General features: G+C 67.9%; 40 protein-coding genes and 2 pseudogenes. 26 read left to right on the top strand and 16 right to left on the bottom strand.

Annotation, left to right across the window (positions count from 1 at the left end):
* Positions 1-322 precede the first annotated feature (322 nt).
* From cofE to glpX, 5 genes are all read right to left on the bottom strand, one after another.
* Positions 323-1,333 carry a coenzyme F420-0:L-glutamate ligase gene (gene cofE / locus ACFPGP_RS05975; RefSeq protein WP_378588229.1) on the bottom strand — a complete coding sequence of 337 codons (1,011 nt, stop codon included), beginning with the start codon at positions 1,331-1,333 and terminating at the stop codon, positions 323-325.
* Positions 1,330-2,334, bottom strand: coding sequence for a 2-phospho-L-lactate transferase (cofD, locus tag ACFPGP_RS05970; protein ID WP_378588226.1), 1,005 nt, complete (start codon positions 2,332-2,334; stop codon positions 1,330-1,332). The genes cofE and cofD overlap by 4 nt, the downstream gene beginning before the upstream one ends.
* A gap of 58 nt (positions 2,335-2,392) precedes the next feature.
* A complete protein-coding gene (locus ACFPGP_RS05965) occupies positions 2,393-3,382 on the bottom strand; it encodes a helix-turn-helix domain-containing protein (RefSeq protein WP_378588234.1) in 990 nt (329 codons plus the stop codon).
* Between the two features lie 102 nt (positions 3,383-3,484).
* Entirely contained in the window at positions 3,485-6,049 is a 2,565-nt protein-coding gene (locus tag ACFPGP_RS05960; RefSeq protein ID WP_378588224.1) for a bifunctional FO biosynthesis protein CofGH, read from the bottom strand.
* A 310-nt stretch (positions 6,050-6,359) separates the two neighbouring features.
* Positions 6,360-7,418, bottom strand: coding sequence for a class II fructose-bisphosphatase (gene glpX, locus ACFPGP_RS05955; RefSeq protein WP_465263250.1), 1,059 nt, complete (start codon positions 7,416-7,418; stop codon positions 6,360-6,362).
* Positions 7,419-7,583: 165 nt separating this feature from the next.
* On the opposite strand from glpX, the gene ACFPGP_RS05950 reads away from it, so the two are divergent.
* From ACFPGP_RS05950 to ACFPGP_RS05940, 3 genes are all read left to right on the top strand, one after another.
* A complete protein-coding gene (locus tag ACFPGP_RS05950; protein WP_378588222.1) occupies positions 7,584-8,387 on the top strand; it encodes a DeoR/GlpR family DNA-binding transcription regulator in 804 nt (267 codons plus the stop codon).
* A 226-nt stretch (positions 8,388-8,613) separates the two neighbouring features.
* A complete protein-coding gene (gnd, locus tag ACFPGP_RS05945; RefSeq protein ID WP_378588220.1) occupies positions 8,614-9,597 on the top strand; it encodes a phosphogluconate dehydrogenase (NAD(+)-dependent, decarboxylating) in 984 nt (327 codons plus the stop codon).
* Positions 9,598-9,640: 43 nt separating this feature from the next.
* Positions 9,641-10,690, top strand: coding sequence for an IS630 family transposase (locus tag ACFPGP_RS05940; protein ID WP_378588219.1), 1,050 nt, complete (start codon positions 9,641-9,643; stop codon positions 10,688-10,690).
* A gap of 148 nt (positions 10,691-10,838) precedes the next feature.
* On the opposite strand, the gene ACFPGP_RS05935 is transcribed toward ACFPGP_RS05940, so the two are convergent.
* Complete coding sequence (locus tag ACFPGP_RS05935) at positions 10,839-12,380, bottom strand: helix-turn-helix domain-containing protein (protein ID WP_378588217.1); 1,542 nt, start codon at positions 12,378-12,380, stop codon at positions 10,839-10,841.
* 82 nt (positions 12,381-12,462) lie between these two features.
* Here ACFPGP_RS05935 and ACFPGP_RS05930 point away from each other — a divergent pair, with 82 nt between their 5' ends.
* Together ACFPGP_RS05930 and ppdK are read left to right on the top strand one after the other, a co-directional pair.
* The gene (locus ACFPGP_RS05930; protein ID WP_378588215.1) at positions 12,463-13,713 is read left to right on the top strand and encodes an NAD(P)/FAD-dependent oxidoreductase; all 1,251 of its coding nucleotides are present in this window, start codon (positions 12,463-12,465) and stop codon (positions 13,711-13,713) included.
* 158 nt (positions 13,714-13,871) lie between these two features.
* Positions 13,872-16,586 (top strand): pyruvate, phosphate dikinase, encoded by a 2,715-nt coding sequence (ppdK, locus tag ACFPGP_RS05925; RefSeq protein ID WP_378588213.1) that lies wholly within the window; start codon positions 13,872-13,874, stop codon positions 16,584-16,586.
* An 826-nt stretch (positions 16,587-17,412) separates the two neighbouring features.
* Here the strand turns inward: ppdK and ACFPGP_RS05920 are convergent.
* The gene (locus ACFPGP_RS05920) at positions 17,413-17,709 is read right to left on the bottom strand and encodes a MoaD/ThiS family protein (RefSeq protein ID WP_378588210.1); all 297 of its coding nucleotides are present in this window, start codon (positions 17,707-17,709) and stop codon (positions 17,413-17,415) included.
* 431 nt (positions 17,710-18,140) lie between these two features.
* On the opposite strand from ACFPGP_RS05920, the gene ACFPGP_RS05915 reads away from it, so the two are divergent.
* Genes ACFPGP_RS05915 through ACFPGP_RS05875 form a run of 9 tightly spaced genes read left to right on the top strand, consistent with a single transcriptional unit; the run spans position 18,141 to position 27,110 of the window.
* The gene (locus ACFPGP_RS05915) at positions 18,141-19,148 is read left to right on the top strand and encodes an LLM class flavin-dependent oxidoreductase (protein WP_378588208.1); all 1,008 of its coding nucleotides are present in this window, start codon (positions 18,141-18,143) and stop codon (positions 19,146-19,148) included.
* Positions 19,149-19,179: 31 nt separating this feature from the next.
* The gene (locus tag ACFPGP_RS05910) at positions 19,180-21,729 is read left to right on the top strand and encodes a xanthine dehydrogenase family protein molybdopterin-binding subunit (RefSeq protein WP_378588206.1); all 2,550 of its coding nucleotides are present in this window, start codon (positions 19,180-19,182) and stop codon (positions 21,727-21,729) included.
* Entirely contained in the window at positions 21,726-22,604 is an 879-nt protein-coding gene (locus tag ACFPGP_RS05905) for an FAD binding domain-containing protein (RefSeq protein ID WP_378588205.1), read from the top strand. The genes ACFPGP_RS05910 and ACFPGP_RS05905 overlap by 4 nt, the downstream gene beginning before the upstream one ends.
* The gene (locus ACFPGP_RS05900) at positions 22,601-23,098 is read left to right on the top strand and encodes a (2Fe-2S)-binding protein (protein ID WP_378588203.1); all 498 of its coding nucleotides are present in this window, start codon (positions 22,601-22,603) and stop codon (positions 23,096-23,098) included. Before ACFPGP_RS05905 ends, ACFPGP_RS05900 begins: the two co-directional genes overlap by 4 nt.
* Positions 23,095-23,685: an SRPBCC family protein gene (locus ACFPGP_RS05895; RefSeq protein ID WP_378588201.1), complete on the top strand. Its 591-nt coding sequence runs from the start codon at positions 23,095-23,097 to the stop codon at positions 23,683-23,685. The genes ACFPGP_RS05900 and ACFPGP_RS05895 overlap by 4 nt, the downstream gene beginning before the upstream one ends.
* Positions 23,686-23,715: 30 nt before the next feature.
* Positions 23,716-24,744 (top strand): glucose-6-phosphate dehydrogenase (coenzyme-F420), encoded by a 1,029-nt coding sequence (gene fgd, locus ACFPGP_RS05890; protein WP_378588198.1) that lies wholly within the window; start codon positions 23,716-23,718, stop codon positions 24,742-24,744.
* 11 nt (positions 24,745-24,755) lie between these two features.
* Complete coding sequence (locus ACFPGP_RS05885) at positions 24,756-25,586, top strand: alpha/beta fold hydrolase (RefSeq protein WP_378588196.1); 831 nt, start codon at positions 24,756-24,758, stop codon at positions 25,584-25,586.
* Positions 25,583-26,512 carry a DUF1028 domain-containing protein gene (locus ACFPGP_RS05880; protein ID WP_378588194.1) on the top strand — a complete coding sequence of 310 codons (930 nt, stop codon included), beginning with the start codon at positions 25,583-25,585 and terminating at the stop codon, positions 26,510-26,512. The genes ACFPGP_RS05885 and ACFPGP_RS05880 overlap by 4 nt, the downstream gene beginning before the upstream one ends.
* A gap of 43 nt (positions 26,513-26,555) precedes the next feature.
* Positions 26,556-27,110 carry a YybH family protein gene (locus ACFPGP_RS05875; protein ID WP_378588191.1) on the top strand — a complete coding sequence of 185 codons (555 nt, stop codon included), beginning with the start codon at positions 26,556-26,558 and terminating at the stop codon, positions 27,108-27,110.
* A 77-nt stretch (positions 27,111-27,187) separates the two neighbouring features.
* On the opposite strand, the gene ACFPGP_RS05870 is transcribed toward ACFPGP_RS05875, so the two are convergent.
* Positions 27,188-28,720, bottom strand: coding sequence for a PucR family transcriptional regulator (locus ACFPGP_RS05870; protein WP_378588188.1), 1,533 nt, complete (start codon positions 28,718-28,720; stop codon positions 27,188-27,190).
* A gap of 187 nt (positions 28,721-28,907) precedes the next feature.
* On the opposite strand from ACFPGP_RS05870, the gene ACFPGP_RS05865 reads away from it, so the two are divergent.
* From ACFPGP_RS05865 to ACFPGP_RS05845, 5 genes are read left to right on the top strand one after another with little or no spacing between them, the layout of a single operon-like run.
* Positions 28,908-29,792, top strand: coding sequence for an FAD binding domain-containing protein (locus tag ACFPGP_RS05865; protein ID WP_378588186.1), 885 nt, complete (start codon positions 28,908-28,910; stop codon positions 29,790-29,792).
* Entirely contained in the window at positions 29,789-30,289 is a 501-nt protein-coding gene (locus tag ACFPGP_RS05860; protein ID WP_378588183.1) for a (2Fe-2S)-binding protein, read from the top strand. Before ACFPGP_RS05865 ends, ACFPGP_RS05860 begins: the two co-directional genes overlap by 4 nt.
* Positions 30,286-32,583: a xanthine dehydrogenase family protein molybdopterin-binding subunit gene (locus ACFPGP_RS05855; protein ID WP_378588180.1), complete on the top strand. Its 2,298-nt coding sequence runs from the start codon at positions 30,286-30,288 to the stop codon at positions 32,581-32,583. Before ACFPGP_RS05860 ends, ACFPGP_RS05855 begins: the two co-directional genes overlap by 4 nt.
* A complete protein-coding gene (locus tag ACFPGP_RS05850) occupies positions 32,580-33,683 on the top strand; it encodes a DUF917 domain-containing protein (RefSeq protein WP_378588177.1) in 1,104 nt (367 codons plus the stop codon). Before ACFPGP_RS05855 ends, ACFPGP_RS05850 begins: the two co-directional genes overlap by 4 nt.
* Entirely contained in the window at positions 33,667-35,232 is a 1,566-nt protein-coding gene (locus ACFPGP_RS05845; RefSeq protein WP_378588175.1) for a hydantoinase/oxoprolinase N-terminal domain-containing protein, read from the top strand. The genes ACFPGP_RS05850 and ACFPGP_RS05845 overlap by 17 nt, the downstream gene beginning before the upstream one ends.
* Positions 35,233-35,425: 193 nt before the next feature.
* Here the strand turns inward: ACFPGP_RS05845 and ACFPGP_RS05840 are convergent, their stop codons facing one another.
* Positions 35,426-35,962, bottom strand: a complete 537-nt coding sequence (locus ACFPGP_RS05840; protein ID WP_378588172.1) for a transposase — start codon at positions 35,960-35,962, stop codon at positions 35,426-35,428.
* Positions 35,886-36,109, bottom strand: a pseudogene (locus tag ACFPGP_RS05835) (transposase); the annotation flags it as partial. The pseudogene ACFPGP_RS05835 and the gene ACFPGP_RS05840, both read right to left, overlap by 77 nt.
* 385 nt (positions 36,110-36,494) lie before the next feature.
* Here ACFPGP_RS05835 and ACFPGP_RS05830 point away from each other — a divergent pair.
* From ACFPGP_RS05830 to istB, 4 genes and pseudogenes are all read left to right on the top strand, one after another.
* The gene (locus tag ACFPGP_RS05830; protein ID WP_378588169.1) at positions 36,495-37,046 is read left to right on the top strand and encodes an IS110 family transposase; all 552 of its coding nucleotides are present in this window, start codon (positions 36,495-36,497) and stop codon (positions 37,044-37,046) included.
* A gap of 44 nt (positions 37,047-37,090) precedes the next feature.
* Positions 37,091-37,354, top strand: a pseudogene (locus ACFPGP_RS05825) (transposase); the annotation flags it as partial.
* A 379-nt stretch (positions 37,355-37,733) separates the two neighbouring features.
* The gene (istA, locus tag ACFPGP_RS05820) at positions 37,734-39,248 is read left to right on the top strand and encodes an IS21 family transposase (protein WP_378588166.1); all 1,515 of its coding nucleotides are present in this window, start codon (positions 37,734-37,736) and stop codon (positions 39,246-39,248) included.
* The gene (gene istB / locus ACFPGP_RS05815; protein ID WP_378588164.1) at positions 39,245-40,027 is read left to right on the top strand and encodes an IS21-like element helper ATPase IstB; all 783 of its coding nucleotides are present in this window, start codon (positions 39,245-39,247) and stop codon (positions 40,025-40,027) included. The genes istA and istB overlap by 4 nt, the downstream gene beginning before the upstream one ends.
* Before the next feature lie 375 nt (positions 40,028-40,402).
* On the opposite strand, the gene ACFPGP_RS05810 is transcribed toward istB, so the two are convergent.
* The 6 genes from ACFPGP_RS05810 to ACFPGP_RS05785 form a co-directional block, all read right to left on the bottom strand.
* Positions 40,403-40,672 (bottom strand): helix-turn-helix domain-containing protein, encoded by a 270-nt coding sequence (locus ACFPGP_RS05810; RefSeq protein WP_378588161.1) that lies wholly within the window; start codon positions 40,670-40,672, stop codon positions 40,403-40,405.
* 136 nt (positions 40,673-40,808) lie between these two features.
* The gene (locus ACFPGP_RS05805; RefSeq protein WP_378588159.1) at positions 40,809-41,906 is read right to left on the bottom strand and encodes a branched-chain amino acid ABC transporter permease; all 1,098 of its coding nucleotides are present in this window, start codon (positions 41,904-41,906) and stop codon (positions 40,809-40,811) included.
* On the bottom strand, positions 41,903-42,784 hold the full coding sequence (locus tag ACFPGP_RS05800) for a branched-chain amino acid ABC transporter permease (protein ID WP_378588156.1): 882 nt from the start codon (positions 42,782-42,784) through the stop codon (positions 41,903-41,905). The genes ACFPGP_RS05805 and ACFPGP_RS05800 overlap by 4 nt, the downstream gene beginning before the upstream one ends.
* Complete coding sequence (locus tag ACFPGP_RS05795) at positions 42,781-43,503, bottom strand: ABC transporter ATP-binding protein (protein ID WP_378588154.1); 723 nt, start codon at positions 43,501-43,503, stop codon at positions 42,781-42,783. Before ACFPGP_RS05795 ends, ACFPGP_RS05800 begins: the two co-directional genes overlap by 4 nt.
* Complete coding sequence (locus tag ACFPGP_RS05790) at positions 43,496-44,269, bottom strand: ABC transporter ATP-binding protein (RefSeq protein ID WP_378588152.1); 774 nt, start codon at positions 44,267-44,269, stop codon at positions 43,496-43,498. The genes ACFPGP_RS05795 and ACFPGP_RS05790 overlap by 8 nt, the downstream gene beginning before the upstream one ends.
* A 10-nt stretch (positions 44,270-44,279) precedes the next feature.
* On the bottom strand, positions 44,280-45,458 hold the full coding sequence (locus tag ACFPGP_RS05785; RefSeq protein ID WP_378588150.1) for an ABC transporter substrate-binding protein: 1,179 nt from the start codon (positions 45,456-45,458) through the stop codon (positions 44,280-44,282).
* Positions 45,459-45,849: 391 nt separating this feature from the next.
* On the opposite strand from ACFPGP_RS05785, the gene ACFPGP_RS05780 reads away from it, so the two are divergent.
* The 3 genes from ACFPGP_RS05780 to ACFPGP_RS05770 all read left to right on the top strand — a co-directional run.
* Complete coding sequence (locus ACFPGP_RS05780) at positions 45,850-46,740, top strand: AAA family ATPase (protein ID WP_378588148.1); 891 nt, start codon at positions 45,850-45,852, stop codon at positions 46,738-46,740.
* Positions 46,737-47,843: a vWA domain-containing protein gene (locus tag ACFPGP_RS05775; protein ID WP_378588146.1), complete on the top strand. Its 1,107-nt coding sequence runs from the start codon at positions 46,737-46,739 to the stop codon at positions 47,841-47,843. Before ACFPGP_RS05780 ends, ACFPGP_RS05775 begins: the two co-directional genes overlap by 4 nt.
* The coding region (locus ACFPGP_RS05770) for an XdhC family protein (RefSeq protein WP_378588143.1) at positions 47,836-48,193 on the top strand (358 nt) is incomplete at its 3' end. The genes ACFPGP_RS05775 and ACFPGP_RS05770, both read left to right, overlap by 8 nt.

The following is a 48,193-nucleotide window of genomic DNA, read 5'->3' as shown; positions in this document are numbered from 1 at the left end:
CAGGGGAGGTGTCGTCCTACGCGCCATCACCATCTGGCTTCGCGAATAGGGAGACGCGCCCTAGGTGCAGGGTCGTCGCTATGAGAGTCGCAGGACCCGGCGTCGGCTGGTGATAACGCGGCCCGACCGCCAGGAGTCATAGGCGGCGACGTTCGGGTTCCCAGACGCGGCGGGTTGGTCGTGCGAGGTCAAGGGTCGCGGTCCAGGTCAGCCGCCCGTAGGCCAGTGGCGAGTTGGACCCCGAGCTGGTTCTTGTCGAAGGCCTACAGCGGCATGTTGGTCGCGGCGGTATCCCTCAGGCGGATGAGGGGTAGATGCGACTCTAGGCCAGCTCACTGCGCAGCGGGTGTCGCTGATGTTCGGACGCGGATGAGCGGATCGGTCGAAGCCGCACGTCCGATGACCGGCAGGCCGGATCGGGGAGAAATGCTTGCCACCCATGCGCGAACGCGAGTGCCGAGATCGCACGGCCGTCGGTGATGTCACCAATGGCAACCGTGACTTCGTCGTCGGTTCCCTCGAAGGAACTGTTGGTCTCCGCGACGAGCAGCGCGATCAACTCTCCCGCGGAAACCGGTTCGCCGAAGGGGGCATGGTCTTCCGGGTCGCCTCGAAGTGCTCTGATCACGGCCTCCCGGGCGCCGTAGCCGAACATGTCGGCGCCCTCAGCGCGGACGAGCGCCCGGGCGCCGGGTCCGTCGTCGTAGAGCGGCAGGACGAGGTCGGCGCGTCCGCGCACGACCGCGAAGGGCCGTCCGCCGAGCTTGCCCTGGGCCAGCTCCGCCATGCCGGCGATCTCGTCAGCGACGGCGGGCGCGGTGACGGCGAGCTCGTTGCCGTGTCCGTCGACGCGGCCTGCGAAGTCCTCGGCGACGATGAGGCCGGCGGCGCCGACTGCGATGTCGGTCTGTCCCTCGCGCCACGCCCGTCCGGCGGTGTCGGTGACGACGACACCGACGTTGCGCCCGGTGCGTTGGAGGATCCGCGCCCGGATACGTCGGGCCGACGCATCCGGATCCTCGGGAAGGAGCACGACGGTGCCGGCCTCGATGTTCGAGGCGTCGATGCCGGCAGCAGCCATGGTCAGGCCGTGGTGTGTTCGGGCGATCGTGGTCGACCCGCGTCGAGCGACGACCCGCGCGGTTTCGCCCGGGAGCGCCTCTTCGCGGGTGCCGAGCCTAACCCTGCCCTCGGCCTTGCTCACCACCTTGCTGGTCACCACAACCACGTCGCCTTCGGCGACCTCCGTCAATGTCAGGAGGAGATCCGCCACGTCGTCGCCACGACGTACCTCGGGGGCGCCGTCGGGGGCCTGTACGGAGACGGTGCTCATGCGACGATCGACATGGCCGCGGCCGCCATCGCAGCGGTGGCCGCGTGGTCGGTCATCATCAGGGGTACGGCGCGGCAGGTGATACCGGCGTCGATGAGCCGGGGCACCTGGTCGGCGTCGGCCAGGTCGACCAGCCAGCCGTCGAGGACACCACCTTGTGCACGTGAGCCGAAGTGGAGCCCCACTCCCGCGGCGCTGACCTCCACGCCGATGGAGGTGAGCATCTGTTCGGCCATGCCTCGCACGTGGGTGCCCCCTACGATGGGGGAGAGCCCGACGACGGACGCATTCGTCCCTACGATCGCCTCGCGGACGCCGGGGACGCCGACGATGGTGCCGACGGAGACCACCGGATTGGACGGGGGGAGTATCACGAGGTCGGCGTTCATGATGGCGTCGACGACCCCGGGGGCCGGGGCTGAATCCTCAATGCCCTCGAAAACGAGCCTTTCCGCGGGCACGGAGGCGCCCAGCTTGATCCAGTACTCCTGGAAGTGCACGACCCGGTGGCCGTTGAGTGATTCGGGGTCGGCGATCTCGACATGGGTTTCCACGCGGTCGTCGGTCATCGGGAGCAGACGGACCCCTGGCTGCCAGCGCCGACACAGCGCTTGGGTGACCTGGGAAAGGGTGTGCCCGGCTTGGAGCATCTGGAGACGGACCAGATGGGTGGCGACGTCGCGGTCACCGAGGCCGAACCAGGTCGGCTCCACGCCGTACTCGGCAAGCTCTGCCTTGACACTCCAGGTCTCCTCGCGGCGGCCCCATCCGCGATCGTTGTCGATGCCGCCGCCGAGCGTGTACATGACGGTGTCGAGGTCGGGGCAGACCTTGAGGCCGTGCACCCAGATGTCGTCGGCAGTGTTGGCAATGACGGTGACCGACGCGTCGCGAGAGACCCCCGGGAGGGTGCCGGACGTGATCCCGTGGAGCAGCCCCTGGAGGAACTTCGCGCCGCCGGTTCCCCCCGACAACACAGTGATGCGAGCGGTCGGGTTCATCAATGCCTCTCGGGGGGTTGGACGGAAGCGTTAAGGCATTCCTCCGGCTCGACAGTAGTCATGAGGAGAGTCTGACAGCCGGAAGGGTTGCCTGGCCCTGCCCATCGAACTCCGAGAACCGATGGCGTTGGGGGAGCGCCTGGCTGCCCGGCCCTGGCTCCGGAGCGTAGAGCCTCACCAAGGAGCCGGGAGTCAAGCGGAAGAAGGTCTCCAGCCTCGCTCGGAACTTGGGCTGGGGTTGGCTTCGGGCCGCCTCCCAGCTGCGAACTGTGACCTGTTTGCAGCCGCAGGCACGGGCAATGTCCTGCTGCGTCAGGCCGCTCCACTGGCGGAGCACGCGTAGCACCCGGGCCAGGTCGCCCGGCTTCCATGTCTGCGGATCGAGTTCGGGCGGCGGGACAACTCCGGCGGCGGCTGCGACGGTCGAGACCGGCACCCCATAGATCCGTCCCAGCTTGCGCACGGCGTGCAGGGGCGGGCGCCCTCCTGCCTCCCACACGCCCACACTGTGCCGCGAGACTCCCAGCTTCTCGGCGACGTTCCTCTGGGACAGACCCGTTCTGCGGCGTAGCCGCCGCAGTCCGGTGACCGTCGACGGGTCGTTCCGGGTGGACAGCGGTGCCATCGGTGCGCGGACCAGGACATCGACCAACTGGTCGGCATCTAGATTCAGCACCTCTGCGAGCCCCGGGACGTGGCGCAACGGGATGCGTGCCCGACCGTGCTCCCAGTTGTAGACCGTGTGTGCCGGCACTCCGACCGCTTGAGCGACCTGCGGTGCGGTCATGTCAGCAGCCTTGCGCAAGCGCCGGAGCCCGTGACCACGGAGGCTCTCGCGAGGCTCCGTCCCACATGTCCGCGCCTCATCGAAGAAGTCCACGACCTCGGCCGGGCTGAGGTCGAGCACTCGTGCCAAACCACGGATGTGGACCGGTCCGGGCAGTCGCTCGCGTCGCTCCCATCGCCAGACCGTTTGCGGGTGTACGTCCAGCCGTGCAGCAACATCGGCGACACTGAGCGCAAGGACCGTGCGCTGTTCTCGCAACATCATGTCCAGTTCGTCTGCCTCATCAGTGATGGATGGGGGTGGTCATTGAGGGTCGGCGCACCGGAGCCTCGCCAGCCGTTCGGCGGGGTGGGTCCGCGCCGGCTACCCAGCGTCGGGCAGGGCGGCGGCGAAGACGGTGCCGGCGCGCGCCGGGACGCCGTACGTCGTGGTCCGCTCGCGCAGCGGGCGGCCGATGCCGTCGCCGATCTCGCGGAGCTCCTCGACCGTCTTCGCGGAGCCGTGCTCGGAGCCGGCCATCCGGGAGATCGTCTCCTCCATGAGCGTGCCGCCGAGGTCGTTCGCTCCCGCCCGCAGCATCGCCCGGGTGCCCTCGACGCCGAGCTTGACCCACGACGTCTGGATGTTCGGGATCCGGCCGTGCAGCAGGATCCGGGCGACCGCGTGGACGGCGAGGTTGTCGCGGTGGGTGGGGCCGGGGCGGGCGACGCCGGCGAGGTAGATCGGTGAGCTGGTGTGCACGAACGGCAGCGGCACGAACTCGGTGAACCCCCCGGTCTCGTCCTGGATCCGGGCGAGGACGCGGAGGTGGGCGACCCAGTGCCGCGGATTGTCGACGTGGCCGTACATCATCGTCGAGCTCGACCGCAGGCCCACGCGGTGCGCGGTCGTGACCACCTCGACCCAGGTCCGCGTCGGCAGCTTGCCCTTGGTGAGGACCCAGCGGACCTCGTCGTCGAGGATCTCCGCGGCGGTGCCGGGAATCGTGTCGAGACCGGACTCCCGGGCCCGGACCAGGAAGTCCTCGATCGAGAGGCCGGTGCGCGAGGCGCCGTTGACGATCTCCATCGGGCTGAACGCGTGCACGTGCATGCCCGGCACCCGCTTCTTCACCGCGGCGGCGAGGTCGAAGTACGCCGTCCCGGGCAGCTCGGGATCGATCCCGCCCTGCATGCACACCTCGGTGGCACCCAGCCGCCAGGCCTCCTCGGCGCGGTCCGCGACCTGCTCGAGGGAGAGGCTGAACGCGTCGGCGTCTGTGCGGCGCTGCGCGAACGCGCAGAAGCGGCAGCCGACGTAGCAGACGTTGGTGAAGTTGATGTTGCGGTTGACGACGTAGGTCACCTCTTCGCCCACGGTGTCACGGCGCAGGCCGTCGGCCAGCCGGCAGACCGCGTCGAGGTCGGCGCCCTCGGCCGTGATGAGCGCGTGCGCCTGCTCGTCGCTGATCCCGGCCGGGTCCCGCTCGGCCGCCCGCAGGGCCGCCGCGAACGCCCCTCCGCGGGCGTTCGCGGAGGTGGTGCCGGCGGTGTGGCCGGCGGCCTCGGCGACGTCGCCCCAGTCGCCGTACACGTCGTCGAAGTCCGAGCGCCGGTCCGCGCTGCGCCCGATCGTGTCGACCTCGGTGTGCAGGTTGGTACGTCCGGTGCCGGCGTGGGCGAAGCCGCCGTCGGGCTCCTGCCAGGGCAGCCCGGTGGGACGTACGCCGGGCAGCGCGAGGCCGTCGTCGCCCGCGAGGGCGGCGACGTGGGCGGAGACCCGCGGGTCGAGCCACGGCTCGCCCTGGCGGACGTACTCGGGGTGGACGGTGAGCCGCGGGCGCAGCTCGAACCCGCAGTCGGCGCTCAGGGCGCGCAACCGCTCGAGGCTGGGCCAGGGCCGCTCGGGGTTGACATGGTCGGGGGTCAGCGGCGAGACGCCGCCCCAGTCGTCGACGCCGGCCTCGAGCAGCGCCCGACACTCGCCAGAGTCGAACGCAGTGTCGACCAGGTTCGGCGGGGCCTGCACCCGCGCCCTGGGCCCGAGGACCAGGCGGGTGACGGCGATGGCGGCGCGGTACTCGTCGAGGCCCAGGTCGTCGGTGTGGCGCATCGCGGTGTCGGGCTTGGCCCGGAAGTTCTGGACGATGACCTCCTGCACGGCGCCGTACCGCCGCAGGGTCGCGCGGAGGGCGAAGATCGTCTCGGCGCGCTCGGTCAAGGTCTCGCCGATCCCGACCAGCAGCCCAGTGGTGAACGGGATCGAGAGCCGGCCGGCGTCCTCCAGCACCCGCAGCCGCAGCTCGGGGTCCTTGTCGGGTGAGCCGAAGTGGGCCTCGCCCTTCACCTCGAACAGCCGGCGCGAGGTCGTCTCGAGCATCATCCCCATCGACGGGGCGACCGGCTTGAGCCGGGTCATCTCCTCCCACGACATCACGCCGGGGTTGAGGTGGGGCAGGAGCCCCGTCTCCTCGAGGACCCGGATCGCCATCGCGCGGACGTAGGCCAGCGTGGAGTCGTAGCCCTGCTCGTCCAGCCAGGCGCGGGCCTCCGGCCAGCGGTCCTCGGGCCGGTCGCCGAGGGTGAACAGCGCCTCGAGGCAGCCCATCCGCGCGCCGTCGCGGGCGATGTCGAGGATCTCGTCGGGGGAGAGGAACATGCCGTGCCCGGCCCGCCTGAGCTGGCCCGGCGACTCCACGAACGTGCAGTAGTGGCAGCGGTCCCGGCACAGCTTCGTGACCGGGATGAACACCTTCGGGGAGTACGTCACCACCCCCGGCCGACCGGCCGCGACCAGTCCGGCATCGCGGACCCGGGCCGCCGCGGCACACAACCGGTCCAGATCGTCCCCGCGGGCACCCAGCAGGACGGTCGCCTCCCCGACATCGAGCGCGGCCCCCCGCTCCGCGCGCGCGAGGGAGCGTCGTACCTGCTGGGGGGTCGGCAACATAATACGGTGCTCCTTCTGCTCGGGTAGTCACATTCGATGGTTGGAGACGCGTGACGGTACACGCGCTGTGGCGACAGGTTCTCAGCCGCGCCTAGCTACTCAACGTGCCGCCGATGCGTGGCGGGACAAACTTCCGGAAACGCTCAACACGGAAATAGATTGCGACGCTGCACGAGTTCAGATGCGTCAGGCCATCGCCTCGCGTAGAGGAAGCGTCGGGAGGTGCAGCGCGTCTGTCCCCGCTCCGCGCCGCCCACTGTGCTCCACCTTCTCCTCGTCGGATGCCGTGTAACTGATGAGGTCAGTCGACTCATGTTCCGCGCGCGATGTCGGGGACGGACGAGGTCCATGATTCGAGGAAGTGAACGCTGCGGTCTCGAGCGTCGGTGATCAATGAGTGCGTCACCCACTGATCCTTGTGTCGTGAGGCGCCGCGAAGGAGGTCTCCTCTCGTAATTCCGGTGGCCAAGAACAGGACGTTGTCCCCGGAAATCAGATCATCGGTGAGCAGGACGCCTTCCAGGTCATGCCCTGCATCCAGGGCGCGCTGTCGCTCATCGTCGTCGCGGGCAGTCAACTTCGCCTGAATGACGCCTCCCATGCTCTTGATCGCGCAGGCCGCGAGAACTCCCTCGGGCGTTCCGCCGATGCCCAGTAGCAGATCCACGCCGCTACCCTCGCGGGCAGCCGCAATCGCTCCCAGCACATCGCCATCGGCGATGAGCTTGATTCGGGCGCCAGCGTCGCGCACCTCTTCGATGAGGGCGGCGTGCCGGGCCCGGTCCAGGATTGCCACCGTGACGTCGCCAGGTGCGATGTGAAGGGCTTGGGCTACCCGGCGGACGTTCTCACGTGGCGGCGCTGTGATGTCGACGACGTCTGCTGCCCCGGCTCCAACGACGAGCTTATCCATATAGAACACCGCGGACGGGTCGAACATGCTCCCCCCCTCAGCAACGGCGAGCACAGAAACGGCGTTCTCCACGCCGTGCGCGGTCAGGCGGGTCCCGTCAATGGGGTCCACGGCAATGTCGCAAGCTGGCCCGTCCCCGTTTCCCACCGCCTCCCCGTTGAACAACATTGGCGCGTCGTCCTTCTCGCCCTCACCGATGACGACGCGGCCCGACATCGGCATAGTGCGGATCGCCTGCCGCATGGCCCTCACGGCGGCGCCGTCGGCGTGGTTCTTGTCGCCGCGTCCCACCCACTCGTTTGCCGCGATCGCGGCCGCCTGGGTTACGCGGGCCAGTTCCAGCTGAAGACCTGGGGCGAGCCATGGGTCCTCGGGGTGATAGGCCAGGGGATGAGTCTCGAAGGGGACGTGGTCGGTCGCGAGGGATGACCCGGGGGATGAGGACGAGTCGCTCACTGCTGCCTCCTACTGAAGTTCCGGGCCGCTCCGGCGGCCGGTCGAGTGGGGTGCGGAGTTTGCCTGTTTTCGCGCATGTCCCACTAGCGATGCGCGAAAGTCTGCAGCTAGGGTCTGGTCGCGTCAATGCTCGTTCGCCCAATGATTCAAGGAGAATGCGTAACGATGCGCGAAAAGGCGCATCCGCATTTTGGGGGTCGTCAGATGGATGTCAGTGAACGGCGGCGCGGCATCGTCGAGCTTGCCGTGCGCGAGGGATACGTAGAGGCCAATCGCTTGGCTCACGAACTGGGGGTCAACATCTCGACCGTGCGTCGAGATCTGGACGTGCTCGCGAGCGACGGATTGTTGCGCCGGACCCACGGCGGAGCGAGACCTACCGCCGGCCTTGCAGTTGATGTCCCGTACGCGCAGAAGGTGCGGGAACGGTCGACTGAGAAGGCTGCGATCGGGCTCCGTGCCGCTGAGGACGTCCGGGACGGCGATACGGTCATGCTCGACAGTGGCTCGACCACGTACCAGGTGGCGGTTGCGCTGCGCCAAAAGTGTCTGACCGTCATCACCAACGACTTGCGCATCGCCAAGTTCGTTTCTACGGATCCCGCCGCCCGGCTCCTGGTGACGGGGGGCGAGCTGTTGGGCTCGGTGTTCACTTTGGTCGGGCACCACACCACATCTTTCTTGGAGTCGTACGCAGCGGACTGGGCATTTCTGGGAGCCGACGCGGTAGACGTGCGCGCCGGGATCACCAACACCAACACCTTCGAGGTTCCCATCAAGCGCGCCATGTTGGCCGCAGCGCACAAGACTGTGGTGGTCACAGACAGTACGAAATTTGGACTGACCGCCTTAGCCAGGGTGGCCACCCTCGGTGAGGTGGACGAAATCGTCACCGATGGGGGACTTGATGCTGAAGTAGCCGAGACGTTCGGCAGCCAGATCGTGTATGCAAGGGTCGGTGAAGCGTGACGGCTCTGCACGTCATGAGCCGGGGAACGCGCTCAGATGAAGCTCAGCCCTCCGCGGGTGACGTGGTCGAGACGAAACCCGACAGGTCGTCCCCGCTCAAGCCCCACCGTTAGCACGATCGCCGCGAGCCCTTCGACGCCCGCCGCGGCCGGAAAGGCCTCTCAGCCCCGGCTGGCCCGCGTCGTCGCGATCTCGCCTCACGAACAACTGTCCGCTCTTCATTGCAATGCCGTTCGCTCCGTATCGACGGAGATCGTTGTCTGGAAAGGAACCTTCTGTGATGCATCTTGGACTCGTCGGCCTCGGGAAGATGGGCGGGAACATGCGCACCCGCCTGCGGAACGGCGGCCACACGGTGGTGGGCTACGACCGGAACCCGGAGGTGTCCGATGTGGCGAGCCTCGAGGAGCTGGTCGAGAAGCTGCCGTCCCCCAAGGTCGTGTGGGTGATGGTCCCGCACGGCGACCCGACCCGCGAGACCGTCCGCGCGCTGGGTGGGCTGCTCGGCGAGGGTGACCTCGTCGTCGACGGCGGCAACTCCCGGTGGACCGACGACCGGGTCAACGCCGACCTGCTCGCCGAGCGGGGCGTCGGCTTCGTCGACTGTGGGGTCTCCGGTGGGGTGTGGGGGCTGGAGAACGGCTACGCGCTGATGTGCGGGGGCTCCGACGAGGACGTCGCCAAGGTCCAGCCGGCCTTCGACACGCTCAAGCCCGAGGGCGACTCCGGGTTCGTGCACGCCGGCCGGGCTCCGGGCGCGGGCCACTTCGCCAAGATGGTCCACAACGGCATCGAGTACGCGATCATGCAGGCCTACGCCGAGGGCTTCGAGCTGCTCGAGAAGGTCGACCTGGTCGAGAACGTCACCGAGATCTTCGACTCCTGGCGCGAGGGCACCGTCATCCGCTCCTGGCTGCTCGACCTGCTCGTCGCGGCGCTCCAGGACGACAGCCACCTCGACAAGATCGCCGGCTACGCCGAGGACTCCGGCGAGGGGCGCTGGACCATCGAGGCCGCGATCGACAACGCGGTGCCGCTGCCCGCTATCACCGCCTCGCTGTTCGCGCGCTTCCTGTCGCGCCAGGACGAGAGCCCCGCGATGAAGGCGGTCGCCGCCATGCGCAACCAGTTCGGCGGTCACGCCGTACGCACCGGGCCGCCGCCCGGCGACGCGGACGCGGCCGACGGCCCCGCCGCCGCGAAGGGCTAGTGTCGTGCGTCATTAGTTCGTTGACAGTGTGGGATGATGGCGTATGCCATCACCTGCACTGGAACTGAGCGAGGAAGACCGCGCGACGCTCGCGTCGTGGACCAGGTCGCGCACGCTTGCGGCCGGTCGTGCCGAGCGGGCCCGAATCGTGTTGGCCGTGGCCGATGGCGCCGGCACCACGGCGGTGGCCCGGCAGGTCGGGGTCTCGCGTCCCACGGTGATCAAGTGGCGCGACCGGTTCGCCGCCCACGGCCTGCCCGGCCTGGAGGACGAGGAACGCTCGGGGCGACCGAAGAGCGTCGATGATGCCGCGATCATCGCGACCACACTGGAGCCGCCGCCGGCCAAGCTCGGCGTCACCTCGCGGCTGCTGGGCAGGCAGCTGGGGATCGGCGATGCCACCGTGGCCCGGGCCTGGCGCAAGTACGGCGTCAAACCCTGGCGGCGCGAGACGTTCAAGTTCTCCACCGACCCCGAGCTGGAGGCCAAGGTCCGCGACGTCGCCGGGCTCTATCTCAATCCACCGGAGAAGGCGGTGGTCCTGTGCGTGGATGAGAAGTCCCAGATCCAAGCCTTGAATCGCACCGCCCCGATCCTGCCGCTGCGCCCCGGACTGCCGGAGAAGGCGACCCACGACTACAAGCGCAACGGCACCACCACGCTGTTCGCGGCCCTGGAGGTCGCCACCGGCAGAGTGGTCGACCAGTGCTACGACCGGCACGGCAAGGCCGAGTTCCTCGACTTCCTCAATAAGGTCGCCAAGGCCTACCCCCGCCGGGAACTGCACGTGGTGCTGGACAACTACCACACCCACAAACACGACGACATCAACCAGTGGCTCGCCAAGCACCCGCGGATCACGCTGCACTTCACCCCGACCAGCGGCTCCTGGCTGAACCTGGTGGAGGTCTTCTTCGGGATCATCACCCGCCAAGCCATCCGGCGCGGATCCTTCGACAGCGTCAAACAACTCGTCGGCGCGATCCGCACCTTCATCGACGGCTGGAACGAACGCTGCCACCCCTTCATCTGGACCAAGACCGCCGACGAGATCCTGCCCCACGCCACCCGTAAACCAACTTCAGACGCGTGACACTAGCCGCCGCTTGTACGTCTCGCACCTGGTCCTGCACGACTTCCGCTCGTACGCCGCCGCCGACGTCCCGCTCGAGGCGGGCGTGACGGCCTTGGCCTCGAACCGCAAGGCGGGAACCTGCCGCAGGGCGCGGCGCGGCCGCAATTCACAACTCCGCCCGCAGGGCTGCTTCCAGCTGCAGCTGCAGGGCAAGTCGGTGGCCCGGCTCATCGAGCGGTACGTCCACCAGCTCGGTGAGCCGACGCATTCGGTGGCGCAAGGTGTTTGGATGCACGTGCAGGTCCATCGCGGCCCGACGCGGGTCACCCGGCCGAGCCAAGAAGGCGCGCAGCGTGCTCACGTAGCGGGTCCCGTGTGCTCGGTCGTGCTGGTGGAGCAGGGCAACCGGCCCTTCTAGCCCCCCGCCGTGCAGCTCACCCTCGACCGCGGACACCGCCCGGTGCAGGGTGAGTACCGGCCAGGCGTCCTCGTACGCGGTGGCGGCACCGAGCCGGGTCTGCACGGCCAGCAGCTCAAACGCATCGGCGCGAGAAGAGGCCAACGCCGCGACTGTGCTCGCCGGTCGGCCGGCGAGTGCACGTATACCCGGATCGTCGCGGTGGGTCTCCTCAACGATTCTGCGCAACGACGGCCAGCTCTCCCTAACACCCTTCTCCGCGACCAGCGCCACCACGACACCATCGAGGTCTACGGCATGCGGCCGGACCCACCCGTGGCGTCGGAAGGTCGCCAGCCACAGCTCCACGTCATGCTCGACGTCGCGGCCCGACGGCTGCCCGGTGAGCAGAGCAACCCGCCAAGGTGGCTCGCCGAGCGCCAGGGCCGGATCGGCTGTCGGGCGGCGCAGCACCTCTCGCAGGGCCTCTGCAGTACCGCGCCGTTCCACCTCGGCCTGAGCGCGGAGCCGGAGTAGGTGTAGCGCGAGCACCGAGGCGGCGTTGCGCAGTTCGTGGAGGACAGCTGGGGCGGGTATCTCCTCGACCACGAGCCAGAGGGAGCCCAGCCACTCCTCACCCGCACGGACCGGAACGACGAGCCGCGGTCGCCCGAGGTCGGGACCGGCCGGGATCAGGAACGGCTCGTTGGACCGGGCCAGTCGACGGAAGACGCCGAGGGCACGGAAATGGGCGACCAGTTCGGGGGGAACCCGTCGGCCAACGATGGTGGAGAGCCGCGCGGGGTCGGTGGCGCCCTGTCCAGAGGAGTAGGCGAGCACTCGGGAGCGGTTGTCCTCGACGGTGACCGGGGCGTCGGCAATCGCCGCGACGGTGTCGGCGAGGCCGAACAAGTCGTTGTGCACGCCGGCGTCGCCCGCAGTGGGTGCCGCTGGCCCGAGGGCCCGGTCGATGACCGCGCGCAGTAGCCAGACGACGTGTGCCCAGGCCACGGCGTCCCGGAGGGCGACCAGCGGCAGCCCGCGAGCTTGGGCGGCCGTAGACGCCGCCTCGTGACGGGCGGCGGATTCGCGGAGCACCAGGCCGACGGCGCCGGCGTCAGCGCAGCGGTCCACCAGGGTTCCCAGGTCGCCTCCGGCCCCGATGGCGAGCACCAGGTCGCCCGGCGCACCGAGCGCGGCGGCCCCCGGCTCCGCCAGGAACACGTCGTCGACCGGGCGGGACTCACCGGGAACGACGAGTTCGAAGACAGCCGGTCCCACCGCACTCACTACGTCGTGGATCGAGATCACCCCAGCATTGTGCCCGGCGGACAATCCGCACGTCTAACGGTGGCCGGGAAGCACCATGACGAGCGACATTCGGCGAAGGATTATGGTGAGCATGGACACATCGAGACGCTCTCCTGAGCACGTCGTGGTCGTCGGCTCCGGCATGGTCGGCCTCGCCACCGCCTGGTTCCTCCAGGAGCGGGGGGTGAACGTCACCGTGCTCGACCGGACGGGGGTCGCCGCCGGCTCTTCGTGGGGCAACGCCGGCTGGCTCACTCCCGGCTTGGCGACTCCTCTCCCCGAACCGGCGGTGCTGAAGTACGGAGTCCGGGCGGTCGTCAGTCCGGCTTCCCCCGTCTACGTGCCCCCGTCCGCGAACCCGCGCCTGCTCTCCTTCCTCTTCCGGTTCGCACGGAACAGCACCATGCGCCGCTGGCAGATGGCCATGGGCGCGCTGGTGCCGATCAACCGGCTCTCGCTCGAGAGCTTCGACGTTCTCAGAGAGGGCGGGGTCGGCGTCCCGACCTACGAGGCGAAGTCGTTCTTGGCCGCCTACCGCACCGAGGGCGAGCGCGAGAACCTCCTCAGCGAGGTCAAGCACATTCACGCCGCCGGCCAGGGCCTTGAGTACGAAGTGATCACCGGCGCCGAGGCCCGTGAGATCGAGCCGTCGTTGTCTGAGGCGGTGGGCGCCGGAATCCGGCTCTACGGCCAGCGCTTCATCGACCCCGGGAGCTATGTAGCCGCCCTCGCCGAGTCCGTGCTGGCCCGCGGCGGGCGGATCCTCAGCGGCGTGCACGTGCGCGACGTCGTCGACACGGGGTCGCAGGTCGCGGTGGCCGGCGAGCACTACGACGCCGTGGTGCTCGCGACCGGTGCGTGGTTGGGCGACCTCGCTCGCCGCTTCGGGGTGCGGACCGTGATTCAAGCCGGTCGCGGTTACAGTTTCAGCGTGCCGATCGAGCACGTTCCGCACGGGCCCGTGTACTTCCCGTCGCAGCGCGTTGCGTGTACGCCGATCGGGGACCGCCTGCGGGTCGCTGGGATGATGGAGTTCCGCGCGCCTGATGCGCAACTGGACCGCCGTCGGATCGAGGCGATCGTGGATGCAGCTCGGCCGTTGCTTCGAGGTGCGGACCTCGACGACCGCCGGGACGAGTGGGTCGGCTCCCGGCCTTGCACCCCGGATGGGCTGCCGCTCATTGGCGGCACGACGTCGTCCAGGGTCTACGTGGCCGGCGGCCACGGCATGTGGGGCGTCACGCTCGGCCCTGCGACCGGACGGCTTCTCGCAGAGACGATCGTCACCGGTCAGCGGCCTGCGGAACTTACCCCGTTCGACCCCCTGCGTTGACTCTGTAGTCACGGACAGCGACCGAGCCACCGACACCTGACCCCCCATTTGTGGCCAGCGCCCCTGCCAGGTTCGGTCGCGAGCGTGGGTACAACGCACATCGCTTCACTGCCATCCTGCGACCTCGCAGCATCGACGCCAGAAAGCACAGTGACACCATGGGTTCGCATTTCGTATACGACTTCGCCGACGGTAATAAAGACCAGAAGGACCTGCTCGGTGGCAAGGGCGCCAACCTCGCTGAGATGACCAACATCGGCCTGCCGGTTCCGCCCGGATTTATCATCAGCACCGACGCCTGCCGCGCCTGGATGGAGTCCGGGAGGGAACCTGCTGGACTGGCCGATGAGGTCACCGAGCACCTGACCCGGCTGGAGCGCACGATGGGCAAGCAGCTCGGTCAGGCCGACAACCCCCTCCTCGTCGCGGTTCGGTCCGGGGCGAAGTTTTCGATGCCTGGGATGATGGAGACGGTTCTCAACGTCGGACTCAACGACGAATCCGTGCAGGGGCTGGCGGACAGTGCCGATGACGATCGGTTTGCTTGGGACTCCTACAGGCGCCTGCTGTCGATGTTCGGCGCAACGGTGCTCGGCGTGGAATCGTCGGTCTTCGGCGAGGCGTTGGACGACCACAAGCACCGGCTAGGCGTCAAGGACGACACCGACCTCACCGCCGACGACCTGCGCGATCTGGTGGCGACGTACAAGGGGCTCATTCGCGAGCACACAGGGCGCGATTTCCCGCAGGAGCCACGCGAGCAGCTCGACCTGTCCATCGCGGCGGTTTTCGATTCATGGAACACCGACCGGGCACGTCTCTACCGACGCCAGGAGCGGATTCCCGACGATCTCGGCACCGCCGTCAACGTGGTTTCCATGGTGTTCGGCAACCGCGGCCCCGGCTCGGGGACGGGGGTGGCCTTCACCCGCAACCCGGCGACCGGTGAGCAGGGAGCCTACGGTGACTACCTCGAAAACGCCCAGGGTGAGGACGTGGTCGCCGGCATCCGCAACACCCTCTCGCTGGCAGAGCTCGAACGGATCGACAAGACATCGTTCGACAGCTTGCTGGCCATCATGGAGAAACTCGAGAACCACTACCGCGACATGTGTGACATCGAGTTCACCATCGAAGGCGGCAAGCTCTGGATGCTTCAGACGCGGGTGGGCAAGCGCACTCCGCAGGCGGCGTTCCGCATCGCCCGACACATGGTCGCCGAGGGGCTGATCAGCCCGGCGGAGGCGCTGCAGCGGGTAACCGGCCAGCAGCTCGCGCAGCTGATGTTCCCGCGCTTCGACGAGTGTGCCGACAAGGACCTGCTCGCCACTGGCATGGGCGCGTCGCCGGGTGCCGCCGTGGGCAAGATCGTGTTCGACTCCGCGACCGCCGTCGAGTGGGCCGGCCGGGGCGAGGACGTCATCCTGGTGCGCAAGGAGACCAACCCCGACGACCTCCACGGCATGGTCGTCGCCCGCGGCATCCTGACCAGCCGCGGCGGCAAGACCAGCCACGCCGCCGTCGTCGCCCGGGGCATGGGACGGACCTGCGTCTGCGGCGCAGAGTCGCTCAACGTCGACGTCCGGGCGCGCAAGCTCAGTGTCCGAGACGGGCGCACGCTCTGTGAGGGCGACGTCATCTCCATCGACGGGACGACCGGTGAGGTGTTCCTGGGCGAGGTCCCCGTCAGTGATGCGCTCGTCGTGCGGCACTTCGAGGGCGAGCTGGACGACGACGCCGACGACCTCGTGGGGGCGGCCGCCGAGATGATGACATGCGCCGACGACGCGCGCCGCCTACGGATTCGCGCGAACGCCGACACCCCGCAGGACGCCGCCCGGGCACGCCGCTTCGGCGCCGAGGGCATCGGCCTGTGCCGCACCGAGCACATGTTCCTCGGCGACCGGCGCCAGCTGGTCGAGGACCTCATCGTCGCCGACGACGAGGCCGGCCAGCGGGCCGCGCTCGACGCGCTGCTGCCGCTGCAGCGCCAGGACTTCACCGAGATCCTCGAGGCGATGGACGGCTTTCCGGTCACCATCCGGCTCATCGACCCGCCGCTGCACGAGTTCCTCCCCGACCTGACCGAGCTGTCGGTACACGTCGCCCGCCAGGAGGACGCCGGCGCGGTCGATGAACGCGACCGGGTCCTGCTCCAGCACGTTCGCCGGCTGCACGAGGTGAACCCGATGCTCGGCCTGCGCGGTGTCCGGCTCGGCATCCTCATCCCCGGCCTGTTCGAGATGCAGACCCGGGCGATCCTCGAGGCAGCGGCGGACCGCAAGGACGCCGGCGGAGACCCGCGCCCGGAGATCATGATCCCGCTCGTCGCGAGCGTCCGCGAGCTCGAGGTCGTGCGCCGCCGCATCGAGGCGGTCGCGGCGGAGGTGGCCGAAGAGCGCGGCGAAGTGCCCCACAAGATCGGCACCATGATCGAGCTGCCACGGGCCGCGCTCCTCGCCGATCGGATCGCCAAGTCGGCCGACTTCTTCTCCTTCGGCACCAACGACCTGACCCAGATGACCTGGGGCTTCTCCCGTGACGACGTAGAGTCCTCGTTCTTCTCGACCTACCTGGACAACGGCATCTTCGACGTGTCCCCCTTCGAGTCGCTCGACACCCTTGGCGTCGGCTCACTCGTGCGCCTCGGAACGGAGAAGGGCAGAGCCACCCGGGCGGACCTGCACATAGGGGTTTGCGGTGAGCACGGCGGCGACCCGAGCTCGATCCACTTCTTCGACGAGTTGGGGCTTGACTACGTATCTTGCTCGCCCTTCCGGGTTCCGGTGGCCCGGTTGGAGGCAGGCCGGGCGGCGATAGCGCGGGGAGGTCCGATGCCGTCCGTGGGTGCCTCGGAACCACAATGCCCTTGACTCACGAACCGTGATCAAGCTCCTCTACTCAGACCGTCATGGCGTTGAGTTCGGGTTCGGGACTCACCTTCCCCTCGACGACCATCGTCGGCGCATGTAGGCGCTACGAGCCGTCGCTGGGTGGGGCACCACCGTCGAGGCGTGCATTGTCGACGGCCTCAAGTGCGTCGCCTGCGACCGTTCTGGGTCACATCGGTGGAGCATGGCAAGACTGACGAGTCACCGTCGCTCGGCGACCGTGTCGGCCCGGTGCGACGCGGGTTGGCCCGGGAGCTGCTGCGCCGAGAAGTGACGACGATGGCGGACCACTATCGGGGCGGACATGGCCCTGGGTGGCGGGCTCATCGGCCGACCCACCGTGTTGCCCGGAGGCGGTCCGTTACCGGCGTGCGCATCCCGAACTGGTGAAGTTCCGACGGGCACGCCGGCAGTGCTGCGGCCAGTGGTCCTGCGGCGCACTCGAAGTTGCGCGGCAGGCGAGCGGCCGACCGGCGAGTACGGAACCATGTCCGTTTTCACCGTGCACCACTGGCGTCGACGAGCCATGCCGACTAGCCGGTCACGGGTCCATCGGCCTACGTGAGGCTCAAAGCGCACGGAGACGGCAGGACGTGCCCGCGAAGTCGGTGGGTAAGCAGGTTAGGGCCGGGGGAGTCCTCGGCCAGGTCCGCCTTCTGCTCCAGAATCATGCCCTCTAAGCCCTGTTGGAGGCATCTGGTCTGATGCAGCGGCGAACTTTGCTCGCTGACCTACCCATCTGTGCGAACGAGTCCCACGCTCCTGTCACGAGAACGCGAACAGCTTTTACTTCGATCTCCAGGAGAGGTCAGCCACCCGCGAACGGCGGCAGCAGCTCCACCGTGTCGCCGGGACGGAGTACGACGGTCGCCGGGTCGGACCTACCCGTCGGACGATCACCCACGAGCACCGAGCACACGGACACGACGTCCTTGAGCCGCGGCCGGTCGGCGTGGCGGGCGACCACCTCCCCCAGCAGCTCGGAGAGCGTCAGGGGGCCGGGCACAATCTCCTTGTCAACGCCGGCGGCGGCCCGAGCCCCCGCCCAGTACCGGACGAGGACCCCGTTTTCGACTGCGTCGTTCCCGACTCCTCCAGTAACCATGGCGGCATTCTGCCTCATCGCCTCGACCCGCGGCGGGGGGTAGGCAGAGGCTGCAGTCGGAGTGGTCCACTCCACGCCGTACTCGGCCAGCGGTCCGCGGCCAACTCCCGCGCTTGGTCGCAGGTCACAGCGGACCTTCTGCCAGCCTGGCATGGGGCAGGAGTCGCAAGCGGTTTCGAAAAAGGGCAACCAGGGGACTGAGCTCGACAATGGTCGACAGAGGCCGCCGCCGCCGTTAGTGCACATTGCACTGATTTCCGCAGGCGCACCACCGGATGCACCTTCCCAGAGTCGATCGCCCTCACTACGCTCGACGCACGACCAACGCCGCCCGACCGAGTACCGACGGGTCTGGCTAGGTCGGGCCCCTGGGGCTAATCAGTCCCGGGCAATTTGTCGAGCAAGATTCGATCGCGCAAGGAGGCATCCGGATGGGTTCGCGTAGTGGCAAGGTGGGCTTGCTGATATTCAGCTCGACCCCTCCCGAGGAGCTCGCCAGTGTGGCGCGCAGTGTCGAACAGGCCGGATTCGATGAGGTGTGGATCCCCGAGGACTACTTCTTCATCGGAGGGCCGACGAGCGCTGCGATCGCTCTCGGAGCGACCGAGAAGATTCCGGTCGGCATCGGGGTCCTCTCGTCCGTGGTGCGTCATCCAGCGGTCACCGCGATGGAGGTCGCCACGCTCGCTCGGGCGTATCCGGGACGGATCACCCTGGGAATCGGTCATGGCGTTCCCGTCTGGGTCGCCCAGATGGGGCTCACGCCGAAGTCGCCCCTCGGCGCGCTGCGGGCGGCCGTGCAGACGATCGATGAACTGCTCAGCGGCAACGCAGTGTCGGGGGAGCACGGGCCGTTCGCCTTCGACGGTGTCAAGCTCGTCCACCCCGCCACCGAACCCGTGAAGCTCATGACCGGGGTCATCGGGCCGAAGTCGCTCGAGCTGTCCGGTGAGATCGCGGATGGGACGGTCATGAGCGTTATCGCCGGTGCCCGTTACCTGGAGTACGCGCGCGGCCACATCGCCACGGGCGCCGCCCAGTCTGGGCGTGAGGCGGAAGCGCACGAGGTTCCGGTCTTTGCCATTTACCACGTCGACACTGACGGCGCCAAGGCGCGCGCAACTGCTCGCGAGGCCCTCGCCTTCTACCTGCAGGCAGTTGGCCCTACTCCGATGACGGGGGTGTACGGCATCAACGACGAGCTTCAGGCTCTGCTGGCCCTTGGTGACCTCGCCAAGATCGCCGAGAAGATCCCCGAGGAATGGCTCGACTGGTTCACGGTCGCCGGCACCCCCGAGGAGTGCGTGGCGAGGATCGCCGACCTGCACGAGGCTGGTGCCACGAGTGTCATTCTCTCGCCGTACCCGCCTGACGATGTGTCGCGGATGGTCGAGCTGACCGCCGCTGAGGTTCTTCCCGCGGCTCGGGAGAAGGGATGAGCCGGCACGTCAAGAACTGCACCCCGCGCATGTGAACACGGAACGATCGGCAAGCGGTTCACCCCAGCACCTGAACACGACTGGCCATGCGTCAGTCCATCAAGTGACGAAGTCACCCCCTCCATCCCTATCCCGTTCCAGGGAGGTCGTCTTGACAACCACAGCCGAACCGACAAGCACAGCCGTACCCCCAAAAGGCAAGTACACGGGCACGTCCCACTTGCGCACGGAGGACGCCCGACTGCTCAGTGGGCATGCCCAGTTCATCGATGACATCGCGGTCCAGCGCATGGCGGAGGGGGCAATTCTTCGCAGCCCCCTCGCCCATGCGCGAATCGTGAGCATCGACGTCTCGGAGGCCAAGGCGTTGCCTGGCGTCTACGACGTCATCACCGGGGCTGACCTCGCAGGAGTCGCGGGGCCCATGCCCGTCATCTGGCGTCCGATCCCGGATCAGCGCATCGCCCCCGCGCCGGCCCTCGCTCAGGACACCGTCCGTTGGGTGGGCCAGGGCGTGGCCGCCGTCGTCGCCGAGAACCGCTACATCGCCGAGGACGCGCTGGAACTGATCGATGTCGACTACGAGCCGCTTCCCGCGATCCCCGACCTGGACGACGCCCTCGCAGAAGGCGCCCCCCGGATCTTCGAGGACTGGGCCGACAACATCTCCGGTTCCCTGACCCTGACGAACGGGAATGCCGCTGCCGCGTTCGAGGAGGCGGATGTCGTCGTCTCCGGCAGCTTCCGACACCACCCCTCCTACGCGTGTCCGATCGAGACCCGCGGCTGCATCGCCGACTTCGATGCCTACTCCGGCAAGCTCAGCCTGTGGCTCAACACCCAGGCGCCGAACCTGGCGCGAGAGATGTTCGCCGAAGTACTGGGGATCGACGTCAGCAAGGTTCGTGTGCGTGCTCCAGAGCTGGGCGGCGGGTTCGGCCTGAAGTTCGACTTCTACCCGGATGAGATCGTGGCTTCGGTCCTCTCCAAGCGGACCGGCCGCCCGGTCAAGCTCATCGAGGATCGCCGTGAGAGCTTCTTCGCCTCGTCCCGGTCGCGCGACATGCGCCACGACTTCGAGATGGCGCTGCGCTCGGACGGGACGATTCTCGGCCTGCGCGGCACGGCTTACGGGCTCCTGGGTGGTGCCTTCGGAACGGTGGGCTCCGGCCCCCAGTGGGCCTCGGTGCTCAACACCTCGGGGCCGTACAAGATTCCCAACCTCGACCTGACCATCAAGTCGGTCGTCACGAACCGCTCCCCCTACGGGTCCTACCGTGGCTGGGGAGTGCCGAAGGGCAACATCGTCCACGAACGGCTCATCGAGTTCGCTGCCCGGGCGCTCAACATGGACCGGATGGAGATCCGGCGCAAGAACTTCCCGACTCCGGAGGAGTTCCCCTTCTTCACCGGATCGGCGTTCACCTACGACAGTGGTAGGTACAGCGACTGCATGGATCTCTGCATGCAGGCAGTCAAGGATGCCGGGTGGGAAGAGCGCAAGGCACAGGCCAAGGCGGAGGGCCGCTCGCTCGGCATCGGCTACGGCTTCCATGTGGAGGTGGGTGCGTACGGGCCCAGCCGGATCCTCAACATGGTCGGTCTGGATCACTCCGGCTTCGATGAGGTCACCGTCCGGATGGACTCCGCCGGGAAGGTCACGGTGTTCTCGGGCCAGATTCCCATGGGGCAGGGCACCCACACCGTCTACGCCCAGATGACCGCCGATGGTCTCGGCATCCCGATCGAGGACGTCACCATCGTCACGGGGGACACCGATTCCTGTCCCTACACGGGCTACGGCACAGGAGCCAGCCGCGGCCTCACCCTGGGCGGAGCGGCGATCATCAACGCGACCGGTCGCCTGAAGGACAAGCTCACCCGGATCGCGGCGAGCATGCTCGAGGCCAACCCGGACGACATCGAGGTCGAAGAGGGTCGGTTCACCGTCAAAGGAACGTCGGCCAAGGGTGTCACGACTGCCGAAATCGGCCGCGCCGCCTATCGCAACCTCCACGGGGTGCTCCCCGAGGGTGAGACTCCGACTCTGGAGGAGGTCGATGTCTTCGACCCCACCAACATGACCACGTCCAACGGGTGCACCGCACTTCTCGTCGAGGTGGACCGCGAGACCGGCCAGGTCCAGCTGCTCGATTGCATTCAGGCCCACGACGCAGGGGTGATCGTCAACCCCATGCTGGCCGACGGGCAGATAGCTGGTGGGCTCGCACAGGCGTTCGGTGGCGGCCTCTACGAGGAGTTCGTCTACGACGAGGAGGCCCAGCTTCGCACCGCGAGCTTCATGGACTTCCTCCTGCCCACGGCTTCAGAGATCCCTCCGTTCACCTTTCTGCACCAGGAGACTCCTGCCCCGCACATCCCGGGCGGCATGAAGGGCCTCGGGGAGGGCGGAACCATCGCTGGAGTGTCGGTCGTCGCAAGTGCCATCGACGATGCGTTGAGCGACCTCGGCGTCGCGGTTCAGGAGTTTCCGATGTCGCCACCCCGGCTCCTCGAGCTCATTCAGGAAGCCTCGGCGACGCCCGGAACCGATGCTAGCGAAGGAGCCAACGCACGATGAAGATTCCCCCGCTCAAGTACCTACGCCCCCAGACCCTCGACGAGGCCATCGGCGCGCTACGGGAGCACGGCGACGAAGCGAAGGTCCTCGCCGGCGGCCAGAGCCTCATCCCCCTCATGAGCTTCCGGCTGGCCAACCCGTCCGTCCTCGTCGACGTGACCCAGGTGTCGGGCCTCAGCAGCGTGAGTCGCGAGAACGGTCATGTCGTCGTCGGTGCGGCGACCCGGATGCGCGCCGTCGAGCGCCACGATGAGATCAGGGCAGCGGTTCCCCTCATCCCGCCTGCGCTGGCACATGTCGGACACGCGGTGATCCGCAACCGCGGCACTGCGGGCGGCAGCATCGCCCACGCCGACCCGGCGGCCGAACTGCCCACCGTGCTGACCGCCCTGGGTGGCAGTGTGGTCGCGCAGGGTCCAGGGGGTCGCCGCGAGCTGCTCGCCGAGGAGTTCTTCATCGGACCCCTGACAACTGCACTCGCCGAGGACGAGGTGCTCACCCAGGTGCGCTTCCCCGTCGTGCCTGCCGGGACCGGCGTTGGCGTCGAGGAGCTGGCCCGCCGCCACGGCGACTTCGCGATCGCCCTTGCCGTGGCGGCGATCCACATCGACACCGCCGGACGGATCGACCTTGCCCACGTCGGCGTGGGGGGACTGGACCAGGTTCCCCGACGGCTCCGCAACGTCGAGGCGTTGCTCGTGGGGCAGGAGGCATCCGACGAGGTCGTCGCTACAGCGGCGTCCCAGACAGCCGACGCAATCAAGCCGAGTGACGACGTGCACGCATCAGCGACCTACCGGCGACAGGTCGCCGGTGTCGTCGTCGCGCGCGCTGTGAAGAAGGCCATCGCCAATGCCAGGGAGGTATCGCAATGAGTGAGCAGCAGACGGTCACGGTTACGGTGAACGGCCAGACCTACCAGCGACAGTGTGAATCGAGGATCACCCTCGCGGACTTCCTCCGCCAGAACTGTGGTCTCACGGGGACGCACCTGGGTTGCGAGCACGGTGTCTGTGGCGCCTGCACCATTCTCATCGACGGCGTCACCGCCCGCTCCTGTCTGACGCTCGCGGTCCAGGTCGACGGCGCTGAGATCAAGACAGTGGAGGGTCTGGCGCCAGCAGGCGAGCTCAGCCCACTCCAGAAGGCATTCCGGGCCAACCACGGTCTGCAGTGCGGGTTCTGCACACCCGGAATGCTGATGTGTGCCACAGAGCTCCTCGCCGAGAACCCCAACCCAACTGCCGAAGAGGTGCGCAGAGGCATCTCGGGGAACCTGTGCCGATGCACCGGTTATGACTCCATCGTGAAGTCAGTGCTGTCGGCGGCCGAAGCGACCGCGAATCCGGACGAAGAGAAGGTGTCATGAAGTTCACCAACGAGATCGTCGTGGCGGCCGGGCGGGAGCGGGTCTGGGAGCTCTTCCAGGACGTCCACGCGGTCGTCCCTTGTCTACCGGGTGCCGAAGTCACCGGGCAGGATCCCGATGGCACCGTGCACGGACTCATGAAGTCCAAGCTGGGACCGCTGTCCTTGACCTTCGCCGGGAAGGCGACCCTCACCTACGATGAGTCCGCCTCGACGGTGACCATCGACGGCTCCGGCGTCGACAAGCGAGGCGGGAGCCGAGCAAAGGTGACGGTGGTCGCCCGGCTACATCCGCAGGGGGACTCCACGCGGGTGACGCTCGACTCAGACCTGACCTTGTCCGGCAAGGCTGCACAGTTCGGGCGCACGGGACTGATCGAGGAGGTGGCCGGCCGCATGCTGCAGGAGTTCGCCTCCTGCCTGGAGTCCAAGATGGCGGCTGGGACCGCCGAGCAGGCGGCCGCAATCACGGCCGCCCCCCCGAACAGCATGAGGCTGCTCATGGCCTCGCTCGTCGCGTGGGTCCGGAAGAAGTTCGCACGCCGTGCACAGGGGAACCGTCGCCAAGAGTCGCAGTCGGCGGCCTGACCGGCATCGCTGGACCGAGAGGAAACAAGAATGCAGATCGGCTACAAGGCCTCGGCCGAGCAGTTCGGCCCCCAGGAACTCGCTGACTACGCGGTGCTCGCCGAACAGGTTGGCCTGGACTCCGTCATGATCTCCGACCACTTCCAGCCGTGGCGCCTCACGGGCGGGCACGCGCCCAGCGCGCTCGCGTGGATGCCATGGGTGCTCGCTCGTACGGAGCGAGTACTCGTCGGCACCTCGGTCCTCACCCCGACCTTTCGCTACAACCCGTGCGTCATCGCGCAGACGTTCGCGACGATGGGTTGCCTGGCCCCAGGCAGGGTCATGCTCGGTGTCGGTTCGGGGGAGGCGCTCAACGAGATCGCGGTTGGGTCGGTAGCAGATGGTGCCTGGCCGGACTTCAAGGAGCGATTCGGCAGGTTGCGGGAGGCGGTTCACCTGATCCGGGCCCTCTGGAGTGAGGATGAGGTCACCTTCGACGGCGACTACTTCCGGACCGTCGGGGCGCGGGTGTACGACCGGCCGAAGCAGGCTCCTGCGGTTTACATCGCTGCTGGGGGACCCATGGTGGCGCGATATGCCGGCCGTGTGGGTGACGGCTTCATCTGCACCTCGGGCAAGGGAGCTTCCCTCTATTCAGAGCAACTTCTGCCCGCGGTAGCGGAGGGGCGGGAGAAGGCGGGCCGACCCGATGAGCCGATCGACCGCATGATCGAGATGAAGATCTCCTATGACCGCGATCCCGTGCGGGCCGCGGAGAACTGTCGATTTTGGGCGCCTCTCTCGCTCAGCGCAGAGGAGAAGCACTCGATCACCAGCCCACACGAGATGGAGGCGGCTGCGGACCGCTTGCCGTTGGAGACCGTGACGAAGCGCTGGATCGTCACCTCCGATCCAGCCGAGGTGGTCGCCCGGGTCAAGGAATACACCGATCTTGGGTTCAACCATCTGGTGGTCCACGGACCCGGCCATGACCAGGAACGATTCCTGACCAGCTTCGCCGAGGACGTCGTGCCGGACCTGCGTCAGCTCGTCCCGAACACCACCCGGAACGAATGAAGGGTGCTGGCATGCCACCAGTGAACCCCGCCGGCTGGCAGGAGCGAAGCCTCACCGGCCCCCATGGCCGCTTGCGCGTGTGGTCGTCCGGGGTGGACGAGGGAGGATCTCCGGTCCTTCTCGTTCACCCCATCAACACCCAGGGCGAGATCTGGGATCGAGTCGTTGCCCTTCTCGGACCGGGACGGCGCTACGTCATGCCAGACCTTCACGGTCACGGAGGCTCGGACGCCGACGGTGGCTTCGGGCTGCAGGAGTGGACTGATGACCTGCGCGTCGTCATAGACGAGGTGGTCGGCGACGATCCGTTCCACGTGGTGGGCGGCTCTCTCGGTGGGACGCTCGCAGTCTGCATCGCGGCGGCGTACCCCGGGCGCGTGCTGTCCCTGACGGCGGTGGGATCCTCTCTCTATTTCGACAGCATCGAAGTCGAGGAGGTCCTGGCGACCTTCGACCGGTTGGGGATTCCGGGGACCTTCGAGGAGGTCTTCCCGACTCTGACGTTTGCGCCGGGATGCTCGACCGAGATCATCGACCGCGGTCTCGAGCTCGCCAATCACAACAACGTGGAGACCGTCAAACGCATCTGGTACGCCACGATCACGAGCAGCGCAGTGGACCTTGCCCCACAGGTGCACTGTCCGAGTCTTGTCATCACCGGGGAGCTGGACGCCACCTGTCCTGTCCCCTTGGGGCTCGAGATGGCGCGGGCACTGGGTACGGAGCACGTCGTCCTGCCCGGTATCGGCCATCTTCCGATGCTCGAGTGCCCGCCCCGTGTCGCCGCGCTCGTCGGCGCCCATCTTGAACGTCACGACAGGCCCGCCAGGGTCACGGCATGACCTACTCGATTCTCCTGCGGGACGCGGAGACCGGTGACCTCGGCGTCGCCGTGCAGTCGCACTTCTTCGCCGTTGGTCGGTTCGTTCCCTGGGCCGCCGCAGGAATCGGGGTTGCCGTCACCCAATCGGTTGTCGAGCCGGCATACGGCCGGGACGGTCTCCAGCTTCTCGACGATGGTGTCTCTCCCGGGGAGGCCCTGGCCGCGCTCCGTGATCGTGACCCGGGTCACGAGACCAGGCAGGTGGCGATCATGGACGCCACTGGCCAGGTGGCTGCGTTCACCGGAGCGAAGTGCATCCCCTGTGCCGGGCACGTGGCCGAGCAGGGAGTGAGCGTGCAGGCCAACCTCGTGGAGTCAGAACAGGTGTGGCTCGCCATGTCGGAGGCGGCACGGCAACCGGGCAGCCTGGCTCGCCGACTACTCCTCGCGCTCCGCGCAGCGGAGGCGGCCGGCGGCGACATCCGCGGTCGGCAGTCCGCTGCCCTCCTGGTCGTACGGGGCACTGCGAGCGGACGGATGACCGATGACATGATCGTCGACCTCCGGGTGGACGACGCCCCGGACCCTCTTGCCGAGCTCGAACGCCTGTTGGTGCACCACGAGGCGTTCGGTGGCTTTCTTGCCCTCCTCGAGACCGAAGGCCTCTTCGCTGGACCGTTCACCGCCGCACCCGAGGTCGTGGAGGCGGCCGTGTCCGCGCTGACGCGGGCGGAACGCGCCCTGGGCCGCGAGAACGTCGAGCCCACGGTGTGGCGGGGCCTCCTGCATGCCCGAGCTGGTGATGACGAGCAGGCCCGCGAGGCGTTCGCGGCGGCCGGCTCGGTCGAGCCGCGGACTCCCGAATTCGTCCGGCGACTGGGCGCAGCCGGGATGTGGCCCGACGACCCGAACGCATTGGCGGCCCTTCTGGGGCCGATCACCTGAGACACAGATTCGCATCGTTGACGACACACGGAATGGAGACGACATGTCTGAGCAACAGGATCGGGAGGCGATCCTCGAACTGCACCGCACGTGGTGGGAGGCCAACCACAGGCTGGTCATCCCCGAGATGCAGTCCGTCTTCCCTTCAGGTGATGCCTACCTCATGTTCAACCTGAACGGGCATCCCTACTTCGGACTGGAGGAGAAGACGAAGCTCTGGGAGCACTACCAGGGCCAACTCGACATAGTCGAGTACCCCGAACTCCAGGTCATGCGGCTGACGGTCTCGGGCGACATGGCGTGGCTCGCCTGCGAGGGCATTTTTCCGGTGCGGGCCACCGGCGCGGATGGCCTCGGCAGCGAGAGTGTCAAGGTCGGCGACGGCATCGATCGGATGCACCTCCGGGCCACCGAGATCTACCAACGCAACGACGGAGACGGCAACCCCAAGTGGAAAATGTGGCATTTCCACTGCTCACCCATGCCGCCCAGCGACGAGCCGCGGCCGGGTCTGGGCGGGTCCCAGAAGGAGCGGGGCATCGGTGGCGGGCCGGGAATCACCCCCGTGCGAGTCACCAGGACCGGTTCCCGCGACTGAACGTGGCTCGGTCGCTCTGCCCGCGCTGGAGCCGCCTCCGCGCAGCAGGGTAGCCGCGGCGCCAAGGGGCGTCGCGGCTACCGCTGCGGGCTGAGCATGATCGACCTGGACCGGCAGGCGAGGTGCACGAACAGTCGCTGGTCCGGGTCTTCGAGGTCGACATCGAGCAGGTCGACGGCACGCTTCAGACGCGCGCGCACTGCATTGCGGTGTAGATGCATCACCTCGGCGGTGCGCGAGATGGAGCCGCCGCAGTCGAGGTACGCGCCCAGAATCTCCACCGTCCCGGAGCGCCTGCTTCGAGGCAGGCTGTCGAGAGGCGCGAACAAGGCGTCGATCGACTTCTGCACGGTGGGGGAGCCATACCACTCGACGACCGTGGTCCGGATGCCCACCGCATCGAAGCTGATCGGTGTGTCGACGCGCCGCGTCGAGCGAGCGTGCGCCGCGGCGAGGTGGGCCTCGGTGGCACTGCCCGCCATTCCCGTCATTCCTTGGCGCACACTGCCGATGCCCACGTGGGCGCGGAAGTCCGGGACGGGCCGACGAAGGGCCTCGATGATCGCGGTGGCGCCGCGCTGCAGGCGGGGGCCGACCGTTTCCGGTGCGGCGCTCGGCGTCGAGAAGACCAGGAGTAGCGCCTTGGGGTCCTGGCCGACGTGCCACGTGCCGCCGAGCGCACGGGCAGCCGCCAGCGCGACACGTGCAAGACGTTCTCGGCGTTCGAAGGGGGGCTGATTCTCGTCTCCTCGCCCGGTCACGAACTCGAAGCGGATCACCGCGTGCCACTGGTCGATGGGGATGCCGAGCCGTTGAGCCACCGGGGCGAGCTCCTCACGTGTCCCGCTGTCCCCGCTGATGAGCTGGCGAAGCACCTCGCTTGCCGACAACAGTCGGTTGCGTTCGATCACCGCGCCACCGGTCAACTGTAGCGACATGCGCGAGAGCACGAGTTCGAGCAAGGTGTGGGCGTCGGGACCGTCCGGGCTCGCGGACAGGAAGTGTGGGCCGGAGGGTTCGCTGTAGACGACAGGTATGCCCAGGAGGCTCTCATCCTTCTGCTGGGGCGCCGGCCCCACGTCAATCTGCCAGCCGAGCAATCCGCTCACGGTCCTCGCGAGGCTCTCTGGATCGTTGGTCTCGGCCAGGCCGATCGCCCCGCACGCTCGTTGGACCCGTCCGATCGTCAGATGGAGCTCATCGACGAGCTGGAGCGCCAGTACGTGGAGAATCTTGTTCACGTCTCGTTCGCGGTGGAGACGCAGGAGGCCGAGGCCCGATTTGCGGCACAGGGCCCGTGCCGTCGTCGAGACGTGGCGATCGGAGTCGGCGATGACAGCAATGGCTGATGCCCCGCGGCTCAGTGCCCGGCGGACAGCCACGTCCAGCATGTAGGCCCCCATGTTCGCGGACAGAGTGGGGTCGAGCACCACCAGGGTCTGGGGACCGATCTCCTCGATCTCCTCGAGCTTGTCGACGAGACGCACTTCCTCGACTGTGGCGTCGGGGCGTCCCTCGAGCAGGTCGATCGAGCCGTGAACATCTTCCCCGAGCAGGCTGACGATCGAACCGAGGTTCGTCGATGGGACGTGCGCGGCCCGTGGCTCCACCATGGCCTCCTCCGGTAGCAGAATCCCTGCGGTCAAGCCCGGTGCGGACCGCACACCTTGGCTCTGTATTGCATGCATCATGCATACCCAAATGGGTGACTGACAAGTCTAAAGTTCAGGTCAATTGCCCCGGCCCCCGTCAGCACGGCTGCGTCTGGCCGGGCACTCAACCTGGGAGGTGGATCACATGGCGTCACCCGTTCAGTTCCATGCCGCGACGTCACTGGACGACGCACTTGAGCGCCTGGAGCGACTAGGCCCGGACGCGCGGGTACTCGCTGGCGGGACCGACGTGATGATCCAGTTGCACGGAGGGCAGATCTCGGCACGCGAGCTCGTCCACATCGAGGGCATCCCCGGTCTCGCCGAGCTGACGGCCGAGGAATCAGGCCTGAGCCTGGGCGCCATGGTGACCCACGAGAACATCTGGCGCCACCCGGTGGCCGCCGGGTACGCGAGCCTCAGCGAGGCCGCCCGGCAGGTCGGCGGATGGCAGACCCAGACACTGGGAACCGTTGTCGGCAACGTGGTCAACGCGTCCCCCGCCGCGGACCTCGTGCCGGGCTTGCTCGTGCACGACGCGGTGCTGCATCTGGCCAAGCGGGGCTCCGAGCGCACGGTGCCGATCGGGGAGTTCATCCTCGGGCGGCGACAGACGGCGCGCGAAGCGGAGGAGCTTGTCACCAGGATCACGACCGGACCGCTTCCTGCCGGTACGGCGGAGGCCTTCGTGAAGGTCGGGCGCCGGCGTGCCATGGAGGTGTCGATCCTCGCGGTGGCTGCCCGCCTCACCATCGACCCGTCCTCCGGGACGATCACGGACGCCAGGGTCGCCGTCGGCGCCGCGAGCGCGGTCCCATACCGGGCAGTCGACGCCGAGCGGTTGCTCGTCGGCGCCCACCCCGGTGACGAGGTCTTCCGGGAGGCCGGGCGTGCAGCCCTGGACGGCGCCGACCCCATCGACGACGTGCGAGCTAGCCGTCGCTATCGACTGACCGTGCTACCCCGAGCGGTTGAGCGCGCACTTGCCCGCGCCGCCGGGCGAACCGATGAGACAAGGAGTGCTGCATGACCACCGAGCACGTGAGCTTCACCGTCAACAACGTGGAGCGCGCCGTCGAGGTGTCCGGTTCGGAGACACTTCTCGACACGCTGCGAGACCAGTTGGGTCTGCGCGGCAGCAAGGAAGGCTGCCTCGAGGGTGAGTGCGGCGCCTGCACCGTGCTGTTGGACAGCCGTCCGATCGATTCGTGCATCTACCCGACCGCGGCGTGCGCCGGTCGGGAGGTACGCACCGTCGAGGGCGTCGCCCAGCTTGACGCGCCGTCCTTGCTTCAGCAGGCGATGGTCCGCAGCGGCAGCGTCCAGTGCGGCTTCTGCACCCCGGGGTTTGTCATGTCCCTCACGGCACTCCTCGAGCGTGAATCGAACCCGGACCGGGAGGCCATCGCGAACGCCATCAGCGGCAACATCTGCCGCTGCACTGGCTACACCCAGATCATCGAGGCGGTCGAGGCGGTCGTGGCCGAGTACGCCTCGTCCAACACTGCCCAGGAGGCCCAGGCATGAGCGTGACCATCGGCGCCAAAATGAACCGCACCGACGGCGTGGCCAAGGTCACCGGCTCGGCCGAGTACGGGGTCGACCACGTCGAGGTCGGCATGGCGCACGGGGCAGTCGTGCGCTCTCCAGTCCCGGCGGGACGACTCCTCGGCATCGACGCGGACGAGGCGAGGGCGATGCCCGGCGTCATCGCCGTCATCACCGCCGCGGACCAGCCGGACACCCATGGCGGGTGGGTCCTGCAGGATCAGCGGATCCTCGCGGTCGACCAGGTCCGCTACGAGGGCGAGCCGGTCGCGATCGTGGTTGCCGAGTCGCGCGCCGCAGCGCGGGCGGCGCTCGACGCCGTCCGGCTCGACATCGAGGAGTGGGAGGGCATCACCCTCGAGCAGGCGGCGAAGGGGGATGCGCGGGTCATCCACCCGGACTGGGAGTCGTACGTACCCACCTTCGGTGTCGACCACCCGAGGTCCGGCAACTGTGCGTGCGAAGTCCGAGCCGAACCGGAGGGAGTCGACGACGCATTCGCCCGGGCCGCGCACATCGTCGAGGGCACCTACACCGCCAATCGGCAGTACCAGGCGTACCTCGAGCCGAAGTCGGCCACCGCGAGCTACCAACACGGCCGCTACGTCATCACGACGGCGAGCCAGTTCCCTTTCAATGTCCGCGATCGGGTCGCCCAGTTCATGGGAGTGCGGCCCAGCGACGTCCGCGTCGTGGGCAAGACGATTGGGGGCGGATTCGGTGCCAAGCTGGACGGCTGGGTCGAACCGCTGGCGGCGCTGGCCGCGAAGGTGACCGGACGCACGGTCAGCATTCGCACCAGTCGGGCCGAGGACATGCTCACCTGCCCGGCACGGGAAAACGCGACGATGACCATCCGGACGGCCCTGGACGCCGAGGGCCGGATGATCGGGCGAGAGTTCCTCTGTGAGATGGACAACGGTGCCTACAGCGGCGAGATGCCCTGGCTGGCCTCTCTTCCGCTGAGCGTCATCGGTTCCGTCTACAAGGTGCACGGCCCGATGCGGACCATCTGTCGGCTGTGGTACACGAACACGCCGCCGACCGGCGCCTTCCGGGCGGTCGGGGGCGTCTATCTGTACATGGCGCAGGAACAGCACATGGACGAGATCGCCGATCTTCTGGGAGTGGATCGGCGGGAGTACCGCCTTCGCCACCTCTTCGCCGACGGCGACACGAGCCGAACGGGTCAGGTCTTCGAGGAGGCCGGCATCCTGCGGGAGGCCTTCGACAAGCTCGAGGAGCACGCGCCGTGGCAGGAGGTCCTCGACGGCCTGAAGCCGAATCAGGGAGTGGGCATCGCGGCCGGAGTCTGGATGACGAACCCCATGCCGGGTGAGGTCACGATCAAGATGTCCGAGGACGGCACCGCCAGCATCGTCACTGCGGCGAACGACAACGGCTCCGGCGCCGTCTCGATGGGTCTGACCCAGATCGTCGCGAGCACGCTGGGCCTCAACGAAGGCGACGTGCGGGCGTCGATGCCGGACACAGACGTCTCGGGTTACGACGGGGGGTCCCAGGGAGGCCGGACCACCGCGATCGTCGGGACGGCTGCGCTCGAGGCCAGCCTGCAGGTTCGTCAACGACTCGTCGACATCGCGGCGGGTCTCCTCGAGGCGAACCCGGATGACATCGAGCTCGTCGATGGCCAGGCCAAGGTCAAGGGAACTCCGAGCTCTGCCGTGCCCCTGGCCGCTGTCGCGGCCACCGGGACCTTCACCTCGGGGTCGATCACGGCGACGTCCTCGTATGCCTCTCCGCCCATCCCGTTTGATCCCGGGTGCGCCTCGGGCGCGCTGTTCACGACGATGAGCACGCCGACCTACCACGTCCACCTCGCCGTGGTCGAGGTGGACGAGGTCACCGGCAACGTGGACGTGGTGCGCTATGTCGTCGTTCAGGAAGCCGGGAAGGTGATCAACCCGGTGGGTGCCCGCGGGCAGGTCCAGGGTGGCGTGGCGCAGGGGATCGGGTACACGCTCTACGAAAGCCTGCGCATCGGTGACGACGCGCGACTGGTGGAGCGGAGCCTCGAGAGCTACCGTCTGCCGCTCGCTGTCGACATCCCCGAGGTCGAGATGATCTTCCTCGAACACCCTGACCCCAAGACCGGCCATGGGGCCAAGGGCTTGGGTGAGGCCCCACTCGTCCTGACCGCGGCGGCCATCTCCACTGCCGTGCGGCACGCGACGGGCAAGTCGGTCTCGGCGGTTCCGATCACTCCGGAGGACGTGGTCTTCGCGCTCGCGGGAGAGGAGTCCACTTCGTGAGCACCGTGACTGTCGAACGCCTGACCTCCCTCGGGGAACAGGATGTCGAGGACCTCGCCGTCGGGTGCACGATCTTGGCTGGCGGTGGCGGGGGTGACCCCCGTGTGGGTCTGATGATGACCCTCAGCGCGATCCGCGATCTGGGCGAGGCAAAGCTGGTCCAGCTGGAGGACCTGGATGATGAGGACTACCTCTTCGCATCGGGCATGATCGGTGCTCCGACCGTGATGATGGAGAAGATGCCCAGCGGCTTCGAGGGCGCCGTCATCAAGGAGACCATCGAAGCCCGCAGCGGCCGGCAGGTCACGGCGATGATGCCCCTGGAGATGGGGGGCATCAACGGACTACTGCCCGTGGCCTGGGCGATCCGGGCCGGTCTGCCCCTCGTCGATGGCGACCTCATGGGCCGAGCCTTTCCGGAGCTCCAGATGTGCACGCCGCATCTCTACGACATGCCGGCATGGCCATGCGTCCTCGTGGACGAACGCTCACAGGCGATCACCTTCGAGCCGCGCAGCAATGTCTGGCTCGAGCGGCTCGCACGCAATGCCGTCGCCGTACTCGGTGGCGGCGCCTGCAGCGGCTTGTATCCGATGACGGCACGGGATGCCCGGCGTCCGATCATCTCCGGCACAGTGTCCAAGGCGGTCCAGGTTGGCCGGGCACTGCGGGAGGGTCACAAGGACCCGTTTGAGGCCTTGGGCAGTGCGATCGACACGCACCGCCTCATCTCCGGCAAGGTGATCGAGGTCGAGCGACGCACCGCGGGCGGCTTCGTACGGGGAGGTGCCGTCATCGAGGGCACCGACCAGGACGCGGGCCGACTGGTCCGCATCGAGTTCCAGAACGAGAACCTCATCGCTCTCGAGGACGGAGAGGCGATCGCGACGGTCCCGGACATCATCACCCTTCTTGACCGGCACACCGCCCGTGGCATTGTCACTGAGCACATCCGCTACGGGCAGCGGGTCGTTCTCGCGGTCTTCCCTGCGCCTGAGCAGTGGCGGACCCCAGCGGGGCTGGCCGTGGTCGGCCCACGCGCTTTCGGTTACGAATTCGACTTTGTCCCGGTGGAGGAGCGCCATGCTCAAGCAACCTGATCTGCGTATCGGCATCGACGTCGGCGGTACCAACACCGATGCCGTCGTCCTCGACCCGGACAAGAAGGTGTTGGCCAGGCACAAGGCCCCCACGACGAAGGACCTCACCAGCGGGATCGACCGGGCGATCGCCAGCGTCGTCGGTCAGCTGGACGTGCCGATCGAGCGGATCACGCACGTGATGCTCGGTACCACGCACGCGACCAACGCCATCCTCGAGCGGCGGGATCTGCTCAAGACGGCGATCGTGCGGATCGGGGCACCGGCCACGTTGTCGATTCCCCCGTTGCTCGACTGGCCTGCGGACCTGCGTGAGGTCGTCTCGGTCGGCGAGGTGATCATTCCGGGCGGCAGTGAGATCTCCGGCGACCCGATCGTCGATCTCGGCGAGGAGGAGCTTCGCGAGTTCCTCGAGTCGGTGAGGGGAACCGCCGAGGCGATTGCCATCACGGGGGTCTTCTCGCCGGTGTCGCAGGAGCACGAGCTGCGTGCTGAGGAGATCGTCCGCGAGGTTCTCGGACCTGACATCCCTGTGTCTCTCTCCCATGGGATTGGGTCCCTGGGGCTCCTGGAGAGAGAGAACGCCTGCGCGCTCAACGCCTCCCTGGTCGGGGTGGCGCGGAAGGTCGTCCATGGGCTGAACACGGCGATGGAGCGCAACAACCTCAACGCCGTCGCCTACCTGACCCAGAACGACGGCACTCTCATGGGTGCGGACTACGTGTTGCGGTACCCGGTGCTGACCATCGGCAGTGGCCCCGCCAACAGCATGCGGGGTGCGGGCTACCTCAGCGACGCCGAGAACGCGCTCGTCGTCGACGTGGGCGGCACCTCGACCGATGTGGGCGTTCTCGTCAACGGCTTCCCGCGGGAGTCGGCCGCGGCGGTGGACATCGGCGGTGTGCTCACGAACTTCCGCATGCCGGACCTGGTGAGCATCTCGGTCGGCGGCGGGACGGTCTGCAAGAGCTCCGATGACGGGATCAAGGTGGGTCCCGAGAGCGTCGGGTACCGGATCAGCGAGGAAGGCCTGGTGTTCGGCGGTGAGACCGTCACGCTGTCTGACGCCGCCGTCTACGTCGGGAGGGCGTCGATGGGGGAGCGGTCCCTCGTTGAGGATGCGCCCCTCGACCTCAAGGAGGTCATGGCGATCTCCGACGCTCGCGTGGCCGCTGCGATCGACCAGATGAAGACCATGCGTGAGGACGTCCTCGCGATCGCCGTCGGAGGTGGCTCGGTCATCCTGCCCGAGGTCATCGAAGGCGTCATCGAGGTTTTCCGGCCCGCGGACTACGACGTCGCGAACGCGATCGGAGCAGCGATCGCTTCCGTGTCAGGCCAGATCGACAAGGTCTACAAACTAGCTGGTCGCGACCGCACGGAAATCGTCGACGAGGCCATCGCTGCCGCTCGGAACGAGGCGATCAGTGCCGGCGCGGACCCATCGGCGCTCGAGATCGTCGAGCTCGAGGAGGTCCCGATGGCCTACCTCACGGATCCAGTGACGCGGATCCGATGCAAGGCGGCGGGTCCACTGGGCTTGGTCTGACGATCCCCTTCGCGGCATGCGGGGCGCGCTGCGCCCCGCATGCCGCGAACGTCAATCCGGGTTACGCCGTGTGGTGTAGTTCCAGCCGCGGCACACCGTCATGTCGACGGTGAAGTAGCGGCCACCGGGGCCGCCCAGTTCGACACCCCGCTCGGCAACCAGTCTGCCCGGGTCAAGCACATGCTGCGCAGGGTCAACGACGACCTCTCGGTCTCACCGCCCTTCCCGTCGCACCGGAAGTTGATCTGGTCGAGGACCACTCGCGCGGCTCGCCAAGAAGGCAGCGCCCCGCTGGGGGTGCCAGAATCGCCCCGACGAGGTGCGTTGCCGCGGCGTCGTTGGGAAGATCCCGACGACGTGGGCGCGGCGCTTGATTCCCTCGTTCACTCGCTCCCAGGGGTCGGTCGATCAGATCGTCGCCGTGTGAGCGAGGGAAGCCGGTGAAGGCGAGCATCCCGGTCTTGGCGTCGTCCATCAGCGGCCCGATCTTTGGCCACGGCTTGGCCAGCTGCTCGTGAACTCCGTCCCAGGTCGCGGCGACCGTGGTGGCTTCGGGCCGGGCGATGATGGTGCGAAAGCCGCGACGCCCCCAGACCGGCGTGCTGGTTCGGAGATCACCAGTGGGTGGCCACGACCACCACCATCGAGACCACCATGCCGAGGGCGGCAACCAGGTCGTCAACCGACCGAGTGGAGACGCCGTTGACGTAGGCCTCCATCGCCACCGCATACCGCGCCTGGTCGATCCGGCGGCGGGGTTCGAGGATGCCGGGAAGTGCGACTCTTGGCGCAGCTTCGGAAGGCGGAGTCCGACGTCGCCGGCCTCGGTGGCCAGCAACCGCTCGCGGTAGCCGCTGCGCTCGGTGGTGCGGGTCTCGATCGCACTCAGGGCGCGCCGCCTACCAACAAGAAAGTCAAGCGCCGCACTGGACGTGGGGCAGTATTCCGCAACCCCGCGGCGCTGCTCCTACTTGCCCCTCCTGGTAGAAGCCACGATGAGTGGCAAGTCAGGACCATGCCACGAATGCCGCGCTACCTTCCCACCGCAAGGTCGGACGAGGTCCTGAGGCTCCATGGTCAGTTGTGCGGCCTGTTCAGTCCCGACTAGACGGTATGGAGTGACCGCTCGGCGTCTGAGTGGTTGCGGGCCGGGGCCTCACTCACACATGTTCGTGGGTTACCGAGCAGGGGCCGCCTGCTCGGCCTATCCGACAGTTGTGGGAGGCCCCGGTGTTTTCGAGCGTACGAGTGTTGGGCTCGACGTGCACGCCCGATCGGTCGCGGCAGCAGCGATCGACGGCGACACGGGCGAGCTGATCCAAGCCAAGCTGACCCCGTCACACGAGTACATCCGGTCGGGGCTCGGGTCCTTACCGGGGCCGGTGGCGGTGACCTATGAGGCCGGGCCGACCGGGTTCGACCTCTACCCGGCACTGAGTGCCGCCGGAATCCGGTGCGAGGTCGCCGCCCCGTCGAATTTGCAGAAGTCGTCGGGTGATCGGGTCAAGACCGACGCCAAGGACGCGGTCCACCTCGCCCGGCTGTTACGTCTGGACGAGATCACCGCGGTCGCCATCCCTACCGTGGACCAAGAGGCCGCGCGCGACCTGGTCCGGGCCCGGGAGGACTGCCGCGGCGACTTGATGCGGGCCTGGCACCGACTGTCCAAACTGCTGCTGCGCCACGGAATCGTCTACTACGACGGCGATGCGTGGACCGGCAAGCACGACACTTGGCTGCGCCCGATGCCACTCCTCAGCTGGCTAATCGAGCGACCCGGCTGGCCTTCGAGTCTGGCTACGAGACCGTCCTGACGGTCAAGGCACGCCGCGACCGGCTCGACGCCGCGATCGGTGAGATGGCCGCCAACTCGGAGTTCACCGACCTCGTGCGGCGGCTGGGGTGCCTGCGCGGGATCAGCGCCCTGACCGGGTTCGCACTCGCGGTAGAGATCGGCAACTGGCACCGGTCCGCCGGCAACACCATCGGTTGCTTCGTCGGGCTCGTGCCCAGCGAGTACTCCTCGGGAAGCTCGCGGGTGCAGGGGTCGATCACGAAGACCGGCAACACTCACGTGCGTCGGCTGCTGGTTGAGGCCGCGTGGCACCACCGCGCCCGGTACACCGTGGGCAAGACCATGCGCGACCGATGGGAACTCGCCCCAGCAGCGGCACAGGCCCGGGGACGAGGGCAACCGCCGGCTTCACCAACGGTGGGTGAAGTTCCTGGATCGCAAGAAGAAGCCCACCGTCGCCAATGTCGCGATCGCCCGCGAGCTGGCCGGCTGGTGCTGGTCCCTGGCCGTGATGGAGGAGTAGCCAACCCCGATCCGCTTCTGTCCGTGGCCATGAAAAAGTCCCCGCTGGTGGCCAGGTAGCGGTCCCCAGTGGTGGCCAGTAGAAAGTCCCCACTCTTCGTCGTGTCGTGAGAGCTGTTGAGGCCCTGCGTGGTGACGGTGGCGGTTCCTAGCCAGCCGACCACCACCACGCAGGGGACCTCCATTGAAGAGCGCGAGGGAACGTATGGACATCATTTCGGCCTATCGAGAGGTAGGCACTTATCGAGGGGCGGCCGCGATGTGCGGCACGACCCACAAGACGGTGAAGCGGGTCATCGAGGCCCACAACGTCGCCGGCGGGAATGCCGGGGCGGCCGTGGCGCCGAAGGCGCCGCGGTCGCGGAACTTCGACAAGGCCACCGACTTGGTCGCGAAGCGGGTCGCGGACACCTCGGGTCGGATCACCGCGAAGCGGCTGCTGCCCGAAGCGGTCGCGGCGGGCTACGAGGGCTCAGCACGCAACTTCCGTCGTCTGGTCGCAGATGCCAAGCAGGCATGGCGAAACGAGCACCCGAGCGGTGGTCGTGGTCGTCGTCCGGCGGTGTGGTCGCCGGGTGAGACGTTGATGATCGACTGGGGCGAGCTGCGCATCGACGGGGTGCTGGTCCACGTGTTCTGCGCGGTGCTGGCGTGGTCGCGGTTCCGGTTCGTTCGCTTCGCGACCGATCAGAAGTCCTCGACGACGTTCGCGATGCTGGCCGAGTGCTTCGAAGAGCTCGGCGGGGTCCCGAAGGTCGTCCTGGCTGATCGGATGGGATGTCTGAAGGCCGGTGTCGTGGCCAACGTCGTCGTGCCGACGCCGGACTACGTTCGCTTCGCCAGCCACTACCGGTTCCGCCCCGACTTCTGCCACGCTGCTGACCCGCAGTCGAAGGGGATGGTCGAGAACCTCGTCGGCTACGCCAAGTCCGACCTGATGGTCCCGCTCATCGGCGCCACCTCGACCGGGTTGAGCGACCGCAACGAAGCCGCCGCGGCGTGGTGTGTCGAGGTCAACGCCGCGATGCATTCGGAGATCTGCGCGGTACCGGTTGAGCGGCTCGTCGTCGAGCAGGCGCTGCTGGGCGAGCTGCCGTCACTGCGTGCGGAGTTCGGCCCCCGGCCGACGACGAGGAAGGTCGACAAGCTCTCCTGCGTCCGGTTCGGCTCAGCGAGGTACTCGGTCCCGAACCGACTCATCGGCACGAGCGTCACCGTGCTCGTCGAGAACACGCTGCTGCGCGTCATCGGGCCGGTCACCGCAGAGGTCCACGCCGAACACGCGCTCGTCGCGCCGGGCGAGGTCAGCATCGACGATGCTCACTACGACCGACCGCGACCGGACAAGCCATCGCGTGCTGCGAGGCCCAGAACCCAACAGGAGAAGGACTTCCTCGCACTCGGCCCGGTCGCCGAGGCGTTCCTGACCGGCGCTGCCGCGGGGGGGGTGACGAAGCTGCCGAGCGAGATCGCGACGATCCTCGACTTGTCCGCCGCGCACGGCGACGACGCCGTCGTCGTCGCGCTCGGGCGCGCCGTGGAGTTCAGCCGCTGGCGGGCCGGCGACATCCGCTCGATCCTCGCCACCCATGGCCAAGCCCCCACCCCACGACCGGCCGGCGAACCACTCGTGTTGACCCTGCCGAGCGTGCCGACCAGGTCACTGGCGGCCTACAAGATCGACGGCGGTGAACTGTGACGGCGTCGAACCCACCGCCGTTGGCAACCGATCTGACCGAGGGACTGAAGCGGTTGAAGATGTCGGCGATGCGCCGCATCGCACCCGATCTGCTCGTGACCGCGAAGACCCAGCGCTGGTCGCCCGAAGAGTTCCTACGGACCCTCGTCGAGGCCGAGATCGCCGCCCGCGACGAGTCCAACGCCAAAGCACGGCTACGTGCCGCGGGTTTCCCGGTCACCAAGACCCTTGACGCCTTCGACGTCACCGGATCATCGGTGCCGGCCGCGACGTTCGACTACCTGTCCTCGCTCGAATGGGTCCGCGCGGCCGAGAACCTCTGCCTCATCGGACCCGCCGGAACCGGGAAGTCACACCTGCTCGTCGCGCTCGGCCACGCCGCGATCGCCCACGGCCACCGCGTCCGGTACTTCACCGCCGCCGACCTCGTCGAGAGCCTCTACCGAGGCCTGGCCGACAACTCTGTCGGCAAGACCATCGACACGCTGCTGCGCAACGACGTCATCCTGCTCGACGAGCTCGGGTTCGCACCGCTGGACGACACCGGCGCCCAGCTGCTGTTCCGGTTCATCGCCGCAGCCTACGAACGCCGCTCACTTGGCGTCGCCAGCCACTGGCCCTTCGAAGCCTGGGGACGGTTCCTACCCGAACACACCACCGCGGTCAGCATGCTCGACCGGCTCCTGCACCACTGCCACACCGTCGTCACCGACGGCGACTCCTACCGGATGAAGCAGGCCCGCCAGAACGGAGGAACCCGACTGACCCCGAGCAAGTAAACGACCAAAGAGTGGGGACTTTCACCTGGCCACCAGCGGGGACCACGAACTGGCCGTTGACACGCTTCGCCGTCCAACGGGCCGGCGGCAGCGCTTGGAGCGACCCGCGAAACACCTATGAGCAACGGGCATCTTGCCCGCAACGCTCGACTCTAGACACGCGGTCCCGCTCCTGCCGAAAACACCGTCCTGCGGTAACCAACCCGCGAATATCAGCCTGACCGCGCGTCGCCAACGACACGCTCGCCGGCACCCAGGACGACGACGCACGAGGCGCCCGCCCCGAGCGATCGGGACGGGCGCCTCACCCTGCGTCTTGACAGAAGGTCACTCCATATCAGTTGTGATGTCCGAGCTTCTTCACGTCGACGTGGATCAGCTCACCGGGCCGAGGCGTTGTTGCCAGCGCCGGTGCACGATCTTGCGGACCGCGGGTGCTGGGGTCCTGGCGTGCTGGGTGTGCGGGCCGAGACCGATCGGCCATCCCGGCCGCTCGTCGCGGTAGCGCTGGGCCCACTTCGCTGCGGTGCGCCAGGGGACGTGGACGAACTCGGCTGCCTGCGAGGGTGGCCAGCCTTGATCGACGATCAGGCGCGGCAGCTGGAGTCGGTGTCTCGGGGTCAGAGCGGCGTTGGCGTGAGCCATGAAGGCCTCCCTCGTGGAATGAAGTCCTTGGAGAGCTCCACTCCACATTCGGGAGGCCTTCATCTATCTACGCTCGCCGTACCCGATCGCACGTGCCTGGGCATCACACCTAGCGACGTCGGACCGGGGGTCGGTCCTACCGCCGAGCGGTTTGCTGCTCCTGGCTCGTCTCGCTGGCCTCCGGGCCGTCATGTGGCTCGGCGGCGCCCGAGGTCGAGGACGCAGTGGACCATCGACGCCACCAGTGGAGATCACGGCCGCCGCTCAGACCCCGCGGAAGCCGCACGAGCATGACGACCAGGAGGACGCCGAGGGCGATGTTGGCCAGCCCGGGACGTGACGGGATGTCGAGCCCGAGCAGGTTGCCGCCCTCGACGCGGCGCAGGAATTCCTGGAGGGCGCCGACGACGATGGCACCGAGCGCCGCACCGGTCAGGCTGTGGGCACCGCCGACGACGAGCATGGCGATGATGATGAAGGTGTAGTCGAGGTAGAAGACGGAAGGGCTCACCGAGCCGAGGAACATGACGAACAGCGCGCCGCCGACACCGGTGACGAAGGCGCTGAGGACAAAGGCCTGGCCGCGGAGCAGCGACGTGCGCACCCCGGAGGCCGCCGCGGCTACCTCGTCGTCCCGGGACGCACGCAACTGCCGCCCTGAGGAGGAGGTCTGGTGCAGACCGGCGACGAGGAGGACGACGAGGACCCAGAACAGCGCCCACGCCAGGGTGGTCTCGGTGGGGATGGACGAGAGTGCACGGCGACCTCGGGTGACGTCCGTCCACTCGCTCGCGACCACGTTCATCGACAGGAGCATGGCCACGGTCGCGAGGCCGGCGGAGAGCCCTCCAATGCGCGAAAGCGGGATGGCGACGGGGATGGCGACCAACGCGGCGATGAGCCCGGCGAGGAGCACGGCGACAGGTGGAGAGACCTCGATCGCGCGAAGGAACGCCGGGGCGTCGGGGACCTGGATCTCCTTGAGCTCGGTCGGCATGACCAGCAGGCCGCCGGCGTAGGCGCCCAACATGGCGAAGGCGAGATGTCCGAACGAGTAGACGCCCGAGTTGCCCGTGAAGACGTACAGCCCGATGACGAGCACGACGTTGATGAGGATGACGATGACAGTCCGCTGCAGCGAGGCCGGCGACATCGCGTGGACGAGTCCGGCAAGCGCAGCCACCAGGACGAAGAGGGTGACGGGAAGGCCGACGCGGTCAAGGATGCGGTTCATATGCGTTCACCCTGCTTGGGGGAGATGAGGCCTTGGGGGCGGAATACGAGGAGGAGGAAGACCGCGGCGAAGAGGAACGCGTCGCGGAACGGCCGGAGGTCCTGGGGTAGGAGGTACTGGAGCAGCTGGCTCGTGATGCCGACGACGAAACCGCCGAGCACGGCGCCACGCAGGCTGGACAACCCGCCGACCACGGCGGCGATGAGCCCGAAGAGAACCGGGACAATCCCAAACGTCGGCGTCACGGTCCCGACCGCCCCGACGAGAAGAATCGCCGCAGCCGCGGCAAGGATGCCGCTGAGGGCGAACGCCAGCATGATGACTCGATTGGCGCGGACGCCGAGCAGGCGCGCGGTCGTGAAGTCCTCGGCCGCAGCCCGCATCTGCACCCCCCACCGGGTCCTGGCGAGGAAGAGGCTGAGGCCGATGAGCAGGACTGCGGTGACGATGAGCGTGAGACCGTTGATCGTCGGCAGATAGAGGTTGCCGGCAACCCAGCTCTGCTGGAACCAGTCGTTCATGGGACTGGCCATCGGCAGAGACCCGAACACGGCCTCGGACAGAGCGGTGAGCGTGATGTAGACCGCGAAGGAGGTGACCAGCAGGGTTGCCGGGTCGGCCCGGCGCAGGCCTCGAAACGCCACGAGTTCGAGCAGCAGGGCCAACGCGACGCAGACCGCGATCGCGATGACGATGCGCAGGACGAGCGGCAGGCCGGTCGTGACAGCGAGGGCATAGGCCCCCGCCGCGATGAGACTGGCATGGGCGAAGTTGATCAGGCGCATGATCCCGAAGATCATGGCCACGCCGAGTGCATAGAGTGCGTAGAGGCTGCCGACGTAGAGAGCATCGACGACAGCCTGGATGATCGCGGTCATGAGCCTGCTTCCCTTGAGAGGCCCAGGTATGCGGCGGCCATGCCTCCTCCTTCGCCGAGCTGCTCTGGGGTGCCCGAACGGGTGACGCGACCCGTGCCGAGCACGTAGGCCCGATCGGACATCGCCACGGCCCGCGTGGCGTTCTGCTCGACGAGCAGCACGCTCAGGCCGCCCGCGCGCAACTCGGTGATCGTCGCGAAGACGTCGTCGACGATGCGTGGCGCCAAACCGAGGGACGGCTCGTCGAGCAGGAGCAGGCGGGGGGACGACATGAGGGCCCGCGCGATGGCGAGCTGTTGCTGCTCTCCGCCCGACAGGTACCCGGCATGCTGTTTGAGCCGGTCCGCCAGGATGGGGAACCGGGCACATTGCTCGTCGAGCGAGCGCCGTACGCCTGCTCGGTCGATGCGGCTGGTGGCCCCGAGCAGGAGGTTCTCCTCGACCGTGAGTGAGGCAAAGATGTGACGGCCCTCAGGGACGAGCGCGACGCCACGACGCACGATGTCCTCGGGTGCCTTGCCCTGGATCTCCCGCCCCTCGAACTCGATGGTCCCGTGCCGCGGCTTGAGCAGCCCCGCCACGGCCGACAGGGTCGTCGTCTTGCCGGCGCCGTTCGGGCCGACCACCGCGACGATCTCGCCCTCGTCGACCCGGAGCGACACCGCACGGACTGCGGTCAGCGTTCCGTAGGCGACGGTGAGGCCCTTGACGTCAAGCATGCTGCGATCCACTTCCCAAATATGCCTCGATGACGGCGGGGTCCGCGCGGACCTGGTCAGGGGTGCCCACAGCGATGGTCCTTCCATGGTCGATGACGTGAATGCGATGGCACAGCCCCATCACCAGGCGCATGTCGTGTTCGATGAGGAGCACGCCGCAGTCGAAATGCTGGGGAACGGCCTCGAGCTGGGTGAGGAGCTGATCGCTCTCCTCCTCGTTGAGTCCCGCGGCCGGTTCGTCGAGCAGGAGGAACCGGGGCTGAGCCACGACCGCACGCGCGATCCCCAGTCGACGCTCGTGCCCGTAGGGCATCGAGTCTGCCGGGGCGTCGGCGTACTGGAGCAGGTCGAACGCAGCGAGGGCGTCCTCCGCGGCTCGCCGAGCCGAGGAAGTGGTGAGACCACAGCCGAGGGCCGCCACCTCGACGTTCTCCCGGACCGACATGCCGTGGAAGAGCCGCACGGCCTGGAAGGAACGACGTACGCCGAAGCGCGCCAGTCGGGGAGGGCTCCACCCAGTGACATCACGTCCGTCCACCTCGAGCCGGCCGCTGTACCGCGTGAAACCGGTGAGGGCGTTGGTCATGGTCGACTTGCCCGCACCGTTGGGCCCAATGAGTCCGAGGATCTCACGATGCCGCAGCTCGAGGTCGATCTCCTGCAGTGCCTGGACGCCGTCGAAGGAGACGGAGAGTCCCGTCGAGCGCAGGGCCCGAGGGGCGACATCGCCCCTCGGGTCCTGCACCTGCGAACGTGCTCGGCTCATCTGAACTGCCTCAGCACGGCTGCTCACCGGGGACGGTGACCGACGAGAGGTAGTCGACGACCTTCGGAGCGTCACCGTCGTAGCTGATCACGTGGTAGGGCCGCGGCGTGGGAATGTGGCACTCGGGGGTGTACGTCGTGGTGCCGATGAGCAGACCCACGTCGGTGAACTCGTCGAGGGCCGCCTGGACCGCCTCGGTCTCGATGCTGCCGGCTTCCTCGGCGGCCAGGGCAAATGCCTGCACCATCGAGTACCCGAAGGCCGGGTACATGCCGCTGGCCGGCGCCTCGCCGGTCTCCTGCTCGAACCGGTCGAAGAACTCGTTCCGTGCGGCGCTGAAGTCGTCGCCGTAGAGCGATGCGGGCACCAGGATGCTCATGTCACCGGGGTCCTTGATCGCGTCGAGCCAGTAGACCCCGTCGAAGGCACTGCCGATGATGAGCGGCAGCTCGATGCCCGCGGTGCGCATCTGCCGCAGCAGCGTTGCCCCGCCCGGCGGGTAGCTCGCGACAATGACCACGTCGGCCTGAGACTGGCGGATGCTGGCGATCTGCGCGGCGGCCGAGGCGTCTCCGTTCTGGTAGTCCTCCTGGCCGGCCAGCTCGAGTCCCAGCTCCTCGGCCCGAGTGACGAAGGCATCCCCCATGGTCTGGGTGAACTGCAAGGCCAAGTCGGTGATCACGAAGGGCTTCGTGTAGCCCTTGGCCTTGATGTACTCCGCCATGCTCGCCCCGTCCGCCCGGGTGCCATGGTTGATGTTGTAGGTGAGCGGCCCGAGGCCCTTCGCGCCGAACTCGTCGGCGCCTGCGCAGCCGAACGCGATGACCCCCTTCGCGTTGGCCGTCCGGGCCGCCGGGCCGCCGATGTCGTAGTCGCACGAGACGATGGCGACGTCGGCGCCCTTCTCGACAAGACCCTCGGCCGCGGTCTGGATCTTCGCCACGTCAGTTCCATTGTCCGTGGTGACGAGCTCAACCGGCCGCCCCAGGATGCCGCCGGAGGCATTGAGGTCGTCGATGGCCATCTTCATTCCCTCCTGGATGGGAAGGTCGAAGACTGACATGAAGCCTGTCAGGCCAGCGGTCTGACCGATGACGATCGGGTCGCCGCTGGGCTTGGCGGCCGAGTCATCTACCGCGATGAGCGATGCGCTCTCCGCCGGCTTCTCGCCCGTCGCCTCCGTGCTCACGGACGAGGGTCCGCTGGACGTGCTCGTGGTTGCACAGGCGCTGAGTGCCAGCGCTGCGACACTCGCGACCGCGAGTCCCCGTAGGTTTGGTCTGCGCATGAGAATTCTCCTTCTGGCGGTCTGACCGCCCTCGCTGTTCATTGCGTAACTCGTACTTGCTGAGGAAGAGAGAGTCCCGATCGCAATGCCCCACCCCGCGCAGTTTCAACAACCCGCTGTGTTCGTGTCTGGAAATCTAGGGACATGGCCTATGCATGGATAGGTTCACCGCGCCCTAGTCTCGGGCGCAAATGTGCATGATGCCCTCACTTGGTCGGCGTATGGAGGCCCTTGCACAGACGCAGCACCGCGGGGCTATCCCTGACTGCACCCATCGGCCATGCTGCGGCACGTGATCTCCTCGAAGGCCTTTCCCACCCCCCGTGATCTTGCTTCGGCGCTCGACTCGACGGGCTACCTCGCCGACGACGCCTTGACGACCATCACGTGGCTCTCGCTCCGTTTGAGCCGACCGCTGTTGATGGAGGGGGAACCCGGCACGGGCAAGACCTCACTTGCCGAGGCCCTCGCCGAGGCGATGGACGTTCCCATCATCCGGCTCCAGTGCTACGAGGGCATCGACGCGACGCAGGCGCTCTACGACTGGGATTTTCCCCGGCAGATCCTCCACATCCGCGCACTCGAAGCCGCCGACGGCCGCCCGCGGCAGGTTGAGGACGTCGAAGCGAACCTCTTCGACGAGCGGTTCCTCCTCGCTCGCGCGGTCCTGCGGGCACTGCGGGAGACTCCCTGCGTCCTGCTCATCGACGAGATCGACCGGGCTGACGACGAGTTCGAGGCCTTTCTCCTCGAGGTGCTGTCGACGTGGCAGGTCACGATCCCGGAGCTCGGGACGGTGGGCGCGGACACCCCTCCCGTCGTTGTCCTCACCAGCAACCGCACCCGCGAGCTCCACGACGCGCTCAAGCGTCGGTGTCACTACCTGTGGCTTGAACATCCGACCCTGGCGAGGGAGCTCGCGATCGTTCGGCGCAGGGCCCCGGAAGTGCCCGAGAGCCTTGCCGAGCAGGTCGTGAGCGCCGTACACGCCGTGCGCGCGGACACCGAGCTGCTCAAGCCGCCCGGAGTTGCCGAGACCCTTGACTGGGCACGGGCCCTCCACGAGCTCGGGACCCGCGACCTGGACACCGAAGCGGCAGCGATGACGCTCGGCATCGCGATCAAGTACCGCGAGGACGCCGAACGCGTCCGCGCAGCCCTGGATCGGATCCTCGGCGAATGAGCACCACCGCCGTGCGGCCACCCGAGGAGCTCCTCCTCGGGCTGGCTCGCGCCCTCCGGGCATCGGGGGTCACCGTGACGGCCGACCGCGAGCGGGCCTACCTCACCGCAGTCGCCACGGCAGGGATTCAGGACATACACGCGGTATTCCACGCAGGGCGGGCGACCCTGTGCGGCTCGCCCGCAGACCTGGAGCGGCATGACATCGTGTTCGCCGAGTGGTTCGGCAAACAGGACGCCGTGGCGCTCCACACGATGCGCCTGCCCAGCAACAGTGAGCCGATGGGGCTGCTCGACGCAGGGGAAAGCGACAACGAGCTCGACGGTGAGAACCCAATTGCCCAGGCGAGCGCGCACGAGGTTCTGCGGCATCGAGACGTGGCTTCACTCTCCGCGCGCGAGAAGGCGGAGCTGGCTCGGTTGTTCGCCCGCCTGCGACCGATGGCTCCGAGCCGCCCTTCGCACCGGCACACGCCGACCCGGCACGGCGAGCTGGACCCACGCCGAACCCTGCGCGAGATGCTGCGCCATCTCGGTGAGCCAGGCCCGGTGCGGTGGCGCGCACGCCCGACCCGGTCACGCCGCATCATCTTGTTGATCGATGTCTCCGGCTCGATGACTGCCTACGCCTACGCCTTGCTGCGGCTCGCACATCGTTATGTGTCCTCGGGCCTCCCGGTCGAGGCGTTCACCCTGGGCACCAGGCTGACGCACGTCACCCGTCCGCTCCAGGCGCTCGACGCCGACCACGCGATCGCCGGTGCCGGTGATGCAATTCCGGACTGGTCGGGCGGCACGCGACTCGCTGACGGGCTGCGCTTCTTTCTCGACCAGTGGGGGCGACGGGGAATGGCACGCGGAGCTGTCGTCATCGTCTTCAGTGACGGTTGGGAGCGCGGCGAACCGGAGGCTCTCGGCGAGCAGGTGCGTCGTCTGCGTGCCCTAGCTCATCGGGTGGTCTGGGTCAACCCTCACCGAGGACTTCCCGGCTACGCCCCGATCCAGGGTGGCATCGTCGCAGTGCTCCCTCACTGCGACGACTTCCTCGCGGGTCATTCACTCGCGACATTTGAGGAGTTGACGGAGGTGGTCGCGCGTGCGTGAGGTGATGGATGAGCTGCTGGCGTGGTGGGAAGCCGGCGAGGTGGTCGGGGTGGGCACAGTCGTGGCCACATTCCGGTCGGCACCTCGTCCCGCCGGCGCGTCGATGCTCGTCGGCCCGGGCGGGGTGGCCGTCGGGTCCGTGTCCGGGGGTTGTGTCGAGGGTGCCGTCTACGAACTCGCTGAATCGGTCGTCGCGTCTGGGTCGCCGATGCTGCAGCGGTACGGCTTCTCTGACGACGACGCCTTCGCGGTGGGCCTGACCTGCGGAGGAATCCTCGACGTGTTCGTCGAGAAGGTCTCGCGCGAGACCTTCCCCGAGCTCGGGGAAGTCGCCGGCGACATTGCGGCCG

It is taken from the genome of Nocardioides taihuensis, from assembly GCF_042657275.1.
GTDB classification, from domain to species: domain Bacteria; phylum Actinomycetota; class Actinomycetes; order Propionibacteriales; family Nocardioidaceae; genus Nocardioides; species Nocardioides taihuensis.
This window is presented reverse-complemented; position numbering and strand designations above follow the sequence as displayed.

What these genes read in the sequence shown, in the direction of transcription:
- cofE (WP_378588229.1), bottom strand. Translation starts at nt 1,333, where the DNA reads ATGAGCACCGTCTCCGTACAGGCCCCCGACGGCGCCCCCGAGGTACGT.
- ACFPGP_RS05775 (WP_378588146.1), top strand. Translation starts at nt 46,737, where the DNA reads ATGAGCACCACCGCCGTGCGGCCACCCGAGGAGCTCCTCCTCGGGCTG.
- ACFPGP_RS05845 (WP_378588175.1), top strand. Translation starts at nt 33,667, where the DNA reads ATGCTCAAGCAACCTGATCTGCGTATCGGCATCGACGTCGGCGGTACC.
- ACFPGP_RS05810 (WP_378588161.1), bottom strand. Translation starts at nt 40,672, where the DNA reads ATGGCTCACGCCAACGCCGCTCTGACCCCGAGACACCGACTCCAGCTG.
- ACFPGP_RS05880 (WP_378588194.1), top strand. Translation starts at nt 25,583, where the DNA reads ATGACCTACTCGATTCTCCTGCGGGACGCGGAGACCGGTGACCTCGGC.
- ACFPGP_RS05940 (WP_378588219.1), top strand. Translation starts at nt 9,641, where the DNA reads ATGCCATCACCTGCACTGGAACTGAGCGAGGAAGACCGCGCGACGCTC.
- ACFPGP_RS05960 (WP_378588224.1), bottom strand. Translation starts at nt 6,049, where the DNA reads ATGTTGCCGACCCCCCAGCAGGTACGACGCTCCCTCGCGCGCGCGGAG.
- ACFPGP_RS05905 (WP_378588205.1), top strand. Translation starts at nt 21,726, where the DNA reads ATGAAGATTCCCCCGCTCAAGTACCTACGCCCCCAGACCCTCGACGAG.
- ACFPGP_RS05790 (WP_378588152.1), bottom strand. Translation starts at nt 44,269, where the DNA reads ATGAGCCGAGCACGTTCGCAGGTGCAGGACCCGAGGGGCGATGTCGCC.
- ACFPGP_RS05875 (WP_378588191.1), top strand. Translation starts at nt 26,556, where the DNA reads ATGTCTGAGCAACAGGATCGGGAGGCGATCCTCGAACTGCACCGCACG.
- cofD (WP_378588226.1), bottom strand. Translation starts at nt 2,334, where the DNA reads ATGAACCCGACCGCTCGCATCACTGTGTTGTCGGGGGGAACCGGCGGC.
- ACFPGP_RS05965 (WP_378588234.1), bottom strand. Translation starts at nt 3,382, where the DNA reads ATGTTGCGAGAACAGCGCACGGTCCTTGCGCTCAGTGTCGCCGATGTT.
- ACFPGP_RS05930 (WP_378588215.1), top strand. Translation starts at nt 12,463, where the DNA reads ATGGTGAGCATGGACACATCGAGACGCTCTCCTGAGCACGTCGTGGTC.
- fgd (WP_378588198.1), top strand. Translation starts at nt 23,716, where the DNA reads ATGCAGATCGGCTACAAGGCCTCGGCCGAGCAGTTCGGCCCCCAGGAA.
- ACFPGP_RS05915 (WP_378588208.1), top strand. Translation starts at nt 18,141, where the DNA reads ATGGGTTCGCGTAGTGGCAAGGTGGGCTTGCTGATATTCAGCTCGACC.
- ACFPGP_RS05800 (WP_378588156.1), bottom strand. Translation starts at nt 42,784, where the DNA reads ATGACCGCGATCATCCAGGCTGTCGTCGATGCTCTCTACGTCGGCAGC.
- ACFPGP_RS05920 (WP_378588210.1), bottom strand. Translation starts at nt 17,709, where the DNA reads ATGGTTACTGGAGGAGTCGGGAACGACGCAGTCGAAAACGGGGTCCTC.
- ACFPGP_RS05860 (WP_378588183.1), top strand. Translation starts at nt 29,789, where the DNA reads ATGACCACCGAGCACGTGAGCTTCACCGTCAACAACGTGGAGCGCGCC.
- ACFPGP_RS05950 (WP_378588222.1), top strand. Translation starts at nt 7,584, where the DNA reads ATGCGCGAAAAGGCGCATCCGCATTTTGGGGGTCGTCAGATGGATGTC.
- ACFPGP_RS05895 (WP_378588201.1), top strand. Translation starts at nt 23,095, where the DNA reads ATGAAGTTCACCAACGAGATCGTCGTGGCGGCCGGGCGGGAGCGGGTC.
- ACFPGP_RS05900 (WP_378588203.1), top strand. Translation starts at nt 22,601, where the DNA reads ATGAGTGAGCAGCAGACGGTCACGGTTACGGTGAACGGCCAGACCTAC.
- ACFPGP_RS05805 (WP_378588159.1), bottom strand. Translation starts at nt 41,906, where the DNA reads ATGAACCGCATCCTTGACCGCGTCGGCCTTCCCGTCACCCTCTTCGTC.
- ACFPGP_RS05865 (WP_378588186.1), top strand. Translation starts at nt 28,908, where the DNA reads ATGGCGTCACCCGTTCAGTTCCATGCCGCGACGTCACTGGACGACGCA.
- ACFPGP_RS05795 (WP_378588154.1), bottom strand. Translation starts at nt 43,503, where the DNA reads ATGCTTGACGTCAAGGGCCTCACCGTCGCCTACGGAACGCTGACCGCA.
- ACFPGP_RS05840 (WP_378588172.1), bottom strand. Translation starts at nt 35,962, where the DNA reads ATGCGGTGGCGATGGAGGCCTACGTCAACGGCGTCTCCACTCGGTCGG.
- ACFPGP_RS05855 (WP_378588180.1), top strand. Translation starts at nt 30,286, where the DNA reads ATGAGCGTGACCATCGGCGCCAAAATGAACCGCACCGACGGCGTGGCC.
- ACFPGP_RS05885 (WP_378588196.1), top strand. Translation starts at nt 24,756, where the DNA reads ATGCCACCAGTGAACCCCGCCGGCTGGCAGGAGCGAAGCCTCACCGGC.
- ppdK (WP_378588213.1), top strand. Translation starts at nt 13,872, where the DNA reads ATGGGTTCGCATTTCGTATACGACTTCGCCGACGGTAATAAAGACCAG.
- gnd (WP_378588220.1), top strand. Translation starts at nt 8,614, where the DNA reads ATGCCGTTCGCTCCGTATCGACGGAGATCGTTGTCTGGAAAGGAACCT.